53 protein-coding genes and 3 pseudogenes (1 of these 56 running past the window's edge) are annotated in these 57671 nt (G+C 43.6%); 26 read left to right on the top strand and 30 right to left on the bottom strand.

The annotated features are described in order from the left end of the window. Both JKP82_RS12110 and JKP82_RS12105 read right to left on the bottom strand, forming a co-directional pair. Positions 1-1613 carry the 5' portion of a TonB-dependent receptor gene (locus JKP82_RS12110; RefSeq protein WP_218397182.1) on the bottom strand. Its footprint begins 634 nt before the window's first position, so 1613 of the gene's 2247 nt are visible here — the first part of the coding sequence; the start codon lies at positions 1611-1613; its stop codon lies off the left edge, out of view. A 122-nt stretch (positions 1614-1735) separates the two neighbouring features. Further along, positions 1736-2725 carry a GlxA family transcriptional regulator gene (locus tag JKP82_RS12105; RefSeq protein WP_218397180.1) on the bottom strand — a complete coding sequence of 330 codons (990 nt, stop codon included), beginning with the start codon at positions 2723-2725 and terminating at the stop codon, positions 1736-1738. Positions 2726-2863: 138 nt separating this feature from the next. Here JKP82_RS12105 and JKP82_RS12100 point away from each other — a divergent pair, with 138 nt between their 5' ends. From JKP82_RS12100 to JKP82_RS12085, 4 genes are all read left to right on the top strand, one after another. After that, positions 2864-4666 carry an acyl-CoA dehydrogenase gene (locus tag JKP82_RS12100; protein ID WP_218397178.1) on the top strand — a complete coding sequence of 601 codons (1803 nt, stop codon included), beginning with the start codon at positions 2864-2866 and terminating at the stop codon, positions 4664-4666. 75 nt (positions 4667-4741) lie between these two features. Beyond that, positions 4742-5506, top strand: coding sequence for an SDR family NAD(P)-dependent oxidoreductase (locus JKP82_RS12095; protein ID WP_159530610.1), 765 nt, complete (start codon positions 4742-4744; stop codon positions 5504-5506). Positions 5507-5583: 77 nt separating this feature from the next. Then, positions 5584-6345 carry an SDR family oxidoreductase gene (locus JKP82_RS12090; protein WP_159530608.1) on the top strand — a complete coding sequence of 254 codons (762 nt, stop codon included), beginning with the start codon at positions 5584-5586 and terminating at the stop codon, positions 6343-6345. 21 nt (positions 6346-6366) lie between these two features. Then, entirely contained in the window at positions 6367-6816 is a 450-nt protein-coding gene (locus tag JKP82_RS12085; RefSeq protein ID WP_013784278.1) for a YaiI/YqxD family protein, read from the top strand. Positions 6817-6974: 158 nt separating this feature from the next. Here the strand turns inward: JKP82_RS12085 and JKP82_RS12080 are convergent, their stop codons facing one another. Continuing rightward, positions 6975-8165: an amino acid aminotransferase gene (locus JKP82_RS12080; protein ID WP_218397176.1), complete on the bottom strand. Its 1191-nt coding sequence runs from the start codon at positions 8163-8165 to the stop codon at positions 6975-6977. Between the two features lie 209 nt (positions 8166-8374). Then, a complete protein-coding gene (locus JKP82_RS12075) occupies positions 8375-9139 on the bottom strand; it encodes an NRDE family protein (protein ID WP_218397174.1) in 765 nt (254 codons plus the stop codon). A 129-nt stretch (positions 9140-9268) separates the two neighbouring features. On the opposite strand from JKP82_RS12075, the gene JKP82_RS12070 reads away from it, so the two are divergent. The 4 genes from JKP82_RS12070 to JKP82_RS12055 all read left to right on the top strand — a co-directional run bounded on the left by JKP82_RS12070 (position 9269) and on the right by JKP82_RS12055 (position 14914). Then, positions 9269-9874 (top strand): 1-acyl-sn-glycerol-3-phosphate acyltransferase, encoded by a 606-nt coding sequence (locus tag JKP82_RS12070; RefSeq protein WP_159530602.1) that lies wholly within the window; start codon positions 9269-9271, stop codon positions 9872-9874. 19 nt (positions 9875-9893) lie between these two features. Beyond that, positions 9894-11147 (top strand): cystathionine gamma-synthase family protein, encoded by a 1254-nt coding sequence (locus JKP82_RS12065; RefSeq protein WP_218397172.1) that lies wholly within the window; start codon positions 9894-9896, stop codon positions 11145-11147. A gap of 383 nt (positions 11148-11530) precedes the next feature. Beyond that, complete coding sequence (locus JKP82_RS12060; protein WP_159530598.1) at positions 11531-12139, top strand: FMN-dependent NADH-azoreductase; 609 nt, start codon at positions 11531-11533, stop codon at positions 12137-12139. A 237-nt stretch (positions 12140-12376) separates the two neighbouring features. Beyond that, positions 12377-14914: a S9 family peptidase gene (locus tag JKP82_RS12055; RefSeq protein WP_218397170.1), complete on the top strand. Its 2538-nt coding sequence runs from the start codon at positions 12377-12379 to the stop codon at positions 14912-14914. A gap of 125 nt (positions 14915-15039) precedes the next feature. Here JKP82_RS12055 and rrtA read toward each other — a convergent pair whose 3' ends face one another. Further along, complete coding sequence (rrtA, locus tag JKP82_RS12050; protein WP_218397325.1) at positions 15040-15624, bottom strand: rhombosortase; 585 nt, start codon at positions 15622-15624, stop codon at positions 15040-15042. A 142-nt stretch (positions 15625-15766) separates the two neighbouring features. On the opposite strand from rrtA, the gene JKP82_RS12045 reads away from it, so the two are divergent. Together JKP82_RS12045 and ggt are read left to right on the top strand one after the other, a co-directional pair. Beyond that, positions 15767-16531: an enoyl-CoA hydratase gene (locus JKP82_RS12045; RefSeq protein WP_159530594.1), complete on the top strand. Its 765-nt coding sequence runs from the start codon at positions 15767-15769 to the stop codon at positions 16529-16531. A gap of 15 nt (positions 16532-16546) precedes the next feature. Then, on the top strand, positions 16547-18304 hold the full coding sequence (gene ggt, locus JKP82_RS12040; RefSeq protein WP_159530592.1) for a gamma-glutamyltransferase: 1758 nt from the start codon (positions 16547-16549) through the stop codon (positions 18302-18304). Between the two features lie 69 nt (positions 18305-18373). Here the strand turns inward: ggt and JKP82_RS12035 are convergent, their stop codons facing one another. Both JKP82_RS12035 and cysK read right to left on the bottom strand, forming a co-directional pair. Further along, a complete protein-coding gene (locus tag JKP82_RS12035; protein ID WP_159530590.1) occupies positions 18374-18832 on the bottom strand; it encodes a nuclear transport factor 2 family protein in 459 nt (152 codons plus the stop codon). A 294-nt stretch (positions 18833-19126) separates the two neighbouring features. Further along, positions 19127-20092, bottom strand: a complete 966-nt coding sequence (gene cysK / locus JKP82_RS12030) for a cysteine synthase A (RefSeq protein ID WP_013784262.1) — start codon at positions 20090-20092, stop codon at positions 19127-19129. A 201-nt stretch (positions 20093-20293) separates the two neighbouring features. On the opposite strand from cysK, the gene JKP82_RS12025 reads away from it, so the two are divergent. From JKP82_RS12025 to JKP82_RS12015, 3 genes are all read left to right on the top strand, one after another. Then, positions 20294-21130, top strand: a complete 837-nt coding sequence (locus tag JKP82_RS12025; protein WP_218397168.1) for an AAA family ATPase — start codon at positions 20294-20296, stop codon at positions 21128-21130. Further along, the gene (locus tag JKP82_RS12020; RefSeq protein ID WP_218397166.1) at positions 21130-22311 is read left to right on the top strand and encodes a vWA domain-containing protein; all 1182 of its coding nucleotides are present in this window, start codon (positions 21130-21132) and stop codon (positions 22309-22311) included. Before JKP82_RS12025 ends, JKP82_RS12020 begins: the two co-directional genes overlap by 1 nt. A 61-nt stretch (positions 22312-22372) precedes the next feature. Then, on the top strand, positions 22373-23062 hold the full coding sequence (locus JKP82_RS12015; protein ID WP_159530584.1) for a nucleotidyltransferase family protein: 690 nt from the start codon (positions 22373-22375) through the stop codon (positions 23060-23062). Positions 23063-23086: 24 nt separating this feature from the next. Here the strand turns inward: JKP82_RS12015 and JKP82_RS12010 are convergent, their stop codons facing one another. The 8 genes from JKP82_RS12010 to cmoA all read right to left on the bottom strand — a co-directional run bounded on the left by JKP82_RS12010 (position 23087) and on the right by cmoA (position 32451). Beyond that, complete coding sequence (locus JKP82_RS12010) at positions 23087-24451, bottom strand: MATE family efflux transporter (RefSeq protein ID WP_159530582.1); 1365 nt, start codon at positions 24449-24451, stop codon at positions 23087-23089. Between the two features lie 2 nt (positions 24452-24453). Then, complete coding sequence (gene moeA, locus JKP82_RS12005) at positions 24454-25689, bottom strand: molybdopterin molybdotransferase MoeA (protein ID WP_218397164.1); 1236 nt, start codon at positions 25687-25689, stop codon at positions 24454-24456. Positions 25690-25838: 149 nt separating this feature from the next. Beyond that, positions 25839-27593, bottom strand: coding sequence for a sugar phosphorylase (locus tag JKP82_RS12000; RefSeq protein ID WP_159530578.1), 1755 nt, complete (start codon positions 27591-27593; stop codon positions 25839-25841). A gap of 6 nt (positions 27594-27599) precedes the next feature. Beyond that, on the bottom strand, positions 27600-28823 hold the full coding sequence (locus tag JKP82_RS11995; RefSeq protein ID WP_159530576.1) for a glycosyltransferase family protein: 1224 nt from the start codon (positions 28821-28823) through the stop codon (positions 27600-27602). A gap of 12 nt (positions 28824-28835) precedes the next feature. Next, entirely contained in the window at positions 28836-29645 is an 810-nt protein-coding gene (locus tag JKP82_RS11990) for an HAD-IIB family hydrolase (protein ID WP_159530574.1), read from the bottom strand. Then, positions 29645-30526, bottom strand: coding sequence for a kinase (locus JKP82_RS11985; RefSeq protein ID WP_159530572.1), 882 nt, complete (start codon positions 30524-30526; stop codon positions 29645-29647). The genes JKP82_RS11990 and JKP82_RS11985 overlap by 1 nt, the downstream gene beginning before the upstream one ends. A 95-nt stretch (positions 30527-30621) precedes the next feature. Next, a complete protein-coding gene (gene cmoB, locus JKP82_RS11980; RefSeq protein ID WP_159530570.1) occupies positions 30622-31605 on the bottom strand; it encodes a tRNA 5-methoxyuridine(34)/uridine 5-oxyacetic acid(34) synthase CmoB in 984 nt (327 codons plus the stop codon). 117 nt (positions 31606-31722) lie between these two features. Next, positions 31723-32451: a carboxy-S-adenosyl-L-methionine synthase CmoA gene (cmoA, locus tag JKP82_RS11975; protein ID WP_159530568.1), complete on the bottom strand. Its 729-nt coding sequence runs from the start codon at positions 32449-32451 to the stop codon at positions 31723-31725. 176 nt (positions 32452-32627) lie between these two features. Between cmoA and JKP82_RS11970 the strand changes: the two genes are divergently transcribed. Then, the gene (locus JKP82_RS11970) at positions 32628-33263 is read left to right on the top strand and encodes a response regulator transcription factor (protein ID WP_159530566.1); all 636 of its coding nucleotides are present in this window, start codon (positions 32628-32630) and stop codon (positions 33261-33263) included. Positions 33264-33364: 101 nt separating this feature from the next. Here JKP82_RS11970 and JKP82_RS11965 read toward each other — a convergent pair whose 3' ends face one another. From JKP82_RS11965 to purM, 5 genes are all read right to left on the bottom strand, one after another. Further along, the gene (locus JKP82_RS11965) at positions 33365-33913 is read right to left on the bottom strand and encodes a CAP domain-containing protein (protein WP_246604375.1); all 549 of its coding nucleotides are present in this window, start codon (positions 33911-33913) and stop codon (positions 33365-33367) included. Positions 33914-34031: 118 nt separating this feature from the next. Beyond that, positions 34032-36494, bottom strand: a complete 2463-nt coding sequence (fadE, locus tag JKP82_RS11960; RefSeq protein ID WP_159530564.1) for an acyl-CoA dehydrogenase FadE — start codon at positions 36492-36494, stop codon at positions 34032-34034. 387 nt (positions 36495-36881) lie between these two features. Then, a complete protein-coding gene (locus JKP82_RS11955) occupies positions 36882-37625 on the bottom strand; it encodes a DUF3108 domain-containing protein (RefSeq protein WP_201299254.1) in 744 nt (247 codons plus the stop codon). After that, on the bottom strand, positions 37585-38235 hold the full coding sequence (gene purN / locus JKP82_RS11950; RefSeq protein WP_159530562.1) for a phosphoribosylglycinamide formyltransferase: 651 nt from the start codon (positions 38233-38235) through the stop codon (positions 37585-37587). Before purN ends, JKP82_RS11955 begins: the two co-directional genes overlap by 41 nt. Beyond that, positions 38232-39272 carry a phosphoribosylformylglycinamidine cyclo-ligase gene (purM, locus tag JKP82_RS11945; protein ID WP_218397162.1) on the bottom strand — a complete coding sequence of 347 codons (1041 nt, stop codon included), beginning with the start codon at positions 39270-39272 and terminating at the stop codon, positions 38232-38234. The genes purN and purM overlap by 4 nt, the downstream gene beginning before the upstream one ends. A 277-nt stretch (positions 39273-39549) precedes the next feature. On the opposite strand from purM, the gene JKP82_RS11940 reads away from it, so the two are divergent. Continuing rightward, entirely contained in the window at positions 39550-40920 is a 1371-nt protein-coding gene (locus JKP82_RS11940) for a DUF2066 domain-containing protein (protein WP_159530559.1), read from the top strand. A 10-nt stretch (positions 40921-40930) separates the two neighbouring features. After that, positions 40931-41665: a DnaA regulatory inactivator Hda gene (gene hda, locus JKP82_RS11935; RefSeq protein ID WP_159534520.1), complete on the top strand. Its 735-nt coding sequence runs from the start codon at positions 40931-40933 to the stop codon at positions 41663-41665. Between the two features lie 62 nt (positions 41666-41727). Here hda and JKP82_RS11930 read toward each other — a convergent pair whose 3' ends face one another. From JKP82_RS11930 to arsC, 4 genes are read right to left on the bottom strand one after another with little or no spacing between them, the layout of a single operon-like run. After that, on the bottom strand, positions 41728-43647 hold the full coding sequence (locus JKP82_RS11930; RefSeq protein ID WP_218397160.1) for a hypothetical protein: 1920 nt from the start codon (positions 43645-43647) through the stop codon (positions 41728-41730). Between the two features lie 2 nt (positions 43648-43649). After that, positions 43650-44069 carry a DUF2069 domain-containing protein gene (locus JKP82_RS11925; protein ID WP_013784241.1) on the bottom strand — a complete coding sequence of 140 codons (420 nt, stop codon included), beginning with the start codon at positions 44067-44069 and terminating at the stop codon, positions 43650-43652. Beyond that, entirely contained in the window at positions 44059-44775 is a 717-nt protein-coding gene (locus JKP82_RS11920) for an NAD(P)H-dependent oxidoreductase (RefSeq protein ID WP_159530555.1), read from the bottom strand. The genes JKP82_RS11925 and JKP82_RS11920 overlap by 11 nt, the downstream gene beginning before the upstream one ends. Further along, on the bottom strand, positions 44775-45128 hold the full coding sequence (arsC, locus tag JKP82_RS11915; RefSeq protein ID WP_159530553.1) for an arsenate reductase (glutaredoxin): 354 nt from the start codon (positions 45126-45128) through the stop codon (positions 44775-44777). Before arsC ends, JKP82_RS11920 begins: the two co-directional genes overlap by 1 nt. Positions 45129-45470: 342 nt before the next feature. Between arsC and JKP82_RS11910 the strand changes: the two genes are divergently transcribed. Further along, positions 45471-45962: a TlpA family protein disulfide reductase gene (locus tag JKP82_RS11910; protein ID WP_218397158.1), complete on the top strand. Its 492-nt coding sequence runs from the start codon at positions 45471-45473 to the stop codon at positions 45960-45962. On the opposite strand, the gene bepA is transcribed toward JKP82_RS11910, so the two are convergent. Further along, positions 45957-47426 (bottom strand): beta-barrel assembly-enhancing protease, encoded by a 1470-nt coding sequence (bepA, locus tag JKP82_RS11905; RefSeq protein WP_159530550.1) that lies wholly within the window; start codon positions 47424-47426, stop codon positions 45957-45959. The genes JKP82_RS11910 and bepA overlap by 6 nt on opposite strands. Before the next feature lie 280 nt (positions 47427-47706). On the opposite strand from bepA, the gene JKP82_RS11900 reads away from it, so the two are divergent. Further along, positions 47707-48783 carry an AI-2E family transporter gene (locus JKP82_RS11900; RefSeq protein ID WP_159530548.1) on the top strand — a complete coding sequence of 359 codons (1077 nt, stop codon included), beginning with the start codon at positions 47707-47709 and terminating at the stop codon, positions 48781-48783. A gap of 123 nt (positions 48784-48906) precedes the next feature. Here the strand turns inward: JKP82_RS11900 and JKP82_RS20865 are convergent. Both JKP82_RS20865 and JKP82_RS11895 read right to left on the bottom strand, forming a co-directional pair. Beyond that, a pseudogene (locus JKP82_RS20865) lies at positions 48907-49020 on the bottom strand (thioredoxin-dependent thiol peroxidase); the annotation flags it as partial. Positions 49021-49162: 142 nt separating this feature from the next. Next, a complete protein-coding gene (locus JKP82_RS11895; protein ID WP_201299253.1) occupies positions 49163-49471 on the bottom strand; it encodes a helix-turn-helix domain-containing protein in 309 nt (102 codons plus the stop codon). A gap of 96 nt (positions 49472-49567) precedes the next feature. Between JKP82_RS11895 and JKP82_RS11890 the strand changes: the two genes are divergently transcribed. Continuing rightward, complete coding sequence (locus JKP82_RS11890) at positions 49568-49834, top strand: transposase (RefSeq protein ID WP_159530546.1); 267 nt, start codon at positions 49568-49570, stop codon at positions 49832-49834. Between the two features lie 488 nt (positions 49835-50322). On the opposite strand, the gene JKP82_RS11885 is transcribed toward JKP82_RS11890, so the two are convergent. Further along, on the bottom strand, positions 50323-50751 hold the full coding sequence (locus JKP82_RS11885) for a hypothetical protein (protein ID WP_218397156.1): 429 nt from the start codon (positions 50749-50751) through the stop codon (positions 50323-50325). A gap of 302 nt (positions 50752-51053) precedes the next feature. Between JKP82_RS11885 and JKP82_RS11880 the strand changes: the two genes are divergently transcribed. The 7 genes and pseudogenes from JKP82_RS11880 to JKP82_RS11865 all read left to right on the top strand — a co-directional run. Then, positions 51054-51455, top strand: a complete 402-nt coding sequence (locus JKP82_RS11880) for a hypothetical protein (protein WP_218397154.1) — start codon at positions 51054-51056, stop codon at positions 51453-51455. A gap of 1037 nt (positions 51456-52492) precedes the next feature. Next, the gene (locus JKP82_RS11875; RefSeq protein ID WP_218397153.1) at positions 52493-53512 is read left to right on the top strand and encodes a hypothetical protein; all 1020 of its coding nucleotides are present in this window, start codon (positions 52493-52495) and stop codon (positions 53510-53512) included. Between the two features lie 168 nt (positions 53513-53680). Beyond that, complete coding sequence (locus JKP82_RS21070; RefSeq protein ID WP_373996600.1) at positions 53681-53866, top strand: hypothetical protein; 186 nt, start codon at positions 53681-53683, stop codon at positions 53864-53866. Positions 53867-53980: 114 nt separating this feature from the next. Continuing rightward, entirely contained in the window at positions 53981-54211 is a 231-nt protein-coding gene (locus JKP82_RS21065; RefSeq protein WP_373996599.1) for a hypothetical protein, read from the top strand. A gap of 128 nt (positions 54212-54339) precedes the next feature. Then, complete coding sequence (locus JKP82_RS21060; protein ID WP_373996602.1) at positions 54340-54516, top strand: hypothetical protein; 177 nt, start codon at positions 54340-54342, stop codon at positions 54514-54516. 128 nt (positions 54517-54644) lie between these two features. Further along, positions 54645-54959 (top strand): annotated as a pseudogene (locus tag JKP82_RS21055) (integrase core domain-containing protein); the annotation flags it as partial. A gap of 32 nt (positions 54960-54991) precedes the next feature. Further along, positions 54992-55432: pseudogene (locus JKP82_RS11865) on the top strand (DDE-type integrase/transposase/recombinase); the annotation flags it as partial. Positions 55433-55647: 215 nt separating this feature from the next. Here the strand turns inward: JKP82_RS11865 and JKP82_RS11860 are convergent. Both JKP82_RS11860 and JKP82_RS11855 read right to left on the bottom strand, forming a co-directional pair. Beyond that, on the bottom strand, positions 55648-56442 hold the full coding sequence (locus JKP82_RS11860; protein ID WP_218397151.1) for an ankyrin repeat domain-containing protein: 795 nt from the start codon (positions 56440-56442) through the stop codon (positions 55648-55650). Further along, positions 56436-57671 (bottom strand): RHS repeat-associated core domain-containing protein (locus JKP82_RS11855; RefSeq protein ID WP_218397149.1); only part of this gene is annotated, 1236 nt, incomplete at its 5' end. The genes JKP82_RS11855 and JKP82_RS11860, both read right to left, overlap by 7 nt.

Genomic DNA, 57671 nt, shown 5'->3' with positions numbered 1-57671 from the left:
GCAGCATTTAAGCGCAAAGTATCATCTAGCAAGTCAGACTTAACGCCTACTTCAAATGAGTTAATGGTTTCTGCTTCAGCTACAGAAGGAGATCCTTCAAAGGCTACATCGCGGCCTTGAATGGTTTGCGCGCGAAAGCCGTTAGCATATCGAGCAAATACTGACATATCGTCAGTAACACGATAGTTGGCGCTAAGCTCATAGCTCATTTGACCGTCGTCTACGTGAATATCATCATATTCTTGTACGCTAGCAAAACCGATAAGTACCGCGAAGCCATCAACGTTTTGTTCACCAACAATAAGCGATTTGTCATCGTGAGTGTAGCGAAGGCCACCAGTAATATTTAGCTTCTCGTTAACTTGGTAAGAAGTCTGTCCAAACAATGCCCAGGTTTTGTTGTCATGGAATACGGTTGTTGCACCGAAGAAACCATCAACACTGGTTACATTGAAAGACGCGTCGTAATAGAACGCACCTACCTGCCAGTTCATAGCATCTGTAGTGTTGCTTGAAAGGCGGAATTCTTGTGTGTATTGCTCTAGGTCGTTTAACTTATCTTGGGTAACGAAGTTTTGGCTCGCAATGCTATCACCGTCTACGTCACCTAAGCTGTAACCGTCAGCCGTTTCTATTGCAGAAATAGACGTGAAGGTTACGTCATCCATGTCGTATTCAAGTTTTAATGAAGTACCAAAACCGTCATATTCTTGAGGGTTGTTATCAGCACCTGTGCCTAATAGGTCACTGTCATAGCTTACGGTGTCACGATCGTAACTTGCATTTAGGCCATTTTCGCCTTTATTGAAAACGTTGCCACGGAAGATAGAGGCTGTGCCTTCTAATTCACGGCCGTGCACATTTAACAATGCAGAGAAGTCGTCAGACGGTTCCCAAAGAAGCTGTAAGCGGTATGCTTTCTCGTCAAAGCCACCAAGCGCATCTTTTTGGCCTGTTGCAGCATTGTCGATGTAATCGTCACGCTCTTGTGAAAGTACAGACAAACGGGCAGATAGCTCGTCAGTTAAACCGCCGCCTACAGCGCCTTCAAAGTTCATAGTGCCATAAGAGCCAAAACCGGCTTTAGCGTAACCTTCTAAATCTTGTGTAGGTTTTACTGTATCGAACTTAATGATACCTGCTGTAGTGTTACGGCCAAACAAGGTGCCTTGTGGGCCACGTAAAACTTCAACTTGTTGCACATCAAAAAGTGGGAAGCTTTTTAGTACCACATTTTCCATTACCACTTCGTCCATGATAATAGAAACAGGCTGTGAGGCAGCTAAATCAAAGTCAGTGTTACCTAGGCCACGAATATAGAAACGTGGAGCTACGCGACCGTTTGACGATTCAGCGTAAAGCCCAGGCACACGAACGGCCAATGCAAGAATGTCTTCACCACCTGAAAATAAGCTTTCGAATTTCTCGCCACTTAGGGTCGCTACAGAAATAGGCACTTCCTGTATTGACTGGGTACGTTTTTGCGCTGTTACGGTAATTTGTTCAAGGGCAGTTTCTTTTTTTTGTATTGTTTCTGCTTCTTGAGCAACGATTGAAGTACTGAACGCTGCACTAACTGCAAGCGCCAAAGAGGCTAGTTTATGTGTTCTCATGTGTCCACCAAGAGTTTTGAATTATACTTTTGTAGTGTTTTTCGGTACAGAAAAAGCGGTCTGTACGCGGCGTAGCATTTTACACAAACTAGGTAATAAAAACTTATCATTGTTGTAAATATTTATTTTCTTATGAACTTGGCGCGGTATTGTGAAGGCGATAAACCGGTATTCTTTTTGAAAAGCCGAGTGAAAGAACTAAGGTCTTCGTAGCCCACACTATTTACAATTGATTCAAGCGGAGACAAAGACGTTTCTAAAATTTTTCGCGCTTGTTCTAATCGTAAACCTTGAAGATATTGAATAGGCGTTATTGCGCAGGCTTGCTTGAAACGCCTTATTAATGTGCGTTCAGTCATATTGTGTTCGTGGGCAACATGTTTCAGGGTGAGACGTTTCGTAAAGTGATTTTCTAAGTAATTTTGTACTGCTAACACATCTTTATCTTGGTGAAATTTATGCTGGCGACTGCTTGCATACACGGTTTGATTCGGCCTGGAAAAATCGAGTACGTGTGACTTGGCAGTATCGCTTGCCACTTGATGACCGCAATAACGTTCTATAAGCAAAATAGCCAAATCTATCCACGCCATGCCGCCACCTGCACAAAAAATAGCATCTTGTTCAGTTACCATCTTTTCAGACTGCAAATTAACATTAGGGTATCTAGAGCGAAACTTATCGGCATAGCCCCAATGGGTAGTGGCAACTTTGTTATCAAGTAATCCTGATTCTGCTAACAAGAAAGTCCCTGTGCAATTACCCGCAATATCCGCCCCTTGTTTTTGCAGCCGTTTAATATGTACAAGTTGATTCGCGTTTTCTTGTAAAACGGTATCAATATCGCCGCCAATCGTGGGGATCAGCAAGATATGGGTTTCAATGACATCTTCAATAGCAATGTTAGGGGTTAGCAGTAACTGGTTAGTACAGTGAAAAGGTTTACCGTGAAAACTCGCCAGCTGAACTTTGAATTTAGGCGTGGTGGGTTGGTTATGAATGCGCTGCCAACTGATGCCTGCAAACGCGAAAACATCGAGTGCGCCGGTAATGGCAGAAGCCAGTGCTTGATCAAACCCTAATACGGTCACGACGAAAGGTGGTTTATTCATAAAAATAATACGGTTTATTAAATACGATAACTAACAGTGATTGTTGGCGTAAATGGCCATGATTGTGTCATAAATGACAATAATGGCATGATAACGAATATGACACAATGCATTAACAATTTGCTCATGGACTTTATTATGGCTGACCAACTTATTCCCCGCCGGGAAATGCAATTCCAACTTTACGAAGTTTTAAACACACAATCACTGTGTGAAAAGGCCCGTTTTGAGGAACATAATGTAGAAACGTTTAATGCCGTTATTGATATGGCAGAAAAAATGGCTGAAGAGCTGTTTCTACCTCACAACGCTATCGCCGATAAAAATGAGCCTACTTTTGATGGCAAAAAAGTCACCATGATAGATGAGGTTAAAAAAGCCTTTGATACCTATCGTGAGTCGGGCTTTATTGCAGGTCACTTCGATTATGACGATGGCGGAATGCAATTACCCGTTACCATCATGAATGCGTGTGCAGGTTACTTCTTAGCGGCAAACCCTTCCACCACAGCGTATCCTTTTCTTACTGCTGCTGCTGCAAATGTGGTTAAGCATTTTGCTAACGAAGAAACCAAGCAAGCCTTTTTACCTAAAATGCTAACAGGTGACTTTACCGGCACTATGGCATTAACTGAGCCTCATGCCGGATCTGGGTTAGCAGATATTCGTACATCGGCGACCCTTCATGAAGATGGTACATATCGGGTGAAGGGCAGTAAGCTTTATATCTCTGCTGGCGAACACGAATTATCAGACAACATTGTTCACTTGGTATTAGCGAAAATTCCTGGCGGCCCTGCGGGTGTAAAAGGTATTTCGTTATTTGTTGTTCCTAAATACCGTTTAGATGAAAACGGAAAACCTGGCCCTCGTAACGACGTAACCCTAGCTGGGCTTATACATAAGATGGGTTATCGCGGGACGACCTCTACCGCACTTACCTTTGGTGAGAACGGTGACTGTCATGGTTATCTCGTGGGTGAGCCGCACCAAGGCTTGCGTTATATGTTCATGATGATGAACGAGGCGCGTATTGGTGTGGGTTACGGTGCAGCCATGATTGGTTATCGCGGCTATCGCTATTCACTTGAGTATGCCAAAGATCGCACCCAAGGGCGTGCCGCACCAAAGCTAGCACCAGAAGATGAAGCAACACCAATTATTAACCATGGTGATGTGCGTCGCATGTTGTTAGCGCAAAAATCTTATTGTGAAGGTGGCATGGCACTGTGTTTATATGGCAGCACCTTAATTGATGCGTTAGAGACGGAAGAAGACACCGCAAAACGCACCGAAATTTCCCAGTTACTTGAGCTACTCACCCCTGTATTTAAAGCGTGGCCTTCAGAATTTGGCCCCAAAGCTAACGACTTAGCCATTCAAATTCTTGGTGGCGCAGGTTATACCCGTGAATACCCTGTAGAACAGTGTTGGCGGGATAACCGTTTGAACCCTATTCACGAAGGAACAAACGGTATTCAAGCCTTGGATTTACTAGGCCGTAAATTATGGCAAAGCGAAGGCAAAGGGCTTCAAGTATTAATGGCCCGTGTATCTGGCGACATGAAAGCGGCTACAACACCACGAGCCCAAGCACTAGCGGCGAAACTTAAACCTTACCTTGACCAACTAGGCGGGCTTATTCAACAAGCGGCGGGTGATCTACGTTCAGATAAACAAGCTGTACTGCTTACCAACGCAAGTTGCTTTTTGAATATCTTCTCTGCCTGTGTAGTCAGTTGGATTTGGTTACGCCAAGCGAATGTGGCAGAGCAAGCACTGGTTGAAGGGGCGGGTGGTCAAGACGGCGATTTCTACGAAGGTAAAATGGCAGCCGCTGAATACTTCCTAAATTGGGAATTACCGCTAGTGAAACGTGATATAGAAGTCATTACGTCTCAAGAACCAACCTGTGAAAATGTGAAAGCCAGTTATTTTTAATAACGGCTTAAAGGGCATAACAATGACATACCAACAACGGCAAATTGCGTTAATAATTAAGGCGGAGCAATAACAATGGTGGCATCAAACGTAGAAGGGAAACATATCCTTATCACCGGTGGCGGTTCAGGTATTGGCGCGGCCTCGGCCAAAACCTTATGTGAGCGTGGAGCATTGGTCGGTGTTGCTGATTTAAATATGGATGCTGCTGAAGCCTTAGTACATGAGCTCAAAGAAGAGGGCGGTAATGCCTATGCGGTAAAAGTAGATGTTACCGAGCCTACAGAAGTGAATGCCATGTTTGAAGCGGCGTTTTCAGAGCAAGCTAAGCTAGACGTAATTATCAATAATGCGGGTATAGACCATTTCCCAGCGCCCCTTACTGAAGTAGACGATGCTATGTTCATGAAGAACATTCAGGTGAATCTAGCGGGCGTGTGGTATTGCATGAAGAATGCGCTTAAACATATGGCCGTAAATGGTGGCGGTCATATTATTAATATTGCGTCGGTAGCGGGCTTACGCTCCGCGCCTATGATCAGTGCATACAGTGCATCTAAACACGGTGTTATTGGCCTAACTAAATCGGCGGCGGTGGAATATGCCCGTGCGAATATTCGTATTAATGCGGTGTGCCCCAGCTTTGTTGACACACCGATGGTGCAGGGCGTGTTGTCTAAATTAGACGAACGTGGGCAAAAAGCCATGGTGGGGGCAAACCCCATGAAGCGTTTAGGCAAACCTGAAGAAATAGCGAATGCGATAGCATGGTTGTGTAGTGATGAGTCTTCATTCATGACAGGGCAATCGGTTGTACTTGATGGCGGCATGTTGGCCTAATCACCCAATTTCTTGCGTTTGATAAAAGTTCTTGCGTTTAATAAAAAGCGCGACAGATTTAAAAAGGGAAAACTATTATGAAAAATTTATTCGATTTAACCGGCAAAGTTGCTCTAGTAACAGGTGCTAGCCGAGGTATTGGTGAATCAATCGCCCGTCTGTTGGCGCAATATGGCGCACACGTTATTGTGTCTAGCCGTAAAATTGATGGCTGTGAAGCAGTAGCCTCTTCAATTCGTGATGCAGGTGGTAAAGCGACAGCGCTTGCCTGTCATGTTGGCGATATGGAGCAAATTACCGCTGCATTTGCGGCGATTAAGAGCGACTTCGGTAAGTTAGATATACTAGTGAACAATGCCGCAGCTAACCCGTACTTTGGTCATATCCTAGATACAGATTTAGGCGCTTACGACAAAACAGTAGACGTGAACATTCGTGGCTACTTCTTTATGTCTATTGAAGCGGGCAAAATGATGAAAGAGCAGGGCGGTGGCGTCATTCTTAACACGGCTTCAGTGAATGGTGTAACACCGGGCGATATGCAGGGTATTTACTCTATTACGAAAGCGGCGGTTATTAGTATGACGAAATCATTCGCGAAAGAATGTGGAAGCTTAAATATCCGTGTTAACGCCTTACTACCTGGTTTAACCGATACCAAATTTGCCTCTGCACTAACTTCAAATGATCAAATTTTGAAGCACGCGTTAAAAGTGATCCCACTAGGCCGTGTTGCCGACCCGGATGAAATGGCGGGTACGGTATTGTACTTAGTGTCTGACGCATCTAGCTACACCACAGGCACGACAGTGGTAGTTGATGGTGGTATGCTAGCGTAAAAACGCTAACGAGATTTTACCATGCATATATGGGTTGACGCAGATGCGTGTCCCAGTGTAATTAAAGACATACTTTTCAAGGCAGCCCGACGTACCGGCCTGCCTTTGTCTTTAGTTGCTAATCATTCTATGTCTGTTCCACCAGATAAACACATTACGTTAACTATCGTGCCTTCTGGCTTTGATGCCGCAGATGATTATATTGTTGAAAAGATAGAAGCCGGTGATTTGGTGATAACCGGCGATATTCCTTTGGCTGCCGATATTCTGGCCAAGAACGCCAAAGCCATGAATACCCGGGGCGATGAGTATGACAAATCATCCATTCGCGCTGCGCTCACTATGCGAGATTTTATGGATACCATGCGTTCAAGCGGTGAACACACGGGTGGCCCTAAAGCGTTTTCTCAGCGAGATAAACAGAATTTCGCTAATGCGTTAGATAGGATGATTACCGCAGGCACGCGTTAGTGTGCACTATTTAAAAAGAGATAGTACTAGCGGGATTGCCCACAAGAGATAGCCAAGCGACTGATACAAACAAAAAGGGCTGCGTTTTCACGCAGCCCTTTTTTATGTGTAACTAAAAACCGAGTATTTATCGTACTGAGATTTACAGTACCACGTGCTTAAAGTACCGAGACTAAGGCTTTCGCTAATGTTTCAACGTTCTCTGTGTTGATACCCGCAATGTTCACGCGGCTTGAGTCTACGAAGTAAACACTGTGCTTTTCGCGCACTTCACGCACTTGCTCCGGTGTAATACACAAGAACGAGAACATGCCTTTTTGATCGTTAACAAAGCTGAAGTCTTTTGGCGAACCATTGTCGTGAAGATTCTTAACTAGCATGGCACGTAGAGACTTCATGCGGTTACGCATTTCGTCTACTTCATTTACCCATTCTTGATTAAGCGCTTCATCAGACAGAATAATATCAACCAAAGCACCGCCGTAGCTAGGTGGCATAGAGTAAATACCGCGAGCAATAGATTGAATTTGACCTTGTGCAATTTTACGCGTGGCCGTGTCAGCAGTAATGATAGCTGCAAGACCAACACGCTCACGGTATAAACCGAAGTTTTTAGAGCAAGACGCCGCAACAATCACTTCTGGTAGGTTTTCAACCAATAGACGAAGGCCATACGCATCTTCATCTAAGCCTTCACCGAAACCTAAATAAGCAACGTCAATAAAGGGGAGGAACTCACGCTCTTTAGCAACGGCCAATACTTCGTCCCACTGTGCATTAGTCAAATCTGCACCCGTTGGGTTATGACAGCAACCATGAAGTAACACGATATCGCCTTTCTCAACACCACGAAGGGTATCCATCATGGCATCGAAGCGAATGCTAGCAGACGCTTTATCGAAGTACGGATAGGTTTCAATTTTAAGACCAGCCGATCCAATTAATGGAATGTGGTTAGCCCAGGTTGGGTCGCTTACCCATACTTTAGCGTTCTCGTTACAACGAACCAGTAATTCTGAAAGAATGCGAAGTGCACCACAACCACCCGGGGCTTGAACCGCGGCAACACGGTCAGCAAGCAATACAGGACTGCTCTTGCCTAATAGCAAAGTAAGCATGTTGTCGATATAACCTTGATTACCTTGTGGCGTAATATAGGTTTTGCTGGTTTCACGTTCTAACAACAGTTGTTGCGCTTTCGCTACGCTAGTAAGAATAGGGGTATTACCTTGCTCATCTTTATAAACACCGACACCTAAGTCGATTTTATGAGAATTAAGATCTTCACGATAAGCAGCTGACAAACCAAGAATTGGATCTGGGGCGAGTTGGGGTAATACTTCAAACACGATATGTCCTCGTTGCAATGCAAAAAATAGCAGGCACGCATTATGCCACCGATGGTAGAAAAAACGACCCTTTATAGTAGAAAATATGTCATTAAATCGGTATTTGTAGTGTAAAACGAAATACACATCACAAAAATCCGTCTCTGTTAATACACCTCATACTTGCTTTGATTTCCACCTTTATGCGTTACCGCCCGCTTAGGCAATGCTTAGTCGATAGTGAAATGTTGGTTACCCTCTACACCACCTTGTGTATTAAAAGTGCGTTCATACCAATGTATTCGCTGGTGGTTATCAACAAGAAGCAGGGTAGAAGTGCGTGTGCCATACTCTGGTGATTGGATAAAAATGGACGACAAACGTTTTTCCCATTCATACCCAATGCCTGTATTGGGGAGAGCGTTATCAGACGCTTTCGCTTCGTCTTTCAAAATAGCAAAAAGTGCCTCAGTGTCGAGCTTACTATTCTGTCTCACGTAGTCGGTTAACGACGCTATTCCTTTGGTGACTTTCGGCCAAGGTGTTGTTAAGTTCGCATTGGATAAACCATAGACACCTTGGGTTAACGTAGCGTGGGTGTCTTCGAAGTTGTTATAAACCGCCAGTGATTTCACATCGCCATAAACCAGATTATAGCCGTTATACTGGTGCCGGTTTGCGCGTAAAGCTTCAAGGTAAGTGGGCTGTTTAAGTGCTTCATCTATAAGCCAGTCTGCGACTAAAGCGCCGCGAGAAATTGCATCGACTTTAATCGTTTCCGGAGCTCTTATATTGGTTAAAGCCGCTAGTTTTCCGTTACGCGTAACGCCCATCCAGGTGCCATTTGCTTGTAAGTCTCGGCCTGCAAGTACATGATGGTGATTTTCCCAGAAGCCAGATGCCGCGGTAGGTCTAGCGTGAAATTCATCTCTATTTGCCGCGATTACTAAGGGGAATTCCTGACTTTGGTCTACTGCAATAAACAATATGCACATATACAACTTAACTCGCTGACTGTGGTGAATAATGAACACTATTACAGTATTCAATATCACGTAAAGGTGGTGGATTGCTGCTAACTTTTTTATGCTTACCCGCTAAAACGTAGTAAGAGAATAACAAGAATGAAACAAACGATTCATCATCAGTTAGTGGGCAATAAGTTACCACGCAAATGGCCACATTGGCTAAGTGCCTGCGGCAGTTTTATATTAACTAAACGGGGGTGGCGCGTGGAAGGTGAGCTCATCAACGATAAAAAAGTGATATTGGCCGTAGCGCCACATACCTCGAACTGGGATTTTTTTATTGGCATACTGGTGGTGTTTGCATTGCGCATTAAGGTTAACTTTTTTGGTAAACACACCATTTTTACGCCCCCTTTAGGCTATATCGTTAGGAAACTTGGCGGCATACCCATTGAACGAAGTAAAGCTCATGGGGTGGTAAATAATATTGTACGGCAAATACAAGGCAGTGAAGAAGTGGTGTTAGCTTTGGCACCAGAAGGGACACGCAAGGGCGTATTTCCATGGAAAACCGGTTTTATGTACATAGCCAAAGAGGCCAATATTCCCATTCAGCTGCTAGGACTTGATTACGCCACAAAAACCGTTGTTCTTGGCCCAATAATTAACCAAATCGACAATATTGAAGAACAAATGCAAACTATTTATGCGTTTTATGCTAACGTTTGCGCCCATTATCCAAAAAACTGTATAACCAGCTAACGTAACGGAGCGTTCACCCGTGTCAAAACAGGGATTTACAACCCGGCAGGTTCACGCAGATCGTGTGCTCAATACTCCAGAGCATGGCGGCGTGCACACCAGCACTTCTAATTCTGTACTTTTCGAATTTTCTGATGCCCAAGGTATCATTGATGCTTTTCAGGGCAAGCGTGCAGCCCACGTATACTCTCGCTCATCCTCTCCGTCGGTTGCCGCATTACAAAATATGCTTAACGATCTTGAGGGCGGTTTAGGGGCGCTGTGCTTCTCAACGGGTATGTCTGCCATTAGTAGTACGTTGTTTTCTCTTTTAAAAGCTGGCGATCATCTTATTGTTAGCCAATACTTGTTTGGAAACACACGAAGCTTTTTCGATACTCTGGCCGACTATGGTGTACAAATTACCTTCGCTGATGTTACCGATATCCAGAACGTCAAAGAAGCGTATTTACCCAATACGAAAGGGGTTTATACGGAAACGGTAGCTAACCCGGTGACCCAGGTTGCTGACTTACGTGCTATCGGTCAATATTGCGAAGAGCGTAATATTTTGTTTATGATAGATAACACCATGACACCGCCTCCGCTTTTCTATGCTAAAGATCTGAAGGCGTCGTTAATATTTTGCTCACTGACTAAATATATTTCTGGTCATGGAAATGTGCTCGGTGGTGCAGTGATTGATACCGGCCTTTTCAATTGGAAAGGCTTTGGAAACATTAAAAGCGCTTACCAAGTTGCCGATGAAGCGCAATGGGGTTTAACCCAAATTAAGAAAAAAGGGTTACGGGATTTAGGCGCCACGCTGGCACCTCAGTCTGCGACAGCCATAGCGTTAGGTATAGAAACATTAAGCTTGCGCCTTGCTAGAGCGTGTGAGAATTCACAAAAACTTGCTATGTTTTTAGACAACCACCCCAAAGTAAAACACGTATTTTACCCTGGGCTGGCTAGTCACCCGCAGCACTTTATGGCAAGAGAGCAATTGAAAAGAGGCTATGGCGCTATTCTTAGCTTTAACCTTGTTGATGATATCGACCCTGTTCAATTTCTAAATGCCCTAGAGTTGGTCATTTGCGCCACGCACTTAGGTGATAATCGCACGTTGGCATTACCAGTGGCCCCAACAATTTACTTCGAAAATACGGCAGAAGAACGCGAAGCCATGGGGGTTTCCGATACCATGATAAGAATTTCGGTAGGTATTGAAGATACCGACGATCTTATTAATGATTTTTCTAAGGCTTTCGACCGCAAATACGCAGATAACTAAATTGTCGGCTTCATTGATTTAACGTTATTTTCACTTTTTGTTCGTCATCGGAGCAGTAACGAACAAAAAGTGATGGTAATATCGATTTTGCAAGAAGTAGCTAGATCCTTTTCATCGCATTAATTCTCTTAGTTGTGTTGTGGCAAACTCGATTGATTCTGGGTTAGCAATGAGAGGATCAGCTTCTTGCCCTCTGAATCCTCCCCTCAGATATGCTTTCACTAATATTCAGCTAAGAATCTCCACTAGAAAATTTTGCGCTAGCGTATTTTGTGGTATGGATCGTTCGTCATTTAAAATAGAACGTTAGGTGGGTTTTTTCCTAATATAGATTCGATTTATTTTCTCCTATTATTTACAGACTAACTAATAGGAGAAATATTATGACGTCTATTCTTGTTGTGTATTCAAGCCTCAATGGCGAAAACAGTCAATCAACTGAGCTTGCTGACTTCTACCTTCAATCACTAGAAGGCAGCGAAATATCGGTAACAAAAGTTGATGTTGCAAAACTAGCGTTGGCACATTTAACGAGTGAAGAAATGCAAGCGTGGATGACAGACACCAGCGAACGTTCTGCCTCTCAGAAAAGTTTGGCCGCGGTTTCCGACGATCTGGTTGCACAACTTCAAGCTGCAGACGAAATTGTGCTAGCGGTACCCATGTATAACTTCGGTATTCCTTCTTCGCTTAAAGCCTATTTCGATCGTGTCGCACGGGCGGGTATTACCTTTAAGTACACCGAAACAGGGCCGGTGGGTTTACTAGAAGGCAAACAAGCTAAAGTGTTTGCTAGTCGAGGCGGCCTCTACGAAGGCAGTGATTACGATACACAAACAGGCTATTTAACCCATTTTTTAAATTTCATTGGTATTACTGATGTAAAATTTGTTTACGCAGAAGGACTTAGCATGGGTGAAGACGGTGCTCACGAAAGTATCGCTAATGCGAAGGGTAAAATAATTGAACTAACCCCAAAAAGCGCTGACTAAATCTATGCAGTTAGCAAAACGCAATGAGTGCGTTTGAGCTAAAGTGTGTTCCAAGTTGAGTGTGCTTGATTGCCCCGCATATTATGCGGGGCTTTTTTATGCCGTGCTTTTTATGAAAAGCGTTATATTGAGTTTTTAATAGATTAAGTAAATTACACCTAGTGTTTACTGCCTATTAGTCAATCACACAATTCTTTGGGTATAATGCGAGCATAACTAAAAAATAAAGTCGTTAATATGCAGAAATTTTCTTCCCTTGTTTTAGCTTCTAGTATTACGCTTCTGCTTAGCGGATGCGCCAATACAGATCCAACTACTGAATTAAACGCTAAAAGAAGCTCCGCCCAAAGTGACACCCTTTCATCTAGAGCACCTAAAAGTAACCGTAATGAACCGATTGCTTCTTACATCCCTGATATTGAACCGGGCCCTGTACAGTACTCGCAAAACGGTGAGATTACCTTAAAGCAAATTATGGCAGATCCTCAATGGTTAGGCAGAGCCCCGACTAATATGGGGTGGTCAATTGATGGTAGTCACATTGTTTACGAAAGAGAACAAGCTAACAGCAAGCTAAAAGATGTTTATATAGCAACTCTTGATGCGGCGGATAAAAGTGAAAAAGCACCGCTATCTCAATTACATCAATATAAATACGATGAGCGGGCAGAGCGCGAAGACGGCGTCATTGCCTACCGGTTTAAAGACAGCGTATATGTGCAACTTGCCAATGATGACGTTGTGCAACTTACCCGTGGTGGTAGCTTTCTCTCATCGCTATCTTTTATGACTGATGGGCGTTTAATGGCATTGAGTGGCAACAGCGCCATTGCCATAGACCTAACGAACGGCAGCAGAGAAGAATTGGTAAGTTGGGCATTCAGCGATGAACCAGAACCAGTCGCTGCGCCAAAAGATTATATTGCCGAGCAGCAACAATCATTAATTCAATACATTGCTAAAAAGCGCAAAGATCGTGAAGCGAAAGCAAATGCGCAAGATACGCTTGCGGCAAATAACACCAGCATTGCACCCGATACTTTTTATTTCGATAAAACCCATAAACTGGTAGGCGTGAGTGTATCCCCGAAAGGGAATTTTGCGATTGTGGCGACCACGCCAGATACGCCTACTCGTGATGATAGGGACATTATGCCGCACTACATTCAGGAAGATAGCCGCATAGCGAGCAAGCCTGTACGTAGAAAAGTAGCTGACGCTGAACCCATTAATCATCAGCTTTGGCTCTTAGACTTAGCTAGCGGTGAAAAGTCATTATTAAATTATTTTAGCTTACCGGGCTATAACGATGATGTGTTAGCCGATGTAAAGACTGAAAATGCTGAAGCTAAAGGTGAGCGTTATGACGTGAACCGCTTACCAAGACCTATTACCTTATTATCTAGCTGGAACTGGCAAAAGCCGTCTATAAGCTGGCATAAAAACGGTGAGCAAGTTGCGGTAATGGTAGAGGCCTGGGACAACAAAGATCGCTGGATTGCCACGGTAGACTTGGATAACCAACGTTTAGTGAACCAACATCGCCTACATGATGATGCGTGGGTAAACTATCGTTTTAACAGCTTCGGTTGGTTTAATAACAGCGAAACCTTGTATTATCAGTCTGAACATTCAGGGTATGCACATCTTTATACGCAAGTACCTGGTCAAGCGCCAAAAGCATTAACCCAAGGTACATTCGTTACCGATAACCCAACGTTGTCTAACGATGACATGTGGATGTATTTTACCGCAAACAGTAAACATCCCGGTATTTTTGAAGTTTATCGTGTGAAGACTACCGGCGGTGAAGTAGAAGCGCTAACCAACCTCAACGGTATAACAGAGTATAAACTCAGTCCGGATAACGCCACATTAGTGTTAAGTCATGGCAAAGTGTCTCGTCCTCCAGAGCTTTATGTTAAAGCTGTAGATAGCAATGAAGCGGCTATGAAAATTACCGATACGGTAAGCGACGCGTTCACCGCTATGCCGTGGGCAGTGCCCAACGTGGTGGCCATTCCATCTAGTCACACCGATGCCCCTATTTATGCCCGCGTATACTTACCAAAAGACTATCAAGCAGGTAAGCCGCTTAAGGCAGTAGTCTTTAATCACGGTGCAGGTTATTTGCAAAATGCCCACCTAGGGTGGTCGTTGTATTTCAGAGAATACATGTTTAACAGCATGCTAGTGCAACAAGGATATGTGGTACTAGATATGGACTACCGTGCTTCGGCGGGTTACGGGCGCGACTGGCGCACGGCTATCTACCGCAACATGGGGACGCCTGAAGTACAAGATTTACGCGATGGGGTTAACTGGTTGGTAGAAAACGCCAATGTCGATCGCAACCGAATAGGCACGTATGGGGGCTCTTATGGCGGGTTCTTAACCTTTATGTCTATGTTTAACGCACCGGATCTTTTTGCAGCTGGCGCAGCGCTTCGCCCAGTAACAGATTGGGCGCACTATAACATTGGGTATACGTCAAACATCCTTAACACCCCAGCTGTAGATCCTATTGCTTATGAGCGCAGTTCACCTATCTATTTTGCAGATGGGCTAGAGAAACCACTGTTAATTAATGCCCCCATGGTGGATGACAATGTGTTTTTCCATGACACGGTTCGACTAGTTCAGCGCTTAATCGAGCTAGAAAAGGAAGACTTTGAAACGGCTATTTACCCTGTAGAGCCACATGGTTTCGTTCAACCAAGCTCTTGGTTAGATGAATACCGCCGAATCTATAAGTTATTCGAAGAGAATTTGTAGTGAGCAAAGGCGGGCTATTAAGATAAAAAAAACGCCCCTATAAAGGGGCGTTTTTGTTTTAGTGGGTAGTCAGTAGTTAGTACAGGAAACCGTATTGTCACACCCAATTCTATTTCACTTGTTAACTACCGTTTTTTAGCGGTTAGCCACATCAGCGTGAAGATGATTAATCCACTTAGCGCACCGAATAAGTGCGAATCGATGGCAACTTTGGCGTCAATCAGTGCAGCAACCTGAGCACTACTGCCTGATACTTGTTCATAAATCACTTTAAGCGCAACACCGCCCAGTAAAATCCAACCCGAGCGCATCTTATTCATAATATCCATTAACGCGCCCCATACGAAGATACCGTGTAGCGCACCTGATAGCCCCGCATACCAAATAAGATCTTCAGAAAAAAGGTAAAGACCTGCACTTGTGCCTAAGCTGCACCATACAAATACTTTTAAGAAACGACCTATTCGGTAATGTTCGCCGTGTAACGCCCACAGTAAGGTAAGGCCTGATAAATTCAGCAGCAGGTGATACCCATTGGTGTGCACAATATTGCCAGATAATAAACGCCAGGTTTCCAACCCTTGAATGGCGAAACGATCGTAAGCTAACCACTTACCAGAGAGCGGCTCTAAGAAAAAAGCGACAATAGCGCTAAACGCTAAAATAAGTGGCCCTACGCTATACTTAGGTGAGACCGGTAGTGACATCATCATTGTTATTTATTTTAGTAATCCGTGTGTGCTGGGTATGATACATAAAATTGCCAGTAGGGTGGGAAGCGTTATCGGTAAAAATGCTTTTTTTGTCGGCTTCCGCCTATATAACAATCATAAAAACGTAAAGAGGTGACACATGTCTCTAATTTTAAGTGAAAAGAAAAACGGGATCTTAACGATCACCATCAATCGCCCAGAGAAGAAAAACGCCTTAACCCGAGAAATGTATCAGAGCATGGCTGACGCATTATTCAGTATTGAAAATGACGATAGTATCAAGACTGTGCTGATTCGTGGTGAGGGAGATTGTTTCACTTCCGGTAACGATATTAGTGATTTTGCAGGGCGCAAAGAAGGAGATGACGTGAATGAGTCTGCGGCATTTATGCGCGGGCTAATAAACTGTAAAGTGCCGGTAGTCGCACAGGTTCATGGCGTAGCTGTGGGTATAGGCACGACGATGCTATTACATTGTGATTTTATCTACGCTGAGACAAACACCCGATTTGTTCTACCATTCATCAACTTAGGCCTTGTACCTGAATTTGCTTCAAGTTATCTTCTTCCGAAAATGGCGGGGCATGTAAAAGCCAGCGAGTGGCTGATGTTAGGCGAACCATTTGGCACAGAAGATGCGTGTCAGTTTGGGTTGATTACCGGTATCTATTCTGCCGACGAGTTAACCGAGAAAGTGGCATCGGTGTGTAAAAAACTGGTGTCAAAGCCCTCATTTGCATTGATGCAAACCAAATCACTGTTAAAGAATGATGTGGAATCTACCCACCATTATATGGATATTGAATTCGATGTGTTTGGTCAAGCAATGGATTCAGAGGCTGCGCGTGAAGCGTTTGATGCGTTTTTGTCAAAACGTCCGATCAATCCGGAGAAATTTAAATAAAGAGGAAGTCATATTTTGAAACGTGGTTCATGGTTCTGTTCATCGCTTTTAGCCATTGCAGTTTCAAGCTGCCTGTTGGTGTCTGCAAGTGCACAACAAGTAAGAGAAGTTGGGGAGCCAGAGGCTGCCACGGGATACGTGGACAAACAAGCCTTTGCTGCTAAAGATTACATGGTGGTAGCAGCTAACCCATATGCTTCATGGGCAGGCAAAAATATATTGGCGAAAGGTGGAAGCGCCATTGATGCTGCTGTTGCTGTGCAATCCATGTTATCGCTTGTTGAACCACAATCCTCTGGAATTGGTGGTGGCGCGTTTATATTGTATTGGGACAATAAAAACAAAGTGCTGCACACCTTTGACGGTAGAGAAACCGCCCCCGCGGCCGTAAACTCTCATTGGTTTATTGAAGGCAATAAGCCCATGCGTTGGCTTGATGCCGTGGTAGGCGGGAAATCGGTAGGTGTACCTGGCGCAATTAAAGCGCTGGAAACTGCCCAAAGTGAATTCGGTAATTTGCCGTGGAACGCACTGTTTGACGATTCTATCAAAACGGCAACCGAAGGGTTTCGAGTGTCCCCACGACTGGCCAAGCTCATTGCCCTTGATTACCACCCAGGTTTAAAAACGTTTCCAACCAGTTCCACCTACTTCTTTCCCGCTGGGCTTCCGTTAAAAGAAGGTGCAATACGTAAAAATAGGCAATTGGCTAAAACGTTGAAGGGTATTGCCGAAAACGGCACTGATTATCTGTATAAAGGCGAGCTAGCTGAAAAGATTGTTAAAACGGTAAATTCTGCGTCAATTAACCCAGGTCAAATGACAACAGAGGATTTAGCTGCTTACGAACCTATTCGACGTGAACCGGTGTGTGGTTTGTATCGTGAAAAACAGATTTGTGGCATGGCACCGCCAAGTTCGGGCGGTATAAACGTGTACCAAATTCTGAAAATGTTGGAAGGGCAGGATTTTTCTACCCTCACGCCTGACTCTGTAGAATTCGCAAACGTTTTTACTCAATCAAGCGCACTGGCCTACGCTGACAGAGAAAAATACATAGCGGATAGTGATTTTACCAACCTACCTTTTGCCGCCATGATTAACACCGCGTATCTGAATCGCCGTGCCGAAGGTATTGCATCCGATAAGAAGTGGCGACGGGTACGTGCTGGCAATCCTTACGGTGATGCCAATATTAGTCTTGGCAGCAACATGGAACAGCCTAACACCTCGCATTTCTCTATCGTCGATAAAGAGGGCAACGCGGTATCGATGACCACAAGTATCGAGTTTATGTTCGGTTCGGGTTTGATGGTTGGTGGCTTCTTGCTAAATAACCAATTAACCGACTTTTCGTTTTCGCCTACGCAGAATCGCTTCCCTGTACCCAACCGTGTTGAGCCAGGTAAGCGCCCACGAAGCGCTATGAGCCCCACAATGGTGTTCGATGAGGAAGGCGAGCTAGAAGTCGTAGTAGGCTCTCCTGGTGGCTCACGTATTGTGAGTTACGTGGCACAAACGTTAGTGGGCGTGTTGGATTTTGGATTAGACATACAGCAGGCCATTAATTTACCTAAAATTACTAACCGAAATGATTACACAGCCCTTGAAAAGGGAACGCCGATTGCTGAGCTTGAAGCGCCGTTAAAAGCGTTAGGGCATAATGTAAAGGTTGTCGACTTAAACAGCGGTTTACATGGTATTCAAATTAAGTCGGGTAAGATTATTGGCGGTGCGGATCCAAGACGTGAAGGCGTTGCGGTAGGGCGCTAAGCGGCTTTATTTAAAAAGCATCCTAGCTTACACAAAAGGCTGTTCGAATAACTCGAACAGCCTTTTTTATTACATGAAATGATCTGGATGTATTTGAGATACTTTCCACATACCATCTTCTTTAATAAGCTCTAAGCTGCGCAAGTCCTCAATTTTATCGTTATCGTACATTCCACTTAAAAATACGGTAACCGTTGCCTTTTCCGAGAACTCAGAACGCCCAACACTATTACCGCTTTGTGGGGTAATAACGACAGAGTCGTACTTTAAATTTAAAAGGTGGCGCTGAACATTTCTATTACTGTGGTAATTAGTCAGAATTCTCGCTAAACGATCGGATGACAGGCTAATGGCTACATCAAGATTATCGTCTTCATAAACGCTTTTCAGAAACGTAACTGCAGAATACTCTGGCGTACTGTCGGCCAACATACCATAGCGACCCATGCCTTCTTCTTTTTCTCCACATCCTGCTAAACAAAGCACGCTAAGCAAAACGGCAAACAAACTAAAACGAAAAGACCGCATTTATGACAACCCCACAATAAGACTAAGGAAAATGATCGCGCATATTATCAAGACTCATCCGATGAGACGCAAGCCAATACGTCTAAACCTTTCGAATAACATTCACTCATCTTTTAAATTACTGACTTTAGATAAAGATAGTTGAGATAAAAGGTTTTGAGCCCTTTTTACTACAAACAATGATATAGCGATGATGAATGGTATGCCTTTATAGAGTATCTAAAAACAAAAAACGAGGCCGAAGCCTCGTTTTGTTATTTACACTCTAACCGTATAACGGGTTAATAAAAGTGATTATTGTGTTTCTTCTTGGTCACCAAATGCGCCCGCAAATAATGGGCTACTTAGGTAGCGCTCGGTACCACTGGCTAGCAGTACAACAACAATTTTGTCTTTGTTCTCTGGGCGTTCAGCAAAACGTTTTGCTGCTACCACTGCTGCACCAGAAGAAATACCCGCAAGAATACCTTCTTCGGTCATCAAGCGGTGCGCCATTTCCATACATTCATCGTTGGTGACTTGCTCAACTTCGTCAATCAAGCTTAAGTCCAAGTTACCTGGAATGAAGCCTGCACCAATACCTTGAATTTTGTGTGGCCCTGGTGTGAGTTCTTCACCGTTCATCGCTTGGGTAATAACGGGCGAGTCAGTAGGCTCTACAGCAATAGAGGTAATAGCTTTACCTTGCGTGTTTTTAAGGTAACGGCTTACACCAGTAATGGTTCCGCCTGTACCTACACCTGCTACGAATGCATCCACTTTACCGTCGGTGTCATTCCAAATTTCAGGACCTGTGGTCTTTTCATGGATAGCAGGGTTAGCAGGGTTATCGAACTGCTGAAGTAAAACGTACTTTTCAGGATCAGAAGCCACAATCTCTTGTGCGGCGGCAACTGCACCTTTCATGCCTTTAGGTGCTTCAGTTAATACTAAGCTTGCACCAAGGGCCTTTAATAGTTTTCTACGCTCTAAACTCATGCTGCTAGGCATGGTTAGGGTAAGTTTGTAACCACGTGAAGCAGCAACGAACGCAAGGGCAATACCTGTGTTACCACTGGTAGGCTCTACGATTTCCTTACCTTGGGTAAGCACGCCACGTTTTTCTGCATCCCAAATCATATTGGCGCCAATACGACACTTAACGCTGAAGCTAGGGTTACGAGACTCAACCTTTGCGTAAACGTTACCAGAAGTAACGCGGTTTAATTTAACTAGAGGCGTGCGGCCAATAGATAGAGAGTTGTCGTCAAATACTTGCATTATTAATCCTTACCTAGTTAGGAAATCCCAGCAGTCGTGTTCGGTACGACCTTTATAATAGTTAATAATTCATAGCCTGAATTTGGGGATTTCGTCATACCCCTATATCATTGGTCCCAAACGTGAAAATGCAAAGTGCTTTTTCGCTATATGTTATTGTTATTTTACATGACGAATCAGAACGAAAGAGGTAAAACCAGAATGGCTTTTAGTGGAACGTCGAATTACATTGCTACAAAAGATTTGCAATTGGCCGTGAATGCCGCCATTACGCTAGAGCGTCCACTGCTCATTAAGGGTGAGCCAGGCACGGGTAAAACCATGTTGGCAGAAGAATTAGCCGCCAGTCTTGGAACCGATTTAATTCAGTGGCACATCAAATCTACCACGAAGGCACAACAAGGCTTGTACGAATACGATGCAGTATCCCGCCTTCGTGATTCACAGCTGGGTGACGACCGTGTTCACGATATTGGCAATTACATTGTTAAAGGGAAACTGTGGCAGGCTTTTGAAGCGGGCAACCGTCCTATCTTACTAATTGATGAAATAGACAAGGCAGATATTGAGTTTCCAAACGACTTGTTGCTTGAACTCGATAAGATGGAGTTTTTTGTCTACGAGACTCAAGAGCGCGTGGTGGCCAAAGAGCGTCCTATTGTTATTATCACGTCAAATAATGAAAAAGAGCTTCCAGACGCCTTCCTACGCCGTTGCTTCTTCCATTACATTCAATTTCCTACGCCTGAAGAAATGCAGCAAATCGTTGATGTGCATCTCCCCGATTTGAAGAAAAAGCTGCTTGATGAAGCATTGAAAGCCTTCTTTGAGATTCGTGATGTACCAGGGCTTAAGAAAAAGCCGTCTACGTCAGAGCTTATCGATTGGTTGAAACTGCTGGTGGCCGAAGACATTCCACCTGAAGCGTTGCAATCTAAAGACGGTAAAGCTGCCATTCCACCGCTTTATGGTGCATTACTTAAAAACGAACAAGACATTCACTTGTTTGAAAAATTGGTATTTATGGCGCGCCGCTAATGCTTATTCAATTCTTTTTCACGCTGAGAAAATATCAAGTAAAAGTGAGCTTGCGAGAGCTACTTGATTTACTCCACGCCTTGGAAAAGCATATTGTTTATGCAGATTTGGAAGGCTTCTATAGTTTGTCTCGAACCATCATGGTGAAGGATGAGTCTCAATACGATAAATTCGACAGAGCATTTGCCGATTATTTTGAGGGGGTAGAATCTATCGATTTATTCGGTAAAGATATCCCCGAAGAATGGTTACGTAAACAAATCGAGAAAACCCTGAGTGCAGAAGAGCGTGAAGCGCTACGGCAGTCTGGCGGCTTAGAAGCTTTAATGGATACCCTTAAAAAGCGCCTTGAAGAACAAGAAAAGCGACATCAAGGTGGTAACAAGTGGGTGGGTACGGGTGGAACATCTCCCTTTGGCGCTTATGGCGATAACCCTGAAGGTATTCGTATTGGGCAAAAAGGCAACCGTCGTAACTCTGCGGTAAAAGTATGGGATAAGCGCGAGTTTAAAAACTTATCTGCCGACGTTGAGCTAGGGACACGAAACATTAAAGTCGCCTTGCGTAAATTACGTAAGTTCGCCAGAACCGGTGCCAGTGAAGAACTAGATGTAGCCACCACCATTGGTGAAACGGCCAAAAAAGGCGGTATGCTAGATATACACATGTCGCCAGAGCGTCACAACGCGGTTAAGGTTTTAATGTTTTTTGACGTGGGTGGCTCTATGGATCCTCACGTTAATACCACGCAAGAACTTTTCTCTGCAGTGCAGAGTGAGTTTAAATACCTCGAGTATTTCTATTTTCATAACTGCGTGTATGAAGAGGTTTGGAAAGATAACCTGCGACGCGAAAAAGAGCGGGTATCGGTTCACGATATCATTCATCGCTATGGTAAAGACTATAAGGTCATCTTTGTTGGCGATGCCACCATGGGGCCTTATGAAATTACCTATCCTGGAGGAAGCGTTGAACACTGGAACGAAGAGCCGGGTAGTGCGTGGCTGGGGCGTATACTGAACCACTTTAATAAAGCGGTATGGTTAAACCCCCAAGCTGATAATTATTGGCCTTATTATTCGTCTATTTCAATAATCAAAGACATTGTGGAAGACAGAATGTATGGGTTAACGCTTGAAGGCTTAACACAGGCTATAAAAGAGCTTAGCCGTTCACGTTAGCGTTGGTTACCTTAGTCCCTGTTTACATTAATCGTCGTTATTAGCCAGTGGGTTAGACAGAATGAGTAAAGTCGCAAGCATACTGTTGGCGGGTGGGGAAAGTAGGCGTTACGGCAGTAACAAGTTACTTTCCCCGCATTATAGTGGGTTGCCGTTAATTCAATACGCTTTGCAGCAGTTACACGGGCTTAATCTTGCCGGTACTTATGTTGTTACTGGGCGTTGGCACAGCGATGTTGTCGATGTGATTTCGGCAAACGCGGTTCAAGATAGCAATAGTACTAAGGTGTGTTACAACCCATTGTGGCGTGAAGGCATTGCTTCAAGTATTCGTTGTGGTCTGCAGGCTCTCATGCAGGAAAATAACCTCATACAGGCAAAGAATGCCAATCAGGTAACTGACAATGAGTACACCCATGTGTTTGTACACTTAGCAGACTTAGCCAGTGTTACCACCGCTACACTGCAAGCATTGCTTAACGAAATTCCATCAAACCCCAATCACATCATTTACAGTCAGTGGCATAACCGCGGCTTTGAAGAGCAAGTGAAAGTAAAAGCGACAGTGCCCGCTATATTCCCCAATGCGGCATTTGACAGCTTACTTGCGCTAAGGGGGGGCAAGGGCGCAAAGAAAGTAATAGAAGACTGGAAAGACAAAGGGCGGGCGATTGGTGTCAATCACCCCGAGTCTGCATTTGATATTGATGCGCCCAGTGATTGGAAAGCCTATCGGAGCAACGAGGCATAACCGATAGGCATGACATCAATTAAATTACGTGGCGAATCGGTAGTTTGGCCGTTGAATATAATAAAGTCTTGCACCTAGCATGACTGCCGCAGCACTTAACCCCACAATAAAGCCAATCCAGAAGCCGCCAGCAGACATTGGTTCTGCCGTGATCCAATTAGTACGTCCTAAAATTACGCCGGTGGGTAAACCAATTAACCAGTAAGACACAAACGTAATGATAAACATGGCGGTAGTATCTTTGTAACCACGAAGCGCATTGGCTGATATTACTTGAATAGCGTCAGAAAGCTGAAAAATAGCCGCATAAATCAGTAGGGCATTCGCCATTTGGTAAACCGCATCATCGCTGGTATAAAGCCCAATAATGAATGCCTTTGCGGTTAACGTGAAAGTAGCCGTACAGGCAGCGGTAATAAACCCAATAATAATTGAGCACTGAGCGGCAATTTTAGCTTGGCGTCTGTTATTTTGCCCAATCCGATAACCAATTCTAATAGACGCTGCCATACCAATACTCATTGGTATCATAAACATGAGTGCCGAGAAATTAAGGGCAACTTGGTGGGCGGCAACAGTCGTGGGGCCAAACGGCGCCAGTAATAGTGCCACCACCGCAAATAAGGTCACCTCGAACAATAATGTCATGGCGATGGGAAGGCCAAGCTTAAAAGTACGCTTTATGGCAACCAAAGACGGCTTATAGTACGTATCGAATAGTTTGTACTTTTTTAGTGCTGGGCTAAAGCGCACATAAATGAAGGTTGCAATTAGCATGGTGTAAATAACGATGGCCGTTGCAACACCACAACCCGCGCCACCAAAGGCAGGAATAGGGCCCACGCCGTAAATGAAAAGGTAGTTACCTATTATATTGGCCATTAAACCAATCACGGTAATTAACATGGTAGGCTTGGTTTTACCTAGCCCTTCACAGTAATTTCTTAGCCACTGATAAAGCGCAAAACCCGGCATAGCACACAGTACATAAATTACATAGTCCACAGTGATGGTATGAAGTTCATCTGCCATTGGGAATATCGATACAATGTTACCGGCAAAAGGAATAAGTGCGGCCACCACGATACCAACGAAACACACTAAGTAGCCTGCTTGTTGACTGGCATTGGCAATGCCGGTGATGTCTTTTGTACCTTGAAGCCTTGAAATAATGGGCGGTAAAGCTAGCGCAATACCTTGTATAAAACACAACAAAGGTACGGTAATACTAAAACCAAGCGCCACCGCAGCCATATCAGTCGCACTATAACGGCCAGCCATAATGGTATCGCTCACGCCCATTAGCATTTGGGTAATTTGCGCAATTAATAGTGGCCAAGCCAGCTTTATAATATCTCTACCTTCAAGTAGATAACGTTTGTTCTTCAAGGTTACAGATCCGATTCAGGTGAAAGTAAATCAAAAGGAATAACAGGCAGGGTTGTGCCTTTTTCAACATGACTGATGTCTTCGTGAATTATCATTAAACAATTTGCTGCGGTAATAGACGTCATCACACCAGAACTTTGTGTGCGAAACGGCGTTACCAGAAGGTTGAAGTTTTCATCGTAGGTTATCGTGGCGCGCTGAAAATCCCGACGGCCAGCACGACGTTTAATATCGCAGGTTACCGTGGCATTAACGGTTAGCGGTTTACGAACTTGCTGTTCACCCTGCATTTTTCTGATTAACGGGGTAACAAGAAGTTTAGCGGTTACAAAGGCAGAAACAGGGTTACCAGGCAAACCACAAAACAAGGTATTGCCAATATGGCCTAAGGCAAAAGGTTTACCCGGTTTAATTGCCACTTTCCAAAAGTCGATACTACCTAAAGTGTCTATTACGCCTTTCACATAATCGGCGTCGCCAACAGAGACGCCACCACTACTTACCATCACATCTACCCGTTCGCTTGCTTCATTGAACAGGGCGGTAAGTGATTGTTCATCGTCTTTTACTATGCCGAAGTCGATAATCTCAACGCCCAATTCTGAGAGTAGGGCGCTCACACCAATACGATTAGATTCATATATCTGTGTAGGTAAGCAGGGTTCGCCAGGTTGAGCCAGTTCAGAGCCTGTGGCGACAACACCCACTCTAACTTGTTTCACTACGTCTACCGTGGTTAGGCCTTGTGAAGATAGCAACATAAGGTGCTGCGGCTGTAATCGAATACCTTGAGTTACCAGTGACTGTCCGACTTTAATATCCGCTTCTTTGGTGCGAATATTTTCACCACAAGACGGTCGCTTATTAATGCTTACCTTATTGCCTTCAGTGAACGTATTTTCAACCATCACTACGGCATCGGCGCCTGGAGGGACAGGTGCGCCTGTCATTATTTTAATCGCGTGACCGGGTTTTAAAGGTTCGTCTGCGGCCATGCCGGCGGTAATGGTGCCCTGAATAGGCATAAGCGTGTCTGGTCGACAATCAGCTGTATTAATAGCAAAGCCATCCATTGCCGAGTTATCCCAGGGGGGCACAGATAAAGAAGCATGAACTTCAGAAGCGGTAATTCTACCTAGGGCGTGGCTTAACTCAATGGCTTCAGATTCACCCAAGATGCTCGTTGCATCAATTGCTTTTTCTAATGCGTGTTCTAACGATAACCATTTTGAAGACATGAAAACCACTCCCTAATTTGAGGGGGGGATTATCACCTAAATGAGTGAATAAACCAATGTATTAGGCAGTGACGAAAAGGAAATTATAACAAAAACGGCGCTATAAGCGCCGTTTGGAAGAGGTCAATGGAGAGCTCAAGAATGTAAGGTTACTCAAAGTCTTGGTTGCTTATCCAAAGCACTTGATAGGGTTTCAATTGCAAAAAGGCATCCGACAAGGAAATTTGTTGACGAGTCACAAGATCTATCCAGTTATCGGTACCAATTAGGTTGATATCAGATAATAGAATAGTTTGCTCTTCATCCGACACATTACTAATACAGAAGATACTTTGCTTTCTGTCTAAGCTTTGTCGCCAATAACCGAAAATACTTTCGTTAAGCTGCAACGTGAATTGTGTGGCATTCGGGTGGAATGCAGGTTGAGCTTTACGAATTCGAATTAACTGAGACAATCGCGTCAGCACTTTGTGGTGCTGAGAGTAGGGCGAATCAAGCAAAGCTTCGAGCTCTTTGAAATCCCAACGTCTGCGGTTAATTGAACGGTTTTGACCTGTATTAGCCACTTTTTCATAGTCGTTAGACGTACCTAATAAACTATGAATATAAATGCCTGGAATGCCTTCCATTCCCAGCATAATGGCATGCGCACAGATGAATCTGTCTATCTGCCATTTATCAGGGCCTTTTGTCGTTCCCTGTAACGCATCAAATAATGTGATGTTTATTTCATAAGGCTTTTGCTGCCCATGATCAGATGCACGCCACGAAATCTTGCCACCAAAGTTTTGCATGGTATGCACAAGTTCTGAAATTTCTTCATCGTCTAGCAACCCTTCGGCAGGGCGAAGCCCAATACCATCGTGGGAAGCAATAAAGTTGAAGTATGCCGTACCGTTTTGCGCAGGTGGCATGCTCATCATCCAACTCTTTAAGTACTTACAATTACCCGTCACCAAGGTGTTGACCAATAGTGGCGGCAATGAAAAGTTATAAATAGCATGGGCTTCATTGGCATTACCAAAATAGGTCAAGTTTTCCCTATTGGGAATATTGGTTTCAGTAATGATAATAATAGACGGGTCGACATGTTCAATCAGCGTGCGAATTAACCTAATAACCTCATGAGTTTGAGGGAGGTTAATGCAGTTAGTGCCAACAATTTTCCACAAAAACGCCACGGCGTCTAAACGGAATATTTTTGCACCCTTATCGATATACAAACGAATGATATCAATGAACGTAAGAAGTACCTTAGGGTTCCTGAAATCAAAATCAACTTGGTCGTGACTGAAAGTACACCAAACATGTTTAGTGCCATCTTTGGTTTCTGTTTCACGCAATAGCGGCGAAACCCGTGGTCGGGTAACGATAGACAAATCGTCAGCGGGATCTCCAGTAAAGAAAAAATCTGAACCCGGGCCTTCACCTTTAATGAAATTATCGAACCATACACTACGCGCAGAACAGTGGTTAATCACCAAATCAGTCATTAACCCATAGTCTTTCGCAATGGCTTCTATATCATCCCAACTCCCCAATGCTTCATTCACACTTGAATAGTCGATAACCGAAAAGCCATCGTCTGAACTGTATGGAAAGAAAGGCAGAATATGCACGTTGTTAATGGTGTTCTTGCTATATCGGTTTAAAAAGCGATTGAGGGTAACGAGCGGACGCTCGTCACCATCAATAACGCTATCACCATAGGTGATCATGACAATGTCTTCCTCATCCCAATAATTGGAATGAGATGGAGGAAGCGCAATATCATCATCAGGCTTAATGCCCATGGTTTCCATTAAAGACATGGTTAAGCTTTCTAATGAATGCTCAAGGGGCACGTCAGCATAGATATATTCTAGATGGTGCTTTACTTTGTCATGGAGTACTTGCCATGTCATTGTCTATTACTCCATAAATTCTGCGGTGTCAGCTTCAACGGCCTCCAGCAAGCGCTCAAGAATATCAGGCACAGCGCTGGTGACTCGGTTCCAACTTGGAATGAAAGGGGTTTCCATTGGGTTTTCCAAGAAGTTCTGACCAGCTTTCATGATATTACTGGCGAACATTTCAACTGCTTTCTCTTCACTGTGAATATCAAGAGTAAGACCATTCATGACTGCGTCGTTGTGATAGGTCTCAATAAAGTCTAGTGCAATTCTGAAATAGGTGGCTTTAATAGAGCGGAACATCTCGTTACTAAAGGTATAACCTTGGGTAGCCAACTTTCTAAAAATGGCTTTAGTAATGTCGATAGACATTTTAGATAAGCCACCTTGATCGTCATTTAATGATAGGTCTTGGTGTTTATGATCGTAAATATCACAAATGTCGGCTTGGCAAAGACGGTTGTGCGAATAGTTGCGGTGCATTTCAGACAATACACCAATTTCTAAACCCCAGTCGCTAGGAATGCGAATGTCATTTAGTACGTCGCGGCGGAATGAAAATTCACCGGCTAATGGATAGCGGAAACTGTCCATAAACTCGAGATATTCGTTATCACCCATAATACGCTTGAGTGCACGTAATAACGGCGTAACGAGTAAGCGTGAAACTCGACCATTAATTTTGCCGTTAGCCACGCGGGCGTAGTAACCCTTACAGAACTCATAGTTAAAGTTCGGGTTTGCCACCGGGTAAATTAGTTTAGCTAACAAATCTTTATTGTAGGTAACGATATCACAATCGTGAAGCGCGACAGATTCGGCACGATTTGATGCCAACACATAGCCCATGCAATACCAAACATTACGGCCTTTACCAAGTTCTTTTGGCGCAAGTCCTTTAGACTGAAGTTCTTCATCCAACGCCTTTAAACGAGGTCCGTCGTTCCACAATACACGGTGGTGCTGAGGAAGTTTGTCGAAAAATTTAAGTGCATGTTGATATTGCGCTTTATCGGCGCGATCTAGTCCTATTACGATTTCGGATAAATACGGAACATCTGTCAGTTCATTAACAATATGAGGCAACGCCTCACCTTCAAGTTCCGAGAAAAGGGACGGCAAGATAAGCGCCATCGGACGTTTCTGAGAAAAGCGGAGTAATTCGGCTTCTAGTTCCTCTGTTGGTCTACGAGACAAATTATGTAAAGTTGTAACCACACCATTTTGATAAAAATCAGCCATGTGTCCTCCTGATTATAGGGAAAGCAATTGAGTTAGCATTTCGTTCCAGCCTTCGGGGCCAAGTAACGTGCTGGTATAAACCTCGTCTTTTTTAACGGAAGGCGGAGGATTTACCGGAGATAAAATTCGTATAGCGATATGCGCTGCTTCAAGCATAGCAATATCGTTTTTACCATCGCCGAGGGCAATAGTTTTAACATGACTCTCATGTTGTCTTTGGTATTCAGCCGCTAGCCATTTAAGGGCTTGGCCTTTGTCGCAATTGCCAGATACATGGATAAATCGTCCGCCCTCTAGAGGATAGGCGCCACGCTCTTTTACTGCCGCTATAAACTTTTGTTTGTTTTCATCAGAACCTGTCCAAAGTACTGGTTCACCAAATTGACGTTTAGCTGCTAGGGCTGCGGATGCTTCATCTAAGCCGGTACTGCTTTGAATTTCTTCTAAACTCATTTGTGAAAACTGTTTGAACTCACCTTCAAAATCCGCTTTGATTTTATCCAGCAGTTTGATCCAGTAATTTTTATTGGAGATGAACGATTTACACCAGTAACCATCCACCCATACGGTTCCACTAGGTTTCTTTTTGAAAAAACCATGTGGAATGAATATCGCCGCGCCATTTTCAATAATAAATGGTCCAGTAAGGCCAATTTGCTCTCGTAGAGGTTGTAGCTCAGCAAAGGTTTTACTGGTGGTTGGAATAACCGGTATATCTCGTGACTCTAACGCTGTTAAAGCAGGTTTCGCCGCCTCGAATGAGTAGGTATGGTGGTCTAACAGCGTGCCGTCCATATCGGTGAAAACTAGCGTTCTTGTCATTATTTTACTTCCTCGCCGGTTATAGTTCTTGTTTCATCTAGCGAATACACAGTGTCACACTTTATTGGCAATGTTTTTAGTGCATGCTCGGTGAGTCGTTGGTAATTCTGAATAAATTGCGCCACTTGTTCATCGGACATTACCCCTGTAGATGCACCCTGCGTAGTTACAGCAAGTTTATGTTCTTGCTCTAACCGCCAGCGGTAGACACAGTCAAACGAGGGAGCTTTTAACATAACCCGATAATCGATTTGATCAAACAAGCTTTGATATTCATTTGATAATTCAGTATTAACAAATGAACGCCAAATACCAAGGGGATCTTGGTTTTCTTCTAAACTATTTATAGGTTGTTTAATATCAGAAGCGCTTTGTGGTGTTACCGCAACGCACCATCCTTCTAAAATAATGATATCTGGTGGCGCCGACACCACAGGCCATTGATTAACAGGGAAGGGGTCGTCTATGGCTTTATTGAAACGGGGAAGGGCAACTTGACCGTTCCTTTTAAGCTGCTTAAAGGTGTTAAGCGCAAGAGGCATATTGTGCGTACCGGGTACACCTCGGGTTGCTAAGAGAGGGTGAACCTTAATCGACAGCGCGTTTCGCTGAGATTTGTCTAAGTAAAAGTCATCAATAGAAAGGCAAACCACTTTTTTGGCGTAAATGCTGGTTAAATACGCGCTAATAAAATCGGTAAGCGTAGATTTTCCCGAACCTTGGCAGCCATTAATTCCGACCACCAATGGAACGTTGTTTGAATTCTTTGCACTCTCTTGGTGCTTAAGTAGCCGCTCGCATAATGGGATGAACCATTTCTGTGCAGTGTCTGCATACGTACTTGGTAGCTGATGTGTCTTTAAAAACCCATGTATGTCCATGTTGCAACCCTATTAAATGCAGAATACGTACATCATGGGGATTATAGGTTACAACATTTATGCCAACATCTCGGTTGCATTACATAGGGTTGAACTTATTTACGATCCGCAACAATCACGGCTCGTTGTGGTGCAGGATACCCCTCAATGGTGCGAGTAATATCTTCAGGGTCGAGAAAATCTTTCAATGACTGACCTTCAATCCACTCTGTGGCACGTTGCTCATCTAAGGTGGTGAAGTTTTTATCGACAACGCGAATATTTTCAAACCCGAGTCGCTCTAGCCACACTGTTAATGCGTCTGTGCTGGGTAAAAACCACACATTGCGCATTTGAGCATAGCGTTCGCCCGCCATTAAAACAGTCTGCGCGTCACCATCAACCACCAAGGTTTCTAATACCAATTCACCGCCTTTTCTTAGTTGATGCTTCAGTTGGGTAAGAAACTGGATGGGATCTTTACGGTGATACAGTACGCCCATAGAAAAAACGGTATCAAATGCATTTAACGGCTGCATCTCTTCTATACCTAGCGGCAAGAAATGAATGCGATTGTCAGGAATAAAGTGTTTGATAGCTTGAAATTGAATGAGAAACAGCTGTGTAGGGTCGATACCAACTACCCGAGACGCGTCGCGTCCTAACATACGCCACATATGATAACCACTACCACAGCCCACATCGAGCACGGTTCTGTTTTTAAGTGGAGATATATGCGGGGCAACCCTGTCCCATTTCCAATCTGAACGCCATTCGGTATTAACGTGAATGTCGTGTATATGGAAAGGGCCTTTTCGCCAAGGCATAAACTGTTGCAGCAACCCTAATATCTTCTTCTGGGTATATTGGTCTATATCATCCGCTTTACCAATTCGAACTTCATCAACAAGGGTGGTGGACGAAGGTGTCGTGGTTGGAATTTTTGCAAGTAGACGACACCACTTATCGAATTCACCGTGTTTCTGACTCTTTTGCCATTCATTCATTTGCGCAGGCAGGGTTTGTAGCCAATGCGCTAAAGGCGTATCTAAAATAGATTTATAGCAGTCGTTAAACCACGCTGATTCTGGTTTCGTCATATTATTCTCGGTGTTCTTAATTGTGCATCTCGGTGCTTTTGGTTCTAGCTCACGGTATTTGGGATGCTAATTATAAATGTTCAGGAGGTATTACTACTTCTTTAACCGCTGTGCCCGCTACTTTATTGCCACCAGCGACGTAAAGTTAAAGCACTTAAACCACATCACCACATCTTTAAAGCCAACAGACTTCAGACGGGTTTCGTGTTCGCTGAAGGTATCGGTAAGCATAACTTTCTCGATGGCCGCGCGTTTTTGGCTTACTTCTAATTCGCTGTAGCCGTTGTCTCGTTTAAATTGATGGTGCAAATCTATCAGTAGTTCATTGCCAGCAATGGTAGGGTGCTTAATTTTTTCTGAAAGAATCAAAACACCACCTTCATTCAAACCATCGTAAATTTGTTTCAGTAGGGCTTCTCTATCGGCAGGCGGAATGAATTGTAAAGTGAAATTCATTACTACCATAGAGGCGTTTTCTATTTGGGTATCTTGGGCGTTTTGCTGAATGATGGAAATTGGGTTTGGCAAATTGAAGGCTTGAACCATGCGTCGACAACGGTCAACCATGGCATCGGAACTATCAATACCAATTATTTCACAGGGCACATCTTGTGTAGCGCGAGCAACAGAAAAACTTGCTGCACCCAAGGAGCAACCTAGGTCATACACCTTCGTATTTGGTTGTACTTTTGTTTTGGCCAATTCACCTATGGTATGAACAATTGTTTCATAACCCGGTACTGAGCGTTGGATCATATCGGGAAAAACGTCAACTACTGACTCATCGAATGAAAAATCTGCTACCTTTTTAAGAGGGTTGGCATAAAGTCTGTCGTGTTTTTGCACAAAATGTACTCAGCTAACGGGAATTTGGTCGGCAATTTTACCCTCACAAATTTAAATGCCAATGGAAAACAGTAAAAAAATCAAATAAAGCGGTGATTTTTAACGAATAGGGCTTTTAGAATTAAATCGAAAGTATTAACCTAGGGATATAAGAACTAAAGGAAGTAATAACGCTAATGACAAGAATTCTAGTAGCAGACGATCACCCATTGTTTCGTGAAGCACTCAGCGGAGCGTTAGAACCTTATTTTGAAAACGCGCAGATTCTTGAAGCCGGAAGCCTTGATGCTGCGCTGGCCGTTTTAAATGAATACGACGGCATTGAGTTGGTCTTACTCGACTTAAACATGCCAGGCGGTGAATATTTTAATGGCATCATTTCGTTGCGTGAGCAATACCCTAATATACCTATCGGCGTAGTGTCGGGTAGCGACACGGTAGAAGTGGTTGCGCAGGTAATGAGCTTAGGCGCTCAAGGCTTTATCCCTAAAGTGTCAGCAACACGTGAAATGGCGCAAGCTATTGTTGATATCATAGCGGGTAAAAAATGGCTTCCTGAAGGTATGGAAGACGAACTTGAGAAAGTAGACGACGAATTGAAGTTGTTGCTTCAACGTTTCAGAGAGCTAACGCCTAAACAAATTCAAGTATTGTCATTCCTTCGTGCTGGCTTAATGAACAAGCAAATAGCCCACGAAATGAATGTAACTGAAGCGACGATTAAAGCGCACATTAGCGCAATTCTACGTAAGCTAGAAATCAATACCCGCACGCAAGCAGTATTGTTGATGGACAAGCTTCAACTAAGCTAGTCGTACAAGCAAGCGTTACAAATTAAAAAAGCCGGTGTTATTAAAAACACCGGCTTTTTTGTTTTTACTGCAATTGCCACAATTTTTAAGAGTGTAGTTCACTATTGCATTGGGGTAATTTCACCATTTTCGGTAACAATGCCTAGCCCCTTATCGGGCACTTCACTAAACGATTGCTGTTGTGCATCACCACTTAGTTTAGTGAGATAAATTGCCCAGTATTCTACATGTGGCGTTTTATAATCTTTAAAAAAGGCGATCCCGATTTCATTTTGTTCAGCATAAAAAGGAATTTCACCAAGCAAATGCTGTTTGTGGGAGAACGAGCTTTTTAATGCGTGCCACACCTTTTTAGCTGTTTGATAACCACCAGCCAATGCCTCAACCTGATTGCTCATCGCATCGCCGTAATACGACGGGAGTGTTAACCCTGCGTTTCGCAAACGTGTGTTTGGGCTGCCACCTAAGAAATGCGACACTAAACCTTCTTCTGCCATGTCTTTTGCCTTTTGCTCTGCAATGGCAACTAGGGTGGGGTTACAGTGAATTTGGGTTCGGGCTTGGTTTTTATCATTCACAATAAGTTGGGCAAGTTTTTTGGCTTGTTCCGAATTACCACACTGAAAGGTATCAGAAGGTAACGAAACCATGGCGTGTTGCGATTCTGCCTGAGCAGGCGCAATCACGAGCAAAGATAACCAAAAAATAGCAGTCACTTTAGTGCATAAAAAAAGGCCGCCGAAGCGGCCCTTTTTGAGAAGGGTTAAACTAAGCAGCTTTGCCTCCTCGTTTCTTTATTTCGCTAGAAGAGTTAACCTTAGCCACTAATTCTTCGTGGTCAAAATCGTCCACGTTAATGGTTCTCAGTCTTCCTGCTTCTGTACGACGAAGTAAGTCAGCTTCTTCTTCATTAATGATGTCTTCACTAAGCGCTTCGTCTGCTAACGCCGCTAAACGTGTGAAAGGCAGTTTCGCTTTCTTATGTTTGCAAATGCGCTCGAAGATTGGCTCGGCTGCTAACACGTCATCAAGAGTCTGTTCTAAGTCACCGAACAAGTTACCTTCTTCACGAGACAGATACTGACCATAACCTAAGCGACTACGTGCGCTACAAGGGGTTTGCAGCATTTGCGCAATAGCATGCTCGGTTTTATCAGAAGGCTTACCAACACGACGACCAAACGGAATAACAATACCACGAAGCACAATACCAATGGCTTTGTTAGGGAAGTTCGCTAAGAAGTCATCAATGGCTGTTTCAATGTCATGCAAGGTGTTTTGCATTGCCCAATGAAGTAGTGGTAAGTCTTCTTTTAAGCGACCATCTTCGTCAAAACGTTTCAAGGTAGTACTACCTAGGTACAAGCCGCTTAAAATGTCACCTAAGCGTGCAGATAAGCGCTCACGACGTTTTAAGTCACCGCCTAACACACCCATAGAAACATCAGTAAGCAACGCTAAGTTTGCACTGTAGCCTTGTAACAGCTTGTAGTAGTGAGCCGTTTCGTCAGTGAAGGGTGCACTGCTAAATACGCCACTTGTCAGCGAGAACCAAACACTACGAACGGTATTTGAAATGGCAAAACCAATGTGACCAAATACGGCTTTATCAAAAGCGGTTATGCTTTCTTTCTTGTCTTCAATTGATGCGGCTTGAATTTCTTTCAATACGAAAGGGTGACAGCGCATTGCGCCTTGACCGAAAATCATCATGTTACGAGTAAGAATGTTCGCGCCTTCAACAGTAATTGAAACTGGAACACCTTGGTAACCACGGCCCAAATAGTTATTTGGCCCAAGCATTACGCCCTTACCGCCATGAACGTCCATTGAATCATTTATAATCTGACGCATCTTTTCAGTAAGGTGGTATTTACAGATTGCCGAAATAACAGACGGCTTCTCACCCAAATCAACACCAACTGTTGAAAAGCGTGTTACGCCATCCATCAAGTACGCATTACCACCGATACGGGCTAGCATTTCTTCCACGCCTTCCATATGGCCAACAGGCATACGGAACTGACGGCGAATACGCGCATACGCACCCGTTGCCAATGATACAGATTTAGCGCCACCTGCAGCAGAAGACGGTAGGGTAATACAACGGCCTACTGATAAGCATTCAACCAGCATACGCCAGCCTCTACCTGCCATTGCTGGGCCACCGATGATGTAATCGATTGGAACGAAAATGTCGTTACCGCGAATAGGACCATTTTGGAAAGGCGTATTTAGCGGGAAGTGACGACGACCAATTTCTAGGCCCTTAGTATCGCGAGGGATAAGTGCACAAGTAATACCTGGCTCTTTATTCTCACTTAACAAACCGTCTGGATCTTGAAGCTTAAACGCTAGACCAATGACCGTAGCCACTGGCGCAAGGGTAATATAACGCTTGTCGAAAGTTAGGCGCATACCTAGCACTTCTTCACCGTTCCACTCGCCTTTACATACCACACCGACATCAGGAATTGCGCCGGCATCTGAACCCGCTTCAGGGCCCGTTAATGCAAAACAAGGAACTTCTTGACCTGCCGCTAGGCGAGGTAAGTAATGGTCTTGTTGTTCTTTTGTGCCATAGTGTTGAAGTAGCTCACCTGGACCTAACGAGTTAGGAACACCAACCGTACTTGAAAGTACGGCGCTAACGCCAGCAAGCTTTTGAAGAACGCGAGACTGAGCGAATGCTGAAAACGCTAGGCCGCCGTATTCTTTTTTGATAATCATGGCAAAGAACTTATGTTCTTTAAGGTATGCCCAAATTTCAGGAGATAAGTCGGCATCTTTATGGTTAATTTGCCATTCATCTACCATTGAGCATACTTCTTCAACCGGGCCGTCTAGGAACGCTTGTTCCTCAGCCGTTAAGCGACCTTTTGGAATACGGTGAAGTTTTTCCCAATCAGGCTTACCACTGAAAATATCACCGTCCCACCATACTGTCCCTGCATCGATTGCTTCTTGCTCGGTACTAGACATTTCTGGCATTACCTTTCGGTAAAACGCTAATAACTTTTTAGTGATGTGCTGCTGACGAATATTAGAAAGGGTAAACGGCAGCGTAAGTGCTAGGAATACAATCCAACCAAGTAAACCAATATCACCAAATAGAGTCCCTAATATCATGACTCCGCCAGCAATACACACTGCTGTTACTAAGCTGGTACGTTGATAGCTGGCAACGGCCAAAGCTAACACTACCAATAAAAACCAAATAAAATCTGCCATACTTCGCTCCTGAAAAGGCGTTAAATGTAACGCTCATCGTTCCTCTTATTTTGGTTCATTACGCATGATTGTGCGCAACTATCAAATTGAGGTCAGACCAGCATGGGTTAAACCTATTATTTAATGGCTCAAAGATCAAGATTTTTACATGAATTTTGCATTAAAAGTAATGGTTATAGTGCAAGTTAAACTGCGGTATATATGGGTTAGCCAAGCTAACTTGTTGTCAACCACGTGGCATGATAAAGATTTGTAGAGAAAAGAGAAAAGAGAAAAGAGAAAAGAGAAAAGAGAGAAGAGAAAAGAGAGAAGAGAAAAGAGAGAAGAGAAAACAGGTGGGGCTCATCCATCGATGATGTCCCCACCTACAAACAGTGCAAGCAACGTTTACTGAGTGGCGTAAGACTTCAATTTAATATCGCCTTGTTCTTCACCATCTTTAAATTGCTGCAAACGCACCAAGGTATAGTTTAATGATGGAGCAAACCACGCAAAGGTTTCACGGGTTTTAGAGTCGCGAATAAGTTTTACTTTCACCGTGTCGAATTCACCGTAAGGTAATGACAGGCTTTCGTTAGCCACCACTTCTACACCGTAAGTACGTAATTCACCACGATAGTTAACAAAGTCGTAGGTTAGGTTAGTTTCGCCAGAGGCTAATTGGTTTGCCAAGTCTACGCGGTAAATTTGGTTGTCGAACTGGCCGTTCCAAACAAATTCTTCGCCATTCTCAACCGCTATTTTGCCGCCGTTATCGGTGTTGAAATTAACGGTGAGCTTTTTATCTGGCCCTGTACCTGTGCGAGTATAATGATACTCAATAGGTAATACGGTACTGTCTTCTACTTTAAAAATAGAGTGCTCGTAGCGTTTGTCAGATAAAAAGAATTTTGACACTTTGGAAGAGTAAGTGAGGGAATATTGTGTATTGCTTAACGCTTCAAGTTTAATGCGAGCTTCGCCCACATCATCGCCCCATTTGTAAGCCGTATAAACTGCCTCGTAGGGTTGAAGTTTACTCTCTGTTGTATCGGCTGCGTGGGCGCTAGCGCCCACAAAAGCCAAAAGAAACGCTGCTACATAGCTGCGTTTACTCGTTTGCATAACCCGATTCTGGGAGTTCTTGCTCATCTAGGATAGCCTTATTATTTACCATCTTAAGTCGCCCCGCACTGAACCAAGAAAGCACTAATGGGTATATGCGACGCTCCTGTTCTTGAACACGATCTGCTAAGTCTACCGCAGTGTCATCTTCGAAAACCGGCACGCGGCTTTGAATGATGACTGGGCCGCCATCTAACTCAGGCGTAACAAAGTGCACGCTAACGCCGTGTTCTTCGTCGCCATTATCAATGGCTTGCTGATGCGTATTCAATCCTTTGTATTTGGGCAACAAAGAGGGATGAATGTTCACTAATTTTCCAGAAAAAGTATTTACAAACTCAGGCGTTAGGATACGCATGAAGCCCGCAAGTACAATATAGTCTGGATTTAATGATTCAATTTCAGCTTGCAATGTCTTGTCGTAGCTTTCCCGACTGTCATGCTGCATGTGGTCTAGGCTAATTGCGGTAATACCGGCTTCTTGCGCACGGGTTAAACCGTACGCATTAGGGCGGTTACTAATAACACCACATATTTCAGCATCGAGCTTTTCAGCGCTGATGTTATCAATAATGGCTTGTAAGTTACTGCCGTTACCTGAAATTAAAACGCAAAGTCTGGTTGATGGAGTGCTCACGCGTTTATCTCAACTTGCTGCTGACCGTCTTTGGCTTGAATGTCACCAATTAACCAGGCGTTTTCACCGTGCTCTTTCAAGGTTGCAATAGTGGTATCTACATCAGCTTCATTAATAACAATAACTAAGCCCACACCACAGTTGAACGTACGGTACATTTCATGACGAGTAACGTTGCCGTTCTCTTGTAGCCAGCTAAATACTGAAGGCCACTGCCAACTTTTCTCGTCAATAACCACTTTTGCATCATCAGGTAATACGCGAGGGATGTTTTCCCAAAAGCCGCCGCCAGTAATGTGTGAAATGGCGCTAACTTCCACTTTCTCAAGCAATGCCAATACAGATTTTACATAAATACGGGTAGGCTCAAGTAAATGCTCGATAAGCGGTTTGCCGTCTAAATCTTGATTTACGTCGGCGTTGCTCACTTCTAAAATCTTACGTACCAGTGAGTAACCGTTAGAGTGAGGACCTGACGACCCTAGTGCGATAAGTTTCTGGCCAGGCTTCACTTTAGTGCCGTCAATAACCTTTTCGGCTTCAACTACGCCTACGCAGAAACCTGCAATGTCGTAATCGCCGCCATGGTACATTCCCGGCATTTCTGCGGTTTCACCACCAATTAGGGCACAACCCGCTTGCTCACAACCATTACCAATACCGGTTACTACCGATGCAGCAACATCAACATCCAGCTTGCCAGTTGCGTAATAATCTAAGAAAAACAACGGCTCTGCGCCTTGTACAATAAGGTCATTAACGCACATAGCAACCAAGTCGATACCCACACCATCGTGACGGTTTGCATCCATAGCAACACGAAGCTTAGTGCCTACACCATCGGTTCCAGAAACCAGCAACGGGTTCTTATATTTTGTTGGAAGCGAACATAATGCGCCAAACCCACCAAGGTTTCCTTTTACTTCCGGACGGTGAGTCCTTTTAGTAACGGATTTAATACGGTCGACAAGTTGGTTTCCCGCATCAATATCGACACCAGCATCTTTATAACTAAGAGAGGTTTTATTTTCGCTCACGTTTGCGCCCTAGAACTAAGAGTAAGAGGTAGAAAAACGCGGATTCTACCAGTAAGTCACCACAAGTCCAATTGACTAAGGCGGATAAGGGTCAGATCATGTGAAAAAAGTGTAATTTGAGTATGAATTACCTTTTTTAGCGGCTTCAAACTTCGTTTTTTATATTTATAGATGAAATAAACATGAATATGACAGAGAATAGCGGGCAACGATCTTTTGACGTTGTAGTGGAGTAGTGAAGAAATTGATTTCTTATCGGAACAGGAAAATTAGGCGTATGTTTCAGCAACAATTAATTCGCGGTGTAGGGGTGGCAATAGCGGTGTGCACAATGAGTGCCCATGCTACGCAGCACGTGGTGGTTAATGAAGCACAGATACCTGTTAGTGATCAGAGTCAAAAAACACAAGCCAACGCAGTAAAAAAAGCCCTAACTCAAGTAATGGTGAAGGTATCAGGAAATACCGAGGTGTTGCAGAACCCTGGCGTAAGGGCCGCACTTAGAACGCCTGAAGCGTACCTTCGCTCGTACCGTTTTTCCTATTCAGGCAACGAAACCTATTATGTCGCTGAGTTTGATAAAACTAAGCTGACTGAGCTGATGAAACGTGAAGGCCTGCCTTTGTGGGGCGAACGTAGACCAGAAACTATTGTGTGGTTGGCCACAGAAACCGACGATAACGAACGCATCATTTTAGATGAAAGTACACCAACGCCTGTAGGGGAAATGTTGGTTCACACCGCGAAAACCCGCGGTGTGCCGGTAAGCTTACCGCTAATGGATTTAACCGATTCAGCCAGTATTTCAATTTACGATGTGTGGGGTAGGTTTGTTCAGTCTTTAACAGCATCATCGCAGCGTTATGGTGTTGATAATATTATTGGCGCTCGCCTATATAAAAATACCCCTGGCGAGATGCCGTCTATCCCTGAAGGGTTGCCTGCTTCGTCTGGAACTGGTGAAGGTGGTGTTTACCAAGATACTAATTACGAAGATAATAGCTACGCTGATAATGAAAACCAAAATGCGCGTGCAGGCACAGAGCAACCACTAAGTGGTCAACTCGATTTAGATGAAGTTGATGGCGTGAATCTGCAGGCAAACGAAGAACAACAAGCAAGCCTTGTAGGCGATGAAGTATCAACTGCGATGGTGAATGAAGTGCAAGCATTGCCGCCTTTCACGATGGACGAATTCACCCAATACGCACAAAAAGCGCAAGAGGGAGAGTATGCGCTTGATTGGGTGTTTGTGGGCAATGGCAAAGTAAGCTACGGGTCTATTTTCGCCGATGAACCCACCTCTCTCACGCAGCAATTGGTTGATGCTTATGCCAACTATCTATCTTCACAATATGCAGTGATACCCGGTGCGGTAGACGCAGAAAGAGTGCAAATCTCTGTGTCGGTTGCCAACGTAGACTCATTGAAAAAATACGCTAATGCTAATGCGTATTTGAAAAGCTTAAGCGTGATAGAAGAAGCCATGTTAACCGGCCAAACCGGTTCCGTAGCCACGTACAACTTAACCTTGCTTGGTACCCCGGAAGATTTACTCAATACGGTAAGGCTTGAATCTAAACTGCGGCCTGTAACAGATTCCTTCGGTCAAGTTGTAGAAGGATATACTTTTTACTGGAATGAATGACCCCCTTGCTATGCAGCTAACTCTCCCTGTAACGCTACCCACAGATGAAACCTTTGACAGTTTTATTGATACAGGAAACCAAGAAGTGGTGGCGTTACTTAAGGGTATTCCAAGTGCTATGCCTGCATGGCAGGATGCGCCGTCGTTGGCATCGCTTTCTGCACTACATCTGCCATTGGTTACCCTTTTAGGTGGGCAGGGGTTAGGTAAAAGCCATTTACTGTATGCCTTGTGTCATCAACTGGCGCAGCAAAACGTGAATCACCTTTATCTGAATTTAAATGGCCATGCCCAGTGGTCTTTTGATATTTTTGATGGGTTAGAAAACCTTTCGGTTATCTGTTTAGATAATATACATGCCATTGCTGGTCATCCGCGATGGGAAGAAGCCTTATTCGACCTTTTCAATCGGGTGATAGAAAACCCTCACGCACTCATTGTTGGTAGCAGTCAGCATGGACCGTCACATCCCGCATTTCAATTACCCGATTTAAGTTCTAGGCTTGCGTGGGGCGTAATTTATCATTTAACGGCGCTTAATGATGAATCGCGTAAGGAAGTGGTTCGATTGCGTGCTAATCAACGCGGATTGCGGTTGTCAGAACAGGCATTGCAGTTTTTGCTGCACCACAGCGACCGAGATTTACGTAGCTTGTTAAGCTTACTAGCAAGGCTTGATACCCGTTCATTGCAGGAACAAAAAAAGCTCTCGGTGGCGATGGTTAAGCGAGAACTCGGGCTTTAATTAGCACAGCTTTATTCCTGCCGCTATCGCTCTGCGGTAATATCAGTACCGGGTTTCTCTTCCTAATATTGACGCTCTTCAAGCTTCTCTTGTGCTTTTATAATCGCATTCTTTTCATCGCTTGTTAGCTCAACACTACCGTCATTGTCTAAATCCACCGTATTAAACCACGTGCTTCCGGCAGGAAATAAAGTCGGTGTTGGCATTGCAGCTTGAATAGCCGGAATGTCGAGTTCGGGTAATACGCGGCTAACCGCATAATCTGCTCGTAATTGAAGGTTGTCATCGTTTATACGATCTCGTTGCCCCCAAGTGACATTATAAGAACCATCGTCTACTGCATCACCCGAAAATATACCCACATCGGCACTGGCGCCCATACGATGAAGCATCATGAAACGCTCGACCAAATTAGCAAAGTCTTCTCTTTCGGTATAATAGGAATAAAAGGTCACTGCGCCGTCGCTTGCAAACCAATTGGCTACTTGAGCCGCTGAATAAGCGCGCTGTGTACTGTTGGCTTCATCGCCGCCGTAGCGTACCTGCGCCAGCGCATGCAGTTGAGATGAAGTCAGTGGCAAGGTGTTTTCAAGGCCTGTAGATAAAGGCGTGTTGTTGTTAACGTAGTTTAAAGGTGTATTACTGTTAGATAAGGTCGACCAAGTTGTGTAGTCGAAGAAATCATTCGCATGGGCGAGTTCGTGGTACATCAACCATGTTAGTGCGGCATCGACACCTTGTTGTGTACGGGTTGACCTTGTTGACGCTGCCAAGCCAGTTTGTGGGTAGTAGTATTCAGCGTCTTTCACATATCGCCAAAAAATAGAAAAATCTAAATCACTACCAAAGCCGCTACGATAGTCGGGCTGGGTATTAATGGTGTCTCGTTCTTCAGGGCTGCGCCAAAAATTATTCGCGTCCAGATAAATAGCACCGGTAACCGCCCAATAAAACGAGGGGCGAATATCGTAAGAAATCACAACCGCACTGATTGCTCTTAGCATTTGTAGCAAATCTTCGCTGCTGTTAGAGGTTTGTAAGAACTGCTCGAATGCTTCTCCCATCCAAGGGTGAGACACATAGGTTCTATCTAAAATATCATCAATTGTTGGCGATTCTGTTTGCTGCCCAATAAGAGGAAGTTGGGCAAAGGTGCAGCTTGATGTTAGTTCATTGTTGTATACACAAGCTTCCAACGCAGAGGCATAGGGGCTATTCGGGCGGTACGCTAGCATGTGCGAAGTAACGGTTTCTGGAATACTGCCTGAGTCGTCAACGAAATACGCATCCGAATTTATATCAATATTTTTTATCACTACCTGAACGGTATCGGTTGAGGTAGAACCATCATCGAAAGTTAGCGTAGCTTGAATTTTTGCAATGCTGTCTGCGCTGACTTGGGGTGCTTGAAAATAAAGGTTGTAGGATAAATCGTCGTCATCAAAGGTAAATGCGGGTATGGATGCCCCGGATAGCTGTTCCCAGGTAATGTCCGTTACGGTTTTTAAACTGTTGTTATCTACGTGCAATGAAACGCGGCCACCTTCGCTGGCTTCGTGACCTAAGCGTAAAATGGCTTCAGGGGGCTGATCTTCAATAACGGTAAGGCTAAGCTCGTGGGTTAAGGTTTCGTGGGTAGAGGTTTCGCCGCTTGAAAACGATGCGGTAACCGAAATAAGGTATTCACCGGCCGCCGTAACATCGAAGCCTATGGCTTGGGTGTGAGAGGCAAGAGGAGCGATACTGCCTGCTTCCGTGCTTGCACCACTCACCGCATTAACAGTCCAATTTACGCTGGTGATTGATGTGCCTGATGGGGCAATAACGGCAAAATCGGCAGAGTCGCCAGCAATGAGTTCGCTGGCGCCCTGAATGGTTAGACTGGGTGGCGAAGATGGGGTGGGTGTAGTGACATTGCTATCGCCTCCTGAACCGCCGCATCCGTATAATGCCAGCAGTGAAATTGGTAGTAGCCACTTCATTGTTATTCCCCTTGTTCGAAATGCGCCTTTTCTTCTTGCATAACTTGTTTAAGTTTTTTCAATCCAAGGCCAAGTTCACGTCCACGTTTGCGCGCAAACGCACTGCAGCCAACAAACATTCCTACACAAAGCAGAATTTCAATTGCTGCATACCAGCGTTCTTCAGGCACTGCATAAGCCACAGTACAGCCGTGCATTAGATAAAACAGTACCACGAAATTTGCCCAAGCGTGAGTATACGGCTTACCTTGTATAACGCCTTTGTAAGGTAAAAGTAACGGCACTAAATAAACTAGCGTAATAAATATTGGTGAGTACGTTAGCGTTTTATTAAGAAAAAACTGCCACGCAATAATCCACACAATTAATAAGGTATGACAACCCAGTGCCAAATAACGATAAAAACGCGTATTAGGCGCCATGTGTTGTCTCCTGGTTATTTGCATGCCACAAAGCACTGGCTAAGTTTGCCAGACGTTTACCTTGAGCAATACATAAAGATTTTTCATCTTCGGTAAGTGTGACCGCATTATCTAGGGCCACATGGCTCACACCGTAAGGGCTACCACCACTTCGCGTGTGATGAAGCGCAGGCTCGCTGTAGGGCAGGCCGCACATCACCATGCCATGGTGAAATAGCGGAATCATCATAGACAGCAGCGTTGATTCTTGACCGCCATGCATGGAAGAGCTTGATGTAAATACACACGCAGGCTTATTAATTAACGATCCTTTTAACCATTGGCTGCTGGTGCTGTCTAAAAAATGCTTCACTGGTGCAGCCATGTTACCAAATCGCGTAGGGCTTCCTAGGGCAAGCGCGCTACACTGCTCGAGTTCTTGTAAGGTTACCGTGGGGGCTGCGTTAGGGTTTGCCTCTTTTAAACTGGCATCTGCATTTTCTTCGCCTGAGCCCTGATCACTTGAACTATTCGAGTTAATGTTTAGGCTTGCCACGCTGCGCACTATTACTTCAGGTCGTACAAATGATGCAGCTGTAGCCGGTGATGCAGAGATAGCATTGGCTTCCATGCTTGATAGTTCAGCCATTGCCCCATGTGCTATAGCATCGGCTAACCTTTTGGTACTGCCATGGCGGCTGTAATAAAGAATTAAAATAGGGCCCATTATACGATTTCCAGTACGGCCTCTGGCGGCCTTCCAATACGGGCTGTATTGTTGTTAATCACCACAGGGCGCTCAATTAACTTAGGGTGTTCTACCATAGCGGCGAAAAGCTGCTCATCGGTAATATCTGCACCACCTAATGCATTCGCTTTATAGGCTTCTTCTTTGGTACGCATCATGTCTCGCACATTTTCTATGTTAAGTTGCCCGAACAAGGTGTTAAGTTCATCGATACTCAGTGGCGTTTTTAAATATTCTACTACGGTAGGCGAGATACCTTTTTCTTCAAGTAGTGCTAAGGTTTGGCGGCTTTTAGAGCAGCGCGGGTTATGTAAAATAGTAACCGAAGACATAATGTCGCCTCATCGTTAAATCATTGCCAAATTTTGGCGCTGACTATTGCTTGTTTGAAGGTATTTTTCAAGGTGCTAAGGCCTTATTAGTGACAAAAGCGCAATAATATTGGTGTGTAGGCCCCATAAATGAAAGGTGATGCTAAGCAATTAACCCTGCATGTGCAAACTACGCGTTTAATATGGCGTAAATACCAAAGTAATCTCATTCCCAAATACATGAAAATACTTGCTATTAAATACGCAGCAAGGCATGTTTGCACACCGTTGCTGTTTATATTGTTGGTAATATTGTTTTTATAAATAATAACGCTGTTCATAAGGCAAAAAGGTACGCTAAAAATGACGAACGCTGTGAAGCAAGGGCTGTTGATTATATTGGTGATGTTACTTTCGGCAACCGCTGGAGTATGGTTTTACAATTACCATCAAACCGACTTTGAAACCCTTCAGGGCGAAACATATAAATGGCGTGATTTAGAAGGTAATTGGGTGATCATTAATTACTTTGCACCCTGGTGTGCGCCGTGTTTAAGAGAAATGCCTGAGTTACATCATTTAAGCGAAAACCTACCGCCAAACACTTTGTTATTCGCGATTAATTACGACGTGCTACCGGAAGATGATTTACAGGCCATGGCAAACAAGTTTGATATTACGCTGAATTTGATTGTAGCCAATGAAGAAACCCAGCTTCCCATTACAAAGCCGCCGTATTTACCGGCGACTTATATTGTGGGCCCGAAAGGGCAGGTTCAAGCCGAGATTTTAGGTGAGGTAACCGCTGACATCTTAAAAGACAAAATTGCGGCGTTGCAGGCGCAGGCGCTATAAACGCTGTAACCGCTCTTCTTGATCTCTAAATTGCTTTATTCTTGCCCTAATGCGCTGCTTTTGAAGATGGTCGTCGTCTTTCGCAAAATTATAAGCATACTGTAATTCATCTACGGCGCGAGTATAAGCGCCATACAAGGCGTACACTTCTGCCTTACTTTGATGCATTTGCGAAAAGCGCTTCGCTTTTTGATACGCCTCTGACATCAACTGATGCGCAATTTGGTATTCATCGTTCACCAATAAAAAGTCTTTCAGTAAGCTAATAGCATCATCGTAACGACTTGCACTTATCATGGCATTCGCTTGGTTGAGTGCCAGTACTTGATTGCGCGGGCTATTCTCTACAAAAGGTGACAGCATTTCTACCGCCTTCAAAGGCTCGCCTTTAGCAATGTAAATATCTGTTGCGGCGTCTAGGTAAAACAGGTTGCCGCTATCTTTGGTTAACAATTCACCCATAATGATTTCTTGGGCTTTGTCGTATTCTTCGGTACGCATGTACGCCAATGCTAAGGCGTAAAGCGAAGCTTCTCTTACTCGATAAGCCTTTTTATCTACCTGTGCGGTGAAATACTCTACGGCGTAATCAGGTTCGAATGAATATCTGGCCATGATCCTAGCTTTAGCCAGTTCAAACTGTTTGCTTACAGGCACAAAGCGAGAAGGATAGTCGTCTGCTCGTGAACGGGCATCGGCAATACGAGACTCAGTTAATGGGTGCGTTAACAAGCGCGCTGGCGGACGAGAAACGTTTCGATATTCTTCTGCCATAATTGAAAAGAAGTCGGCAGCGCCATTGGCATCAAACCCGGCCCGAGACAACATAGCAATACCGATGCGGTCAGCCTCTTGTTCATTTGAACGGGTGTAGTCAATTTGCATTTGTACAGAGGCCGCTTGGCCAGCCTGCATTGCTGCCATACCCGCTTGAGGGTTTGCCATGGCAATTAATACGCCACCAATAAGTGACGCAATGGCTAAGGGCGACGAACGTTGTTGTGCCTGCATGCTTCGAGCAATGTGCCTTTGTGTAACGTGAGAAATTTCGTGAGACAATACCGAGGCCAATTCACTTTCAGTATTTGCCCTTCGCATAAGGCCAGTATGAACACCTATATGCCCACCAAAGAACGCGAAGGCGTTAATCGCATCGTTGTTTACCCAGAAGAAACGAAAGGGGAACTTGGCATTTTCGGCATGAATAACTAAGCGGTTACCTAAATCTTGTAGATATTCATCTAAAACAGGATCGGCTATTAGCGGGCTTTGCCCACGCATTTGACGCATAACGGCATCGCCAACAATCATTTCTTTATCTAAAGAAATAGCGTCAGACGCCACTACACCAATTTCAGGCAGCGCATTTTTATTCGTATAACTCGCGTCTTGCGCAATACTCGATAGACTGGCTGTAATAAGGAAAGACAGCGCAAAGAGTTTTTGAGATAACCTTTTCTTCATGTACCTGTGATTTACTGAACAATACTGGAATACGTATTAGAGCATCAAAGTACCGTTTCAGTTTCAATTATTTATTGTGAATTTTATCATTCTGCCTAGATAAGTACGTTTATGCCAGTTTTAGTGTCACTCTGTCATTATCGTTAACCTTGGCAATTGACTCGTGTGTTGCTTGTTAAATCGTCTTACCAGATTGATTTAAATAGAAAGTGTATTGCCCGATGCTAAGTCTTTACACTATGATGCGTATCCTAATCTTAACATTTCTCAGGAAGCTTTTATGATCAGTGTGTTTGGTCGCTGGTACCGACGCAAATTTTCCGATCCTGATGCAGCCATGCTGCTTATTCTCATACTTATTACAACAACTGCACTGCTTTTGTGGGGCGAGCTTATCATGCCCGTTTTAGTGGCGGCCGTTGTGGCGTATTTACTTGATTGGCCGGTTACCCACCTTGTTAGATTTGGCGTAGGGCGCGCTATTGCCTGCGGCATCGTACTAATGGGGTTCATTACCCTTGTCATTTTCATGCTGATTGGGTTAGTGCCCATTGTCACTCGGCAAAGCATTAATCTTATTCAAGAAACCCCTTTAATATGGCAAAAAGCCCAAGATTGGATCTTAACCTTGCCAGAAAAATACCCTGACTACGTGCAGGTTTACCAAATTCATCAAATGATGGAAGGGCTAAACGACAAACTTGTTGGTGTGGGAGAGACCTTAATATCGGCTTCTTTCAGTAATATTGCCAATGTGGCTGCGTTGTTAGTTTATGCGGTACTTGTACCATTAATGGTGTTTTTCATGCTGAAAGACAAAATGTATTTCTTAGAAAGCATTTCTCAATTGTTACCTAGAGAGCGCCGTTTGATTACGCAAGTTGGCCATGAAATGAATTCACAGATTGCCAATTATATTCGCGGCAAAGTGATAGAAATCGTGATTGTTAGCTTAGTGTCGTGCGTAACCTTTGCCTTCATGGATTTGCGATACGCCATTTTGCTTGGTGTATTGGTAGGTATTTCTGTGCTAATTCCTTATATTGGCGCGGCGGTGGTTACCATTCCTGTTGCCATAGTTGCATTGTTTCAATGGGGTTTAACGCCTGATTTCTGGTATTTGTTTATTGCCTATTCGATTATTCAGGCATTAGATGGAAACTTATTGGTGCCTTTGCTTTTCTCTGAAGCAGTAAGTTTGCACCCACTGTACATCATTATTGCCGTGCTGGTATTTGGTGGCCTTTGGGGCTTCTGGGGCGTTTTCTTTGCCATACCGTTGGCAACATTGGTAAAAGCAGTAATAACAGCGTGGTCGAGTAACCCTGCCGGTTTACCGGTGGCTGAAAGCGAATAAGCTGTAAATATTTAACATCCAGTGAAATAAAAAAAGCGGTAGTGTGAACTACCGCTTTTTTTATTAGCTTTTTGTCAATGTTAAATCGATATAAAACCGCTAACGAAATACGTTTATAAAGAGTTACTTGTTATCTGCCAAGTAATCTAACACTACTGTGTGATGCTCTTTGGTTTTGAACTTATTGAAAACGTGTTCAATAACGCCGTTTTCGTCTACTAAAAAGCTCAAACGATGTTGATTTATACCCCAAGCAACATGCACATTACGTTATTTTTCGGGTGTAAAATGAGTATTTTTGAAGTGTGCATTTTAGTTTTTGCACATTAAAGATGTTATTAAGGGAGACAATGCTACAAATCAAGCCAGAGAATAGCAGCTACTTCTTTTTAAGGGAGTTTATTAAGTTCGATTTTTCTTCATCACTAAGCTTCTCGATCAAGCAGCTAAGCTCTGCTGATAGTTCTGATTCACAGAAAAAGTAAGCCAGTGGAACTTCTAGTTCGTCGGCGATTTTTTTCAAAGTCTGGATGTCAGGCACGTGTCTGCCTTTCTCATAATGATTCATTCGGCTACTGGCGGAGCTTTCATCCAGGCCAATCCGTATACCGAGCTCTCTTTGAGAAATTCCTTGTGACACTCTCGCACTTTTAAGTCGAGAGGGAATCGGGTTAGTAGAAGCTTGCAAGTGGACTTCATAGTTGATACCAAAGATACTTAGATTCTCTAAGTTTAATCAAACACTGTATACTTAGGAATACTAAGTTTTACGTTGGAGATAATCTTGAATAGCAGATACCCCGACTCATTAAAAAAGTTAGCTTTAAAGAAAGTTCTTGAATTAGGGCTAAACGCATCTGATGTTGCCCTAGAACTGAAAATATCAAGAAGCACAATTTATAGTTGGTTGAGAGAGGAAAGACAAAGCAGAAGAGAGTCCAAAAATAAGTTTGTCTCTGGAAAGCTTGAAGAGTACATCCATGATGTTAGTGAGGAACGTAAAACTTTAATCAAGGCGTTAGCAATATTAGCGCGAGAATTACCTAAATAGCTCGAACATAAAAGACCTAGTTCATAGACAAGCCCCCCGATCTTCATGATACAGACTTTAAGTAAGTAAAGTCTCCTGTAATAATATCCTCGTTACGTTCTCTCAACGTGACATTATCAGTAGTAGGGGCACTTTTGGTTGTGCTCCACTCTTTGTCCCCCCAGTGACGCTATCGCTAGCTGAGGGGGATGATTCACAAAAGAATCAATGGAACGCCGCCCCCCTTTTGTCCCGCTAAAATCACGATAGACTCGCTTCACTCGCTTGAATTATTGGATTGAATGATGGGGCCAACACCTATAACTAATTTAGAAAACTACACGTTGACTGAGAAAAAAATCAACATAGTCGTCTCCAAATTACCTTTCACGGTTATTGATGATGGTATCGTTTTACTTGAGAACAACCAGCTACTTAAGAATACGATTATCTATCCGTCTGTTGTAGTGGGGGAGGGGGCAGATTGAAAATCCAACCTGCTATACCTTTTACTCTACGCTACTAGGGGGAACGTTAATTATGGTTCCCCGTTCCCGATAAAACTTCAGTAACAGCGTTGTTTCGATTACTTCGCCATTTTCTTCGAACTTGACCAACGTATCATAACCATCTGGGTAGCATTTCAATACCTCAACTGGGGGAGCAAACTTTCTACTTTGACGATATCGACCAAATTTTGGATCATGGTCAATGATATATTGCCTTTCAAAATGCTGGTCTTTGTCCATGCTGGTGTACTTTGTGCCATGGGCATCTACATACCCTTTCAAACGGCGCTTGCCTTTATGTCGTTCAATGTCTTCATAACAAACATAAGGGCGCTCAATTGCGCCAACTACTTCTACCTCTTTCCACGTAAATACGCTTGAAGCACAGCCCGTCAACGAAAACGGTAATAACCATAATAATTTTTTCATAACAATTTCCTCCTTGTCACAACATACAACGACCAAGGGAGCGCACAACAAAGCGACGTTTATTTGTAATTTGCATTCATATGGTCACTTTGCAAATACAACTTATAAACTTCATAGGTAATTATTGTGGCTTTCGATACATATTTACGTCAATTTGGCTTAACCCTCAAGAGCCTTCATGAGTACAGCGGGCGATCTAAACAAACACTTGGTAACTGGTACAAGAAAAAACCCGAATTAATTAAGGCATTGGTTAAAGCGTACAAATACGATGAATTGATAGATCAAGCGAAGTGTTTCTGATGCTAAAGCCGCTAAGTCAATTGCTGGGTATTGATTATCCCATTAAAGCTAAAACAAACGAAGCCTTTGCGCACCTCCAGGATGGAGATTTTATCGCTGGGGGGTGTGCGTTGTACGCCATAGCCTTAAAAACCCTTGAACCTGCCATTGAACTTGTCATATTGAAAAGCGTCTCTGGCCCCGAACATTGTGTATTAAAGTATGGCGGATACTTCTATGACGCTGATGGTGAACAATCTTACGGTGACATCGTTGCTAAGCTCATGAATGAGTTTAACTGCACCATTGTGGCCAATGAAATCGTGGAAAGTATAGATACGGAACAGTGCGCCGAAATTGTCGATGTAAACTGGGACATTCCGCGTTTTATTCAATTTATGAAAATTCCGGTGTTTAGCTAAGTGATGTCTACCGCGAACCCTCAACTTATTCTCAGTTCCAACGTTATTTCATTCCTGCGTTTGTAACCTAATGATTTGCCGTTGTTTTTCTTAATGCAAAACGGCTATTTATTCCGTCCTTAATACCGCTTCCACGGAAAAACACATTCAGTTAGTTCATTTTTAGTGGCTCTAACTGTCGTATTACGCGGACTTTATATTGAAAAAGGCCACTGAAAAAAGACAGGCGGATTGTTCACGAATTATACGAAAAAACACTATCTGGATTTGGCGCACTTTAGGGTTTGAATTTATCGCTGAAGTATGAAGCTGGAAAAATGGCGATCAAAACAATGATATCCGCAAAAAATAAGCACTAGCGAGCGGCACTTACTTGATTGGTATTTGTACAATTTAGCAGTTATATATGACTCATTTATTAATAAATAGTGGTGAAAAATAGACCTAATTGAAGCTTAACTGATGTTTACCGCGATAAAATCGACTATAAGTGACGTTCACCGCGATAAAAGTACCACTTTCAATGTATAAATCCCCAGCTATTGACTTAAATTTGTACGAAATTAGCTTCTATTTCAGTAACTTCAAAATTTTGCAATGTCATAAATTGACAGATATCCAGAAATGTTGAGTATCGCGGTAAACGTCACTTAATGCGCACAGCAACATGGCAAGCATTGATACACTTATGTTTGTACTAAATATGCAGGTAGTTATCGCTTTGAACGTCATTTAACGAATAAATTGTGGGTAGCTGGTGGTCAGACTGTGTACAACTGCCAAAATTATCGCGTTGTACATCACTTAGTATCGCGGTAAACGTCAGTTAGTTAAATTATTATCCAATAAAAAACAATGACTTATCAATTATAAAGGTCTTTTAAATATTAAAATAAAAGAATTAAAGAATAAGAAAGGATTTATTAAAGCGATCCAGAAAAAACTGATTTCATAAAATTTTAGGTTTGATCTTCCGCAAACGTTAGATCTAAACTGAACTCATTCTTAAACTAAATACGCAGATAACTTGAACATAAATGGCTAGTGGCCCTGTCATATTCATCCGGAACAATTTGCTTGATGCGAAATACTTCAATTTAGTTGACGCGCTAATCACTGCAAAGCAACTGAAGCCCTCCTTCAGGCTTTTTATTGAATCGTTCAATACTTCGATATTGACAGCGGAATACGCTACGAACGATGGGGGGTGCATTCGTTATTTCGATGCTTGTGACATGCTCGTTGGGAAAACCGATCCGGATTACCAAACAAACAGGGAGCTTAAGCTTAGTAAAGTTACACGCTACAACCGTCTTAAAACCTTAATTGAACTTGGCTTTTTGGAACCGACTTCAAAGCCAGATGTTGTTGAACTTTATTCTTCCACGAAGGGTAAGCCAGTCACTTTATATCAATTGGTCATGCCCTCAAGCATAGCTAATGCTTCTCAAAGTCAATCTGGTGATACCTTGTATCAGCATAGTAGCGAATATAGAGCCCAACGCCGCCAAGAGCATTCTCATGCCACAAATATGACTTTTGGGTATATGGCTAAGCGATTGGATAAACTCGGCTCTATGGATATTCTGGCGTCTATTTTCTATGACTGTATACGTGCTACCAATTCTATTGACGCAAAAGTTATCGAGAAAGAAAAAGTGGTACCGCACCCTGAAACTAAGGTGCAGGGGAAAATATCTATCACCACATCAACCTCAACGGCAAACGATGCAGCCATCATGGTTCCCGATGATATGGTGTTGCTGAATTATTTTTATAGTTCTATCAATGAGCACTTAATCTCTCACATAGAAAATCTAACCTTCCCTTTTCAAAACCTATTCCGGTTTGATGCGCGTAGCGTAGTGCTAGATTTTATGCTCGATGATAGTGGCGGAAATAGGGAATGGCTCGATGGTGCGGTTAAGCGCATAGTCACTACTAAGTTTAACCTTCGGGGTGATTCAAAAGCATTATGGCTATTTGAAAAATTAGGCATAGTGGATGAGGAAGGACCCCCCCTGTGTCAGGGTAGTTGTCGCCTCAGTTTTTCATAAAAATAAAACAGGGAGCGGTAAAGTAATCATGAGTGAAGCATTATCCTGAAAAGCATAAGAAAGCTGCTAGAAAGTGGCTTATCATTACGTCAATTCGCAAAGCTAGAAAGTATCAACTTATCTACTTTGTATTCATGGCGAGATAAGTATTTAAAAGTAGTTTCTAGTTTGGCAGATAGTAATCGTTCAGATGATTGGTCACCCGAGCAAAAGTTTTCAGTTGTTTTAGAAACAGCATCATTAAGTGAATTGAGTATTGCCGTGAAAAAGGCCTTTACCCTGAACAAGTTAAAGAGTGGAAGCAAAGCTGCATTGCAGGGAACCAAACTAAAAGCCAACAGCGTAAGCAATTAACGCAAGAGCGAAAAGCTGATCGCAAGCGGATTAATGAATTAGAAAGAGAACTTAAGCGTAAAGATGCTGCGCTTGCAGAAACAGCGGCCTTGTTGGTGCTAAGAAAAAAGTTAAATGCCTACTGGGGGAAGACGAGGACAATTAACCTCACTCGCAGATAGGCAGCATTACGCAACCTTGATTGATGAAGCCGTTGTCTCAGGCGCAAGAAAAAAGAAGGCCTGTGAAGAAATTGGCTTGTCGATACGTACGTTACAGCGCTGGCAAGAATGTGGTGAAATCAGTGTTGATAAAAGGAGAACAGTAGATAGGCCCGAGCCAGATCGTGCCAATGCTGGCAGATAACGGGCAATATCTAGCGTCTGAATCGAGCTTTTTTGAAGGCCAATGACCAGCTAACCCATCGAGGTAAAGCAAAACCTAAAGGTAGCCGAAGTAAACCTAAGGGGTACACAGCAACAGCACCGAACCAAGTGTGGACTTGGGACATCAGCTACTGCCCGTCCACAGTGATTGGCCGGTTCTTTTATCTCTATATGATAATCGACATCTTCAGTCGTAAGATAGTCGGTGGGAAGTCCATGAAAGTGAGTCTGGGGAGTATGCAGCTTAATTGCTTGCGCGCAGCCTTTGGGCGGAGAAGTGCGTAAGGAAAGACGTCGTATTGCACTCAGATAACGGCAGCCCAATGAAGTGCCTGACGATGCAAGCTAAAATGATTGATCTGGGCGTGATTGGCTCTCATAGCCGCCCAGGTGTCAGTAATGACAACCCATATTCTGAGTCGCTGTTTCGCACAGTTAAATACTGTCACCGCTGGCCAAGCGAAGGCTTTAAAAGCCTTGAAGATGCAAGGTCTTGGGTGAAAGGCTTTGCCAAGTGGTACAACAATGAGCACAGACATAGTCGGATCAAATTCGTGACACCTGCGCAACGTCACAATGGTGCAGATAAAGCGATACTGGCAAAACGCGGTGAGCTATATAGCAAAGCACAAGAAAAGCATCCTAACCGCTGGTCAAAGAGCATCAGAAATTGGGATGAAATCGGTAATGTGGAGTTAAATCCAGAGAACAAAAAAGAAGCAGCTTAACAGCTCAGGCGACAACTACCTTGAAAAACGCCGTTATTGATGTGTTTTCACGGAATATTGTCGGCTGGCGAGTGATGAAATCTATGCAAACCCAGTTGATTCTAGACGCACTGGAGCAAGCGTTATGGGCACGCGGTAAGCCCAAAGGTGTTATTCATCATAGTGATCGCGGCAGTCAGTATGTTTCCATTCGCTACTCTGAACGTTTATCAGAAGCGGTCTTTAATGCTTCTGTTGGCAGTGTTGGTGATTCGTATGACAACGCTTTAGCTGAAACCATCAACGGTCTGTTCAAAGCCGAAGTCATCCACATAGATGGCCCTTGGAAAGGGTTGGAACAAGTCGAGCTTGCAACATTAGATTGGGTTGACTGGTTCAACAACAAACGTTTACTTGAACCTATCGGTGACATTCCACCAGTTGAATATGAGGAAAACTACTATCGACAATTAGCCGAAGATGCGGCTGCATAACTCAAACAAATCCGCCTCCGAATTTAACGGTGCGATTCAGAGACAGACTTAATTGGATTTTTCTGTAATGATTATATGTGAAGCTATCGCGATAAACTAACTCCCAGAAATGCCAACCCCGCCGAAGCAGGTTTGGTTTCAAACAATCAAAGTTGTATACGCTAAGTATTTACTTAGCCTACATTTGTTAAGAGTTAAGAGTTAAGAGTTAAGAGTTAAGAGCCTGCAAATTTACCCAGTCGTTCTCTAAGTTTTAACCAATTAGATTCGGTTACACTGCCCTGTTTAAAGGCATCTTTGTATGAGTCGAGGATAGAACTCATATTTTTACCTTTGTTATCTTCTACGGTTGCATCTGCTCCTTGATCCAGCAAAAACAATGCTATATCAAATCGAGCAATCCCTGCTGAATACAACAACAGTGTTTTACCTCTTTCATCTCTGAACTCTATATCTGCTTCATTAGAAAGAAGTATCTTTAAACATTTAGGAACACCAGAATTTTTACCTGCTGAAATTGTGGAAAAGGTAGGGGAACCACCAAACATACCAGCTTTTAAGTTTGGGTTTCCACCGTGATTTAGAGCCGAAACTAATAGGCTACAATCCTTCTGATTTCTTGCAGCCCAATGCATTACACTTCCCCCGTCACCAAAGACAACGTTGGGGTCAGCACCTTTGGTTAATAAATGATTAAACCCTTCCTCATTTCTCATTGACCAAAATAGAGCGGTTGCGTTTTCAGCTCCGAGCGAATTAACGTCTACCCCTTCACTTATTAACTCGTCAATGACTGCTATCTTACCTTTACCAGCAGCTTTTGCTAAATCACGCAGCTTTCCTGACGGAAACATTGTTTCTATATCCATATGAATAAGTACTTTATTGCCCAGCGTTTGTTCATACTTTTTTTGTGGGTTATTGAACTGGCTTGCAGTGCTACAATCAGCAATTAGCATCGCACCGATAACAAGAAAAATGCTCGATATTGTACCAATAAGATTTAACATGAAGTCCTCAATTCTCTGCAAACACCGCCCATGTTATGCCAACCAGCATCGCCTAAATTAAACTGTGCTCCCGGCACACTTGTAGGAGTAATGGCATTGACAACACTTACAGCATCATACCCGCTGTGGTAATGAGTAAGATTTCCTCGGCTTCGACTGAAATCACCAATTGTGTTGTTATGTAACCCAGCGGCATTAAATACCACTCCAGTTCCGCCAGTATAGATCGCGGCGGCAGAAGCTAGGCCACCGCCGAGAGAGTGGCCTGTAAAAGTAATTGCACCATAAGATTTCGCTATGTCGATGGCATTGGTGTATTGAGTAGATTCTAGTCCCAGACCTTGTAATATATTGGCTTTCCAATCGGCCAAACTTGAAAAATCAGTACCTGCATAAGCTAGTACTTGATTACCACTTTCACCGACAAACAAGGCTGCTCTTAACCCGGTATCATCTGAGTGTATCTTGGTGATTTCATAATCTCCAACTCTATCACCAACCTGACCATCATAAGCTTTAGCACTCATTTTGGCATGATGAGCAACTTTCGGATCTGTAACTTTATCAGACCAATCTGCCGTTAAAGCAGCCGCGAATGCTCCACTATAGGCTCCATTTGCAAATTTTCCACCAGTAACTTTTGATACCGTTCCTCCTATAACTGCTGATACTAACACTCTAGCTATTGGGCTCTTAATTCCGTTCGCTGCGCCTCCCACAGCAGCACCAAGGCCAGCCGCCCAAAAACCTTCCACAAATTTTCCACCTTGCAATTTAGAAGACAGGCCACCAATAACACTACTCTTAAGCACGTTACCAACGCTTCCTCCTCCCGGCATAATTGCGGTTGTAAAACCAGTGATAAAAGCTGCTTTTAAACTACCTGTAATTGCGTAAGCAGACGCAGCGTTATACGCAACCAAACAAGCTTGACAATAAATGGCGAAAGCAACTGAAATGCCTGCGTTTAAGATTGGTACTTTAGCTATTATTGTTAATAATTTTTTGAAGAAGAAACCACTAGGATCTGTATAACTCAACGGATTATTCAACACATAGCTATATCTATTATACGACTGGCTATTCTTAGGCGCCTGAATATGCGGATCAGCCTGCAAGAACCTACCCAAGGTTGGATCGTAGATCCGACCATTCATATGAATAATACCAATATCATTCATCATTTTATGGCCAGTGTAGCCGTGACTATCACCCGGTGTTGAATACGT

Origin of the sequence: Alteromonas lipotrueae (assembly GCF_019249215.1) — a bacterium.
GTDB lineage: Bacteria > Pseudomonadota > Gammaproteobacteria > Enterobacterales > Alteromonadaceae > Alteromonas > Alteromonas lipotrueae.
This window is presented reverse-complemented; position numbering and strand designations above follow the sequence as displayed.

Bases quoted from the DNA above. Each gene is read 5' to 3' on its own strand.
- JKP82_RS12105 (WP_218397180.1), bottom strand. From the start codon at position 2,725: ATGAATAAACCACCTTTCGTCGTGACCGTATTAGGGTTTGATCAAGCA.
- JKP82_RS12100 (WP_218397178.1), top strand. From the start codon at position 2,864: ATGGCTGACCAACTTATTCCCCGCCGGGAAATGCAATTCCAACTTTAC.
- JKP82_RS12095 (WP_159530610.1), top strand. From the start codon at position 4,742: ATGGTGGCATCAAACGTAGAAGGGAAACATATCCTTATCACCGGTGGC.
- JKP82_RS12090 (WP_159530608.1), top strand. From the start codon at position 5,584: ATGAAAAATTTATTCGATTTAACCGGCAAAGTTGCTCTAGTAACAGGT.
- JKP82_RS12085 (WP_013784278.1), top strand. From the start codon at position 6,367: ATGCATATATGGGTTGACGCAGATGCGTGTCCCAGTGTAATTAAAGAC.
- JKP82_RS12075 (WP_218397174.1), bottom strand. From the start codon at position 9,139: ATGTGCATATTGTTTATTGCAGTAGACCAAAGTCAGGAATTCCCCTTA.
- JKP82_RS12070 (WP_159530602.1), top strand. From the start codon at position 9,269: ATGAAACAAACGATTCATCATCAGTTAGTGGGCAATAAGTTACCACGC.
- JKP82_RS12060 (WP_159530598.1), top strand. From the start codon at position 11,531: ATGACGTCTATTCTTGTTGTGTATTCAAGCCTCAATGGCGAAAACAGT.
- JKP82_RS12055 (WP_218397170.1), top strand. From the start codon at position 12,377: ATGCAGAAATTTTCTTCCCTTGTTTTAGCTTCTAGTATTACGCTTCTG.
- rrtA (WP_218397325.1), bottom strand. From the start codon at position 15,624: ATGATGTCACTACCGGTCTCACCTAAGTATAGCGTAGGGCCACTTATT.
- JKP82_RS12045 (WP_159530594.1), top strand. From the start codon at position 15,767: ATGTCTCTAATTTTAAGTGAAAAGAAAAACGGGATCTTAACGATCACC.
- JKP82_RS12035 (WP_159530590.1), bottom strand. From the start codon at position 18,832: ATGCGGTCTTTTCGTTTTAGTTTGTTTGCCGTTTTGCTTAGCGTGCTT.
- cysK (WP_013784262.1), bottom strand. From the start codon at position 20,092: ATGCAAGTATTTGACGACAACTCTCTATCTATTGGCCGCACGCCTCTA.
- JKP82_RS12025 (WP_218397168.1), top strand. From the start codon at position 20,294: ATGGCTTTTAGTGGAACGTCGAATTACATTGCTACAAAAGATTTGCAA.
- JKP82_RS12020 (WP_218397166.1), top strand. From the start codon at position 21,130: ATGCTTATTCAATTCTTTTTCACGCTGAGAAAATATCAAGTAAAAGTG.
- JKP82_RS12015 (WP_159530584.1), top strand. From the start codon at position 22,373: ATGAGTAAAGTCGCAAGCATACTGTTGGCGGGTGGGGAAAGTAGGCGT.
- moeA (WP_218397164.1), bottom strand. From the start codon at position 25,689: ATGTCTTCAAAATGGTTATCGTTAGAACACGCATTAGAAAAAGCAATT.
- JKP82_RS12000 (WP_159530578.1), bottom strand. From the start codon at position 27,593: ATGACATGGCAAGTACTCCATGACAAAGTAAAGCACCATCTAGAATAT.
- JKP82_RS11995 (WP_159530576.1), bottom strand. From the start codon at position 28,823: ATGGCTGATTTTTATCAAAATGGTGTGGTTACAACTTTACATAATTTG.
- JKP82_RS11990 (WP_159530574.1), bottom strand. From the start codon at position 29,645: ATGACAAGAACGCTAGTTTTCACCGATATGGACGGCACGCTGTTAGAC.
- JKP82_RS11985 (WP_159530572.1), bottom strand. From the start codon at position 30,526: ATGGACATACATGGGTTTTTAAAGACACATCAGCTACCAAGTACGTAT.
- cmoB (WP_159530570.1), bottom strand. From the start codon at position 31,605: ATGACGAAACCAGAATCAGCGTGGTTTAACGACTGCTATAAATCTATT.
- JKP82_RS11970 (WP_159530566.1), top strand. From the start codon at position 32,628: ATGACAAGAATTCTAGTAGCAGACGATCACCCATTGTTTCGTGAAGCA.
- JKP82_RS11965 (WP_246604375.1), bottom strand. From the start codon at position 33,913: ATGGTTTCGTTACCTTCTGATACCTTTCAGTGTGGTAATTCGGAACAA.
- fadE (WP_159530564.1), bottom strand. From the start codon at position 36,494: ATGGCAGATTTTATTTGGTTTTTATTGGTAGTGTTAGCTTTGGCCGTT.
- JKP82_RS11955 (WP_201299254.1), bottom strand. From the start codon at position 37,625: ATGAGCAAGAACTCCCAGAATCGGGTTATGCAAACGAGTAAACGCAGC.
- JKP82_RS11940 (WP_159530559.1), top strand. From the start codon at position 39,550: ATGTTTCAGCAACAATTAATTCGCGGTGTAGGGGTGGCAATAGCGGTG.
- hda (WP_159534520.1), top strand. From the start codon at position 40,931: ATGCAGCTAACTCTCCCTGTAACGCTACCCACAGATGAAACCTTTGAC.
- JKP82_RS11930 (WP_218397160.1), bottom strand. From the start codon at position 43,647: ATGAAGTGGCTACTACCAATTTCACTGCTGGCATTATACGGATGCGGC.
- JKP82_RS11925 (WP_013784241.1), bottom strand. From the start codon at position 44,069: ATGGCGCCTAATACGCGTTTTTATCGTTATTTGGCACTGGGTTGTCAT.
- JKP82_RS11920 (WP_159530555.1), bottom strand. From the start codon at position 44,775: ATGGGCCCTATTTTAATTCTTTATTACAGCCGCCATGGCAGTACCAAA.
- arsC (WP_159530553.1), bottom strand. From the start codon at position 45,128: ATGTCTTCGGTTACTATTTTACATAACCCGCGCTGCTCTAAAAGCCGC.
- JKP82_RS11910 (WP_218397158.1), top strand. From the start codon at position 45,471: ATGACGAACGCTGTGAAGCAAGGGCTGTTGATTATATTGGTGATGTTA.
- bepA (WP_159530550.1), bottom strand. From the start codon at position 47,426: ATGAAGAAAAGGTTATCTCAAAAACTCTTTGCGCTGTCTTTCCTTATT.
- JKP82_RS11900 (WP_159530548.1), top strand. From the start codon at position 47,707: ATGATCAGTGTGTTTGGTCGCTGGTACCGACGCAAATTTTCCGATCCT.
- JKP82_RS11885 (WP_218397156.1), bottom strand. From the start codon at position 50,751: ATGAAAAAATTATTATGGTTATTACCGTTTTCGTTGACGGGCTGTGCT.
- JKP82_RS11880 (WP_218397154.1), top strand. From the start codon at position 51,054: ATGCTAAAGCCGCTAAGTCAATTGCTGGGTATTGATTATCCCATTAAA.
- JKP82_RS11875 (WP_218397153.1), top strand. From the start codon at position 52,493: ATGGCTAGTGGCCCTGTCATATTCATCCGGAACAATTTGCTTGATGCG.
- JKP82_RS21065 (WP_373996599.1), top strand. From the start codon at position 53,981: ATGCCTACTGGGGGAAGACGAGGACAATTAACCTCACTCGCAGATAGG.
- JKP82_RS11860 (WP_218397151.1), bottom strand. From the start codon at position 56,442: ATGTTAAATCTTATTGGTACAATATCGAGCATTTTTCTTGTTATCGGT.